This window comes from Bacillus sp. K2I17 (assembly GCF_002209985.1).
Lineage (GTDB): Bacteria > Bacillota > Bacilli > Bacillales > Bacillaceae_G > Bacillus_A > Bacillus_A wiedmannii.
Map to the genome: position 1 here is coordinate 172119 of NZ_NJGF01000004.1, position 57671 is coordinate 229789.

The following is a 57671-nucleotide window of genomic DNA, read 5'->3' on the forward strand; positions in this document are numbered from 1 at the left end:
AACACGACTTTGGTTGCGTCTGCAATAAGTTTATCATCGTATTTAGCATCTTCTTTATCATGATTAGAAAGTATAGCAAGAACAATTGGCTTTTTATTTGGTGGCCAAATAATTGCGATATCATTTCTTGTTCCGTAAGATCCCGCGCCTGTTTTATCAGCTACTTCCCATCCTTTTGGTACGCCCGCACGAATCAATTTATCTCCAGTTGTATTTCTCTTCATCCAATCTACTAATAGTTCACGTTTTTCTGTTGGAAGTGCAGTCCCTAATGTAAATGATTGAAGCGTCTTAGCTATTGCTTCTGGTGTACTGGTATCATGTGTTTCTCCTGGATGCACTTCATTTAATTCAGGTTCAAATCGTTCTGAAGTAGTAACAGTATCTCCCATTTCTCTCAAGATTTTTTCAAATTCAGAGGGACCTCCTAACTGTTTAAGAATCAAATTATGTGCTGTGCTGTCACTATATCGAACTGAAGCATCTGCAAGTTCTTTTAATGTCATTCCTGTATCAACATGCTTTTCAGTAATTGGATTATAATTAGAAAGATCTACATGAGTATACGTAATTCTTTGATCAAGAGCTTCTAATGAGTTCTTGCGTAAAAGAGCGCCCACAGCTAATGATTTAGATGTAGATGCAAACGCAAAACGATCATCTGAATGATAAGCAATAGTTTGATTCGTACCTGTGTCCAGTGCATAAATACCAAGCTTAGCATCATATTCTTTTTCAAGTTTAGCAAAAGATTGATTTCCTGTATTTTCTTGTTTAATTTGATTAGCTTGATTCGTTTGTTTAGGTGGTTCAGATTGAGCATTACTATTGGAACAGCCTATAAGTGATACACATGAAAGTAATACTACAGGTACAATCTTTTTGTAATGTAAAATGTTATAGAACTTGTTTAAAACGAACATAAATTTTCAACCTCTTTCAAGAATATATGGATTTTGTCTAGGTATTCTAAATACCGATGCAATTAAAGATGACATAAGGTAACAATACTACTGCAGCTGAAATTTCACAGGTTAAATGACATCCAAAACGTTTATCCCGCATTAACGGGCAGTAAGCCCCCCGCTGATTAAAGTTTCACTTTATATGATTGATAAGTCACAGTTTGCGTTATTTCTTTTTTGTTTCCACTTGTAATGGTTCACCTGTGAAAGTATTACAATACATGTTTTTTACTTTTGGGAATAATAAGTCCTTTCATTTTTTTGTAATACATAAAAATAGATGTCAAACGGGATATGTTGTATCCAATTTGGACAACTCATATTAGAAATACACTTATTAGACACTCTAAGTAATAAATTTGTTCCACTTTAAGATGAGGAAGAATTTGGGGTTTGTAAAATAACAATGGAACTACGTGTTTTTTCTTCATACAAAAACCTCTACATATAAGTAGAGGTTTTTAAATTGCATATTAATGAATTATGCTTTTTTAGATAAACGAAGATAATAGAATACATAATTTTAACTAGACTTATTATTAGCTAGTGTACCCCCACCACCAAGCTCCGCCTCAATCTGCGAAGTTTTCGATGACTCATCCATACGCCAATACGTAATAAAGCTTATCGCGATACATCCAGCTACGTAGAAGTAGAATAGTGACTCCATCCCGATACTTTTTAGCCATAATGCGATGAACTCAGCTGTTCCACCAAATATCGCAACAGTTAGTGCATATGGTAAACCTACGCCAAGTGCACGAATTTCAGTTGGGAATAGTTCTGCTTTTACAATTGCGTTAATGGAAGTGTAGCCAGTAACGATAATGAGACCGACCATCATAAGTAAGAATGCTACCATTGGTTCTGTCGTTTTTTCCATAAAGAAGAAGATCGGTGCTGTTAGTAATGTTCCGAGAATACCGAAAGCCATTAATAGTGGGCGGCGTCCAATTTTATCGGATAATAGCCCCGCAATTGGCTGAAGTACGACGAAAATAAGTAGTGCGGCAAAGTTAATCCAGCTTACAACTTCTTTCGGAAGACCGACTGTGTTTATCATGAATTTTTGTAAATATGTTGTGTACGTATAGAATGCGACAGTGCCTCCTAATGTTAGGCCGACTACTGTTAATACTGCTTTCGGGTGTTTCATAAGAGCGCGAACGGTTCCTGCGTTTTCGCGTTTTTGTGATTTTATGTTTGCAAACTGCTCCGATTCATCCATTGTGCGGCGAAGCCATAATACAGCTACTGCGCCCATCGCTCCAATAATGAATGGAATACGCCAGCCCCAAGATTTCATATCTGGTTCGCTTAGTAATTGCTGAAGAACAATTTGAACACCTAACGCAACCATTTGCCCAGCAACGAGCGTTACATATTGGAAGCTTGAATAAAAACCACGGCGTCCACTACTAGCCATTTCAGATAAATATGTTGCGGAAGTTCCGTACTCTCCGCCAAGTGATAATCCTTGCAGTAAACGGGCAAGAACTAAAATAATTGGTGCCATAATGCCGATGCTTTCGTAACTAGGTGTACAGGCGATAATTAAAGAACCACCGGCCATAACTGTAATCGAAAGCGTTAACGCTGCCCGGCGTCCGTGCCGATCCGCATAGCGACCCATTAATAAACTTCCGATAGGGCGCATTAAAAAACCAACTGCGAAAATAGCCGCTGTGTTCAGTAACTGACTCGTTGGATCGCCTTTAGGAAAGAACTCTGCTGAAAAATAAACAGCGAAAGCAGAGTAAACGTACCAGTCATACCATTCAATTAAATTGCCGACTGAACCTTTGAAAATATTGCCGGCGACTCGGTTAGATTTTGCTTGAGCCATAATAATTCCTCCTCTTGCTTATAAATAAAATGATAAATATGAAAGCGTTTTTATTGTAGTTGAATTGTACTGTCTATAGAATAAAATCTCAATATTATGACAATTTTATTCTTTTTGTACTTTATGTACATGGAGAGTTTTAATAGTTGCTTCATTATTCGTTTTGTCATAATAATAGAAAAAGGAGATTGATAGTTTTGAATATTTTATCAAAGGATATGAAGTATGAAGAAATCACGCAAAGTGTCATTACAAACGAAAATAGTAAGCTTAATTATCGCGTTAATTTTATTTGTCGTTCTCCTATTAGCGGGAATATTTGTTTACATTCAGTCCGTTGATACGAATCGACAAGTGGAACAATTAGCACTGCAAACAGCGAAGTCGCTTTCTTTTATGCCTGCTATAAAAGATGCTTTTCAAAATAACGAGCATAAAAGTACGATTCAATCCATTGCGGAACAGGTTCGTGAGCAAGCTGGTGCAGATTATGTCATTATAGAAGATCGCTTTGGGGTGATGTATTCCCATTCTAATTCGGAGTTAATTGGCACAAAGAGTAACAATCCATATAACTATGAAGCACTTACTTTTGGCGGTTATTATACGCTTGAAGGAAATGGTGAAAGTGGTCCGGCTTTAATGGCAAAGGCACCCATTATTGTTCATAACGGAGACTACGATCAAGTCGTAGGTGTTGTGACAGTAGAGTTTTTAATAAAAGGTATCGAATCTAATATACTGAGCAGGACGAAAGAAATTATACTCTTTTCCTTAGCTGTATTATTAGCCGGCATTGTTGGTGGCATTCTTTTAGCACGTAGCATTCGTAAAGATACACTCGGTTTAGAGCCGAATGAAATCGCAGCGCTATACCGGGAACGAAGCGCGATACTACTATCTATAAAAGAAGGGATTATCGCCATTGATCAAAACGGTTTTATTACGATGATGAACACGTCGGCAGAAGAAATGCTACATGTAAATAGTGATTATATGCAGCAGCACATTTCAAAAGTTTTACCGGAATTTAATATGGAGAGAGTGCTAGAAAACGATCAAGAAATCGCGTTTCAAGATAAAGTGTTTATTTTAAATAGGACACCGATACTCGAAAATAACAGTACGGTAGGCGTTGTATGTAGTTTTAGAGATAAAACAGAACTGCAAAACTTAGTGAATACGATATCTGAGGTAAGAAAGTATTCTGAGGACTTACGTGCTCAAACACATGAATTTACAAATAAACTGTTCGTCTTATCAGGATTACTTCAGTTAGGACATTACAAAGAAGCGATTGAATTTATTCAGCAAGAATCTAATATTCATCAAAGCCAAAACCATATTTTATTCCATCAAATTCATGATGCGAAAGTACAAGCAATTTTATTAGGGAAAATCGGAACAGCATCTGAGAAGAAAATTGATTTTCATATTGAAGGAGATAGTGCGCTGCATCCGTTACCGGACCATATAAAAGTTTCACACCTTATTACGATTCTTGGAAACATAATCGACAATGCGTTTGATTCGGTGAGTGAGCAAGAGGAAAAGAATGTTTCCTTCTTCGTTACGGATATTGGGCATGATATTGTGTTTGAAGTGATAGATAGTGGAGCAGGGATACCAGCAAAAAAAATCACGACCATTTTTCAAAAAGGGTTTTCAACGAAAGGAAATGATCGTGGTTACGGACTAGCAAACGTGAAAGAAATGGTAGATCTACTAGAAGGAACAATTGAGATTCAAAACGAGAAAAATGGGGGAGCTATTTTTACAATTTACCTTCCGAAAACATTGAGAGAAAGTACATGACAAACAGGGGGATGGGCATATGTTGAAGGTTGCAATTGCAGAAGATGATTTCCGCGTCGCACAAATTCAAGAAGAGTTTTTATCAAAAATAAAAGACGTAAAAGTGATCGGAAAAGCATTGAATGCGAAAGAAACGATGGAACTACTACAAAGGGAAGAAATCGATTTACTTCTATTAGATAATTATTTACCAGATGGAATTGGAACGGACTTATTACCGAAAATCCATGCTGACTTTCCAGACGTTGACGTCATTATGGTTACTGCGGCAAATGAAAACCGTATGCTAGAAAAAGCAATTCGAAACGGCGTAAGTAACTACCTTATAAAACCGGTCACGCTAGAAAAATTTGTTCGAACAATTGAAGACTATAAAAGAAAGAAGCAATTATTACATAGTAACAATGAAGTGAATCAAGCACTTATCGACAACTTCTTCGGCATTTCGCAAACACAAGACATAAAAAACTTACCGACAGGTGTGGATCCGTTAACACTGCAAAAAGTGAAAGGGATTATAAAAGGATTCGAAGAGGGCATTACAATAGAAGAAATGGGAGAACAAATGGGTGCCTCCAGAACAACCGCAAGAAGATACTTAGAATACTTAGTAGTGACAAACGAATGCACAGTAGAGTACACATACGGCATTATCGGACGACCAGAACGAAAATATCGAATAGGGCGAGGACTATGAAAAAACGATTATTACTATGTATATGGATCATGACAGGAGTAATAGTTGGTTGTTCTTCGGAAAAATCCCATACGAGTAAAGTGAACATCGACAAAGTAGAAATCGTTGCGCCAAACGTTCAAGGAGCAGGATGGGACTTAACGGCACGAGCGATGCAAAAAACGCTAACAGAAGAAAAAATCTTCACAAAACCAATCACAGTCACAAACAAAGTCGGTGGCAGCGGTGACGTCGGATGGAAATATACGAAACAAAAAGGCGGTCACGTACTGGCGATTAACTCAAGCTTACTCATAACGAACAACCTACTAGGCCACAGTAAACTAACCTATAAAGACTTCACACCACTCGCAACATTGGCATCGGACTGGGAAGTCGTTGTCGTATCAAAAGAATCAAACATAGAAAACGCAAATCAACTAATGGAACAACTAAAACAAAACAAGAAAAACTTCAAAATCGGCGTTGCCCCAGGTCTAGGAAACGACGATCACCTATCATTCGTACAAGTAAGCAAAGCCTTCGGCATAAACCCTGCCGAACTACAATTCTTCGTCTACGAAAACAAAGAAAAAATCATAAACGCCCTAACGAACAAACAAATCAGCGCCGCAACCATGACCTTATCCGAAGCCGAAAAACAATACAAAGCCGGCAAAGTAAAAATACTAGCCGTATCCGCACCAAAACGTCTAGACCGACTACCCGAAATCCCAACATGGAAAGAACAAAGAATCAACGTCATCTTCCAGCACTGGAAAGGAATCATGGGCCCGAAAGATATGACGGAGGAAGAGGTTGCTTATTGGGATGGTGTGATTAAGAGGATGGTGGAGAGTGATAGTTGGAAGGGGATTTTGAGGGAGCGAGGTTGGGAGAGTTTTTATAAGGGGAGTGGGGAGAGTAGGGGGTTTTTGGAGGAGAGTAGTTTAGGATATGGTGAGTTGATAGGAGGAATTGGCTTGAGATGATGGGAGGTAGTACTTCTACAATAAGCTATGTAAAAAAACACCTTCTCACTGTATGTACTAATCATGTGAAGTGAGAAGGTGTTTTTTATGGTTATAGAAATTATAGATTAAGATTAAATCATTCGTTAACGTTATTGGCAACAACAGAAGCAATATAAGAATTATTCAACCAATAACACTGCTTTGTAATATGCTGACCATCAGGTAAAGTTACTTTATCGGCACCGTTGCGGGCTTTTGGTCTAATATGTGCGACACCGTTGAAATTTATTTTTGGTAGGTTATTTGCTTCGACGACTTTGTCACCACGTTTTTTATATTCAATTTGAATACCCTCATGTATTACTTTATTAACTTCTTCCCATAGTTCACGTATTTCTTTTTCTATTGTAGGGGCAGGCATGTTCCAAAGTTTAATCCCTTTAAAGTAGAGTTTACGGTTTGGATTTTCTTTTTTTGTTTGGTTAAATTCAAAAATTACGAATAAAAACTTGGTTTGATAGAAGCGTTCTCGGACTTCGCTTTCTTCCCATGATTCATTTGTCCATTGATGAAAATCAATTGTTTCAAATGACATACTTTGTTCGGGTTTACCGTTGGGCTCTAAACGAACTGTTTTAAATTCTATATTAGCTTTCGCAAATTCTTCAATTTTATCGAGTCGAGTTCCTTTGATACCAAGTAAAGAGCTTACTAATAGTGGAACAAAGCTTTTGGTTGTAGGTTTGTAATCAATAGATAATTTTTGAGCGATTTCTTGATCAGTTAAGCCTATGTAATTTTCAAATTTTGAATAAAGGATTTCTTCTAAAGATTTTCCTTTTAGTTCATTTGTTGTTGTAAAACTTACTAGTTCTTCGTTTAGGTGATACCTGCGAACTAGTGCTGTCATATAAGAAGGCTTTAACGAAAAAGCTCTTTGCATTGCTGGAATTTCAGAATACGGTTGTGAGCGAAGTGAATTTTTATTGGAACCCTTAGTGCAAGCTCCTAAATAGTTTGTATCACCTTCAGATAATTCATGTGCTTTTCCGGCACGAATTTTATTTACGATGGTTTCCCAGTCTTGTCTAATTATTTCTAAATCAGCTTCGGGATAGGTGAATAAAAGGCTTTTTGTAATGTGAAAATCTTTACGGTTTACACCAGGTACCCATTCATAGAACATTAATAGTAGTTTTTCGTTTTTCTTCCAAAAGCTTGATGTTTCAAAGTGTGTATGAACTTCTTCCATATAGTTGATAATATTTAAGACTAGCCGCTCTTTGGCTGATAATGAACCGTTTTTATTTTGTTTAAATGCAGTTACTTTGAGTTCAATACCAAGGTGTTTAAAGTCAGCTTCTGCGTTTGAATTTATTTCATATCCGAAAAAGCTCTCCTCAATTACTTGACCTAATCCGCCTTTTGATTTTGCGTTTGCGAGTCGGTCAGTTGTATCGATTTCACCAAATGTTTTTCCTTCAGCCTCATGTGCTTTTTTCATTAGTTTTTCTATTGTAGTGTAGTCCATAATAATCCCCTTTCTGTATCCAGTGCTGCGTTGTATGATTTTAAACAATACATATTAAAGTTATGCTATAATAAAAAGCTGTTTCAATTTTATATAAGTAAAATTTATAAGAAGGAAAAGACAATTTGTTTTATTAGATAACGGTTATATTGGATCTGTTCAAGGGAAGTTTCTTCCTTTATAATATTGATATAGTAGCGAACTGTTTTCTTAATTGTTACAAGCCAAAATAAGGAATTGTAAAAAAGTATGGTTCTTGAAATGTTATAGTTGATCTTTTCCTCACTTTTTATTATAATGAAGCATAGATAAATAAAATACCGAAAGGATGTTCGTGTATTTATGGTGAAAGTAGTAGAACTTTTTGCGGGAGTAGGAGGTTTTAGATTAGGACTAGAAGCAAACGAAAACTTTGACGTTCTTTGGGGAAACCAATGGGAACCCTCAACTAAAGCACAACATGCATTTAATTGTTATGCAACTCGCTTTGAAAATAAAGGAATACATGTAAATAGAGATATAGCTGAAGCTTGGCCGGAAATACCTGAGCATGATTTATTAGTAGGAGGCTTTCCTTGCCAAGACTATTCTGTAGCACGTACTTTATCAAATGAAAAAGGAATACAAGGGAAAAAAGGTGTTCTTTTTTGGGAGATAATGAACATAGTTAATTCTCGTAAGCCAAGATTTGTTTTGTTAGAAAATGTAGATAGATTATTGAAGTCACCAGCAAAACAAAGAGGTCGTGATTTTTCTATTATGCTGGCAAGTTTTAGAGATGCAGGGTATGCAGTTGAATGGAGAGTTATTAACGCTGCGGATTATGGAAATTCTCAAAGAAGACGAAGAGTATTTATTTTTGCGTATTTAAAAGAATCTCATTTCACATCTGTTCAAAGTAAAATGAAGCCTTTAGAGATATTGTGTGAAAATGGATTCTTCGCTCCAATTTTTAATGTGCATGAAGCCCCTGAAGAAAACAAAAAAAGAGGGCAATTTGAGTTGCCAGTCGATATTATTGAGGTTTCTGATACATTTAAAGCTGAATACTATAATTCTGGCGTAATGATGGATGGACAAGTATATACGGAAGAATTAGTTCCAGTAACTGAAAATCCAGAGACTTTAGGTGAAGTTGTTCAAAAGGTATATGATAAATTTGGCCCTGCAGATGAATCGTATTATTTGAAAATGGATAAGATTAACAAAAAAGGAAGAACAGAATTTGAGGAACTTAAGTATCTTAAAGGTCCTAAAAAAGAAGAAAGAGTATCAAAGGCGACAGGTCATAAATATTTCTACTCTGAGGGAGGAATGGCTTTCCCTGATGATTTAGATAAGCCTGGGCGTACAATGTTAACAAGTGAAGGAACATGTAATAGAAGTTCACATGTCATTGAGGATCCTTATACAAAAAGACTAAGATATTTAACACCAGTTGAATGTGAATTGTTAAATGGTTTCCCGATGGACTGGACAAATACAGGTATGCCACAAAGAAACAGATACTTTTGTATGGGAAATGCTTTAGTGGTTGATTTGGTGGAACGAATGGGTCAAAGGATTTTAGAAATTAACAAAGAAGAAGAGAAGATGGACAGTATTGTGCAGTTGAGTTTATTTTAATAAATGAGGGAAGGAGTGATTATTTATAGTCACTCCTTTTGTTATGTATGGATAGATGATAACTATAGGGGGGATTAAACTAAATATAGTAGATTTGAATTATATGTAAATTTAGCCTTCATTTTTATGAGGAAGTGATTAAAATGAATAGTAGTTATATCAAAAAATAAACAAGAGGGGTTTGAAATATGGCGGGCTATATTTTTAGTTTAGATAAAAAAACAAATGTGGGAGATTATTTGCAGAATGGGGTATATAGCACTAATCTCAGTGTACCAAAGAAGAACTCTTGGCAATCCCATCATGAAGGAACCTTTGCGGATTATTTCAGCATGAAAGAGGGCGATAATGTATACTTTTTTCAAAATAGAAAAATATACGGAGTCGGTGAGTTAATTAATATAGGTGATGATTGCAAGTATTTAAACTATCCAGGTGCAGATGTTCCTAAGATCCAAGAGTATAAATTAATTAAAGGCAATATGCTTTATCATAGGGACAAAAATAGTATTAATAATAGATGTTTATGCATCTTTACACCCGCACCTGCATTTTTTCAAAAAGGGATAGACATGGATGAAATACTATCATTTAGCCCAAAAAGTTTTCGGATGTTAAGGGCTTTTTGGAAAAAATCATTTATTAAGATTGATGAAGAAGAAAATAGAGCATTGAAAAATATAATCTTAAAAAGAAACGAAGAATATATTTATGAGGATGAAGGGAAGTTTAATCTCGATATATCTTTTCATGAAGAACTGAAAAGTAAGATTGGTAATGATTATTTAATGAAGTCAGAGAATATTTTAAACTATGCAGCTGTAGACGATAAGATTAAACATGAAATGGCAATTGAAGCGAGTATAGTAGATATAATAGCGAATAATGATACTAGTTTATTTGGGAAATGGGACTATGTGTCTCATCAAGTAATTGCTTCTCCATTTAAACCTGTTGATTATATGGATAAAATGGATGTTTTTGGATATAAATTTATATCAGGATATGATGTGGTGTCTAAATATTTACTTATAGAAATAAAAAAGGATAAGGCTGATTGTGAAGCCATTGATCAAGTCATGAAGTATGTTGATTGGATAAACCAGGAATATGCTTACGGTGATTATTCAATGATAAATGCATTTCTAGTGGCATCTGAATTTCCTCCACATGTAATAAATTATAAAAATATTGTTTGTAGAAGGAACTATACTATTGGAAGAAGACCTATTGTTCCAGCAGAATGGACGGATATAAAGCTGATTAAATATAGTTATGATGGTAATACAGAGAGTATTCAGTTTGAGGAAATTAGATAATGTATCGTAAAGAGTTTTTGATAATATTAATTGAGACTATTTGATTTAAAGTAAGTTTGAAAATGATGAACTTAAGATGAGCAAAAGTAGTTTAAAGGGAGTGTAAAGTAAAACTTCCCTTTTACTTTTATGTAACGATAATGTGAAAATTTGGATGCGTAATAATTGATTTTTGAGAGGCGGAAATGGTATATTTTTGTTAATATATCTTTTTTATTTACAAGGTATAGGCGTCTTACATAATTGGATGTAAGAGAGAAGGGTTTCTGTTTGTCAATGTTCTGAAGAATCAGAACATCGACGAACAAGGATAATATTGCTATGATCATTGTAATCAATGAATCGGGCATATTAATCATTCCTTCCACAATTATTAATAGTAATTTAATTCTATTATAATTGAATTGTTTATGAAAATCGTAGTCACTATTTTGTGTATGCTAGGGAGGTTTTCTGTTTGAATCAGAGTAATAGACTACAATTACAAGACTTCCCGAGCTCTACACATGTTGATTGGTCTAAATATGAGTCGAAGTCTTATATTCATTTTGATAACAGAATAAAAATCGAGCATGTGAAGAAGTTTATACAGGACCCTGTATGGATTGAGCGGCATGCTTTTTTCCCGTTTATACATTTTCAGATAAAGTTCAATAAATATACATTAAAGGATTTACCAAACCGAAATGCTTTAAAGAAGACAGGATTGCCTAAAGATTTAAAAGAGAAAAAGGTTAAAATTAGAGATATTTATTATTCTTCTCATATTGATAGTTATATATATAAGTATTATGGGGAAATGTTGAATAGATTTTACAATCAATATGCAATTGAAAAGCATATTGATTGTAATGTGTTGGCGTATAGAAATAATAAAAAGGGTATTAATAATATAGATTTTGCACATGAAGTATTTGAATTTCTTTTTAAACATAAAGAGGCGATTATAATTTCTTTAGATTTCACAAGTTTTTTTGATAATATTAACCATAAAGCGCTTAAACGAAAAATTAAAGCTATATTAGACTGTGAAGAACTTCCTAAAGATATTTATAAAATTTATAAAAGTATAACCCAGTTTAGTTATGTTAATAAGGTTGATATAGATGAATTTTTAATACAGAAATTCGGAAAAGATTTACTTGGGCAAAAATTGAAAGATAAATCTTTATCAAGAGTTATGAATCCAAGAGAATATAGGGAGTTTAAAAAAACAAAAAAAATATTAAAAAATAAAAAACCTTTTGGAATTCCGCAAGGATCGGGAATGAGCGCGGTTTGTTCCAATATACATTTAATAGATTTTGATCAAGAATTAAAAGAGTGGGCGGAATCTCACAATGCTTTATATAGAAGATATTGTGACGATTTAATTCTTGTCATTCCTGAAAATGGTGTTACCTTAGAGAGGGTAAAGCTTTTTAAAACTGAAGTGACAGATATAATTGGGGAATATAGGGATGATGGATTGGTTATTCAAAAAGATAAAACTGAAGTTAGATTATATCAAAATGGTATAATAAAAGGAGAAAATGGAGAAGCGAGTCAACTAGATTATTTAGGGTTTGTTACGGATGGATTAACGGTAAAGGTGCGAGAGAAAAGTTTATTTAAATACTATACTCGTGCCTATAGAAAAGCAAAGGTTTGTAAAAATATCACTTTGAAAACCGGTAAAAAATATGAGAGAGGAAAATTATATAAAATATATACACATTTAGGATTTAAATATAAAAAACATGGGAATTTTATTTCTTATGCAAATAAAGCACATGAAAAAATGAAAGATTTACCAATTAAGAGCCTTATAAAGAACCAAATAAAACGCCATTGGTATAAAATACATAAAGTTTTAAATGGTAACTAGTTTTTATATAGTTTGTTTAATTGATTGCAGGTATAGCAAATAGGTGGCCGAAATAGTTTTCTTATTATTGGAGATTAAATCTAATTTAAATATAGTGTGCTGTGATTGATAATACTGCTATATCTTTAATAGCTAGGGGAGAGGTGAGAGCAAGTATAGTTCTACACTGAACATCCCCTAGTTTTTTGTGATTGTTCAAAAACCTTAATTATATGAGAGAAACAAACGATATAATCAATATAGATAAAAATAATTATATTATTTACAATCTTTTAGTTAGATATTCCCCTTGCAACTCCCCCAACGTCACCCCCTAACCTAAAGGAGACAAATCAAAAAGGGGGCCAAACCACTCATGAAAACCACCACGAAAGAAAAAAGAAACACCACCATCATGTTACTACTCTCAGCCGCAATAGGAATCTTTTCACCACTACTCATGTACATCACACTGGCACGTAAAAATGAGGTGTACAAATACCATTGCCGAAAGGCGTTCAACTTTCATTTGTTAATCTTTCTTCTATTTAACATTAGTTCGCGTATTAGTGATGTTTTATTTTGGAGTGTGTTTGCATTTGAGGTCGTTCAAGTAATCATTGTTGCGTGGAAAGTAATACGAGATGAGCCATATCGTTATTTCATTCGAATTCCGTTATTTAAAGAGGATAAGTACGCTGTGGAAGGAGAATAGGTGATGAAAAAAGAAGTGGGGATAAGGGGAAAGCGAATTTTTATTATGATTGCAGTGATGTTTATTGCGATTTATATCGTTTTACGAAAAAGAAAGTATGAGTACTTTTATGATGGTATTAGTGAGTATGAACATCGTTATAGAGGGAATGTTCCTTTTTTACTGCTTGTTGTAGGTTTGTTTCAATATTGTAGGCAGAATGAGATGAGTTTTTCTCATATGCTTCAGTATGTGCAAGAGAAGTTATCAGAGTAGGTGATGGTATGGCGTGGATGATTAGTGAGTTTGCAAGTGTTGGGGATGTTACGGTGCGGACGCTTCGTTATTATGACAAGATTAATTTATTAAAGCCGAGCGATTATACTGAGGGCGGGCATCGGTTATATACGAAAGATGATTTGTATGTGCTGCAACAAATTCAATCGTTTAAGCATCTTGGTTTTTCACTTGGAGAAATTCAAAATATTATTTTGCAGCGTGATATAGAGACGGAAGAATTTTTAAGACAAATGCATTTTCAAAGAGAGATGCTTTTGGCAAAGCAAGAAAGAATTGCGAAGGTGCTTTCGCATATGGATGAAATGACGAAGAAGTTTCAAAAGGAAGAACGAGTGGATGTTGCTTTGTTTTCTTCTTTTCTTCAAACTTTCATATGGGAGAAAGAAAATAAGGAATGATTAGAGGAACATTTTTCAAAAGAGAGTGTTCAAGATTTTTATAATAATAAGGAACTAAAAGAAAAGTTTGATCGGCGTTTTATGGATGTGATAGGGAAGTTGAAAAAGTATAAGGAAGAAGAGAAGGATCCGAGTCATCAAGACGTTCAAGTTACCTTGAAGGAATTTTTCAATGTAATAGAAGAAGTAACGAATTATCTTGATACCCCTCCAAGTGATATAGAGAGTATAATCCAAAAATCAAACCTCCCACTATCTGAATTCCCAACCCTCTTCACAACCGAAGAAGAAAACTATATAAAAGAAGCAATCCAGCAGTTTAACACCTAGTTAAACTGCTTTTCCATTATAATAGAAGAAAAACCAACGGAGGGAAATTCTATGCCAACCTACAACAAACTAATCCGAAACAAAATCCTACAAATAATAAAATCCAACGGAAAAACACCGACAACAAGAATCCTATCCGAAGACGAATACATAAAAGAACTCTGCAAGAAAACACAAGAAGAACTAAAAGAATACATCGAAGCCAAAACAAAACCCGATAAACTCGAAGAACTATCCGACCTACTAGAACTAATAAACGCCCTAGCTGAACACGAAGGCACAACACTAGAAGAAATCAACAACATCCGTAAAAAGAAAGCAGAAGAACGAGGCGGCTTTTCAGATCGAGTGTTTTTAATCGAAGTAACCGATAACTAGCCCCTCCTAAGCCCCTACCAAGCCCCTACCAAGTAATAAATCACTAAGAAAAAACATAACAAAACAAAAACAACAACAAACACCGTAGTAGGAGTCGAAAAAAATTTTGAAATAATACGCCAAAAACCCTGCCATCCTTCCATATATATTATGAAGAGGTTTTCATTTTTGAACGGAGACGGGAGGAATTGGGATGGCGGTGTATCGTACTGTGCAGGTGAATTTTTGGCAGGATGATTTTGTTTTGGATTTGACGCCGGAGGAGCGGTATTTTTATGTGTACTTGTTGACTTGTTCGAAGACGACGCAGTGTGGGATTTTTCCTTTTCCGAAGCGATTAGCTGAGATGGAGACTGGTTATAATCGGGAGACTGTTGATAAGCTTGTGCAGCGCTTCATTGATTATGGGAAGATTCTTTATGATGCGGATACGAGAGAGTTATTCGTTTTGAATTGGCTTCGTTATAATCCGGTGACGAATACGAATGTGGAGAAGTGTGTGCTTCGTGAGCTTAAGGGTGTGAAGAATAAGGAGTTTGTACATATGTTTCTTCAGAAGTGTGTAGAGGAGGAGCTGAATGTTCCGATGCTTTTAGCACATTTCGGTATGCCGAGTGATTTGGCTGTGGATGATGTTGAGCCAGTTTGTGAGGAGACAGAGGAAGAAGAGGTTATAGAGGAAGAAACGGGGAGTCGCGTGTTTTCTTTTTATGAGCAGCATTTCGGTAGTTTGTCTCCTCATACTGTAGAGGAACTGAGTGCGTGGATGGAAGATTTGTCAGAGGAGCTTGTGCTGAAGGCTCTTCAAATTGCGTTTGAGAATAATAAGCGGACGGTTGCTTATGTGAAGGGGATTTTGAGAGGGTGGCACGGGAAGGGATTTACGAAAGTGTGTGAGGTTGAGGCGGATACGGCGAGCTTTAGGAAGAAGGATTCGTCTGTTAGTACGGGGGAGACGGAGGAGTTTTTGGCGAGGTGTGAGGAGTGGGAGAAGAATGCCCCGTCTGAGGAAGAGTTGCAGCGCTTTTTAGCGGAACGCGGGTGGCGGCCATGAGTATTCAAAATGTGGAGGCGGAAAAGACGGTGTTAGGTTCTCTACTACTTGATGGAGAGCTTATTAAGGAGTGCCGTTTGACGGAGCAGTATTTTTCGATGCCAGTGCACAAGTCTATATTTCAGTTAATGCGAAAAATGGAAGAAGAGGGGCAACCGATTGATCTTGTGACGTTCATTTCTAGGGTAGATCCGAAGTTTTTAGAGGGGATCGGGGGAATGGAGTATTTTATAGGATTAATGGATGGTGTGCCGACAACTGCCAACTTCTCTTATTATGAGGGGCTTGTTCGAGGTGCCTGGAAAATGTATCAGGCGGGTGTTCTCGGGCACAGGATGGGAGAGCGTCTTATTGCGGAGAAGAGTGAGAAAATTATTGGTGAGACGATTACGGCACTTTGTGAGTTAGAGGAAAAGGACTGTGTATGTGAGTTTGATTTGAAGGATGCGCTAGTTGATTTATATGAAGAGCTTCATCAAGATGCGAAAGAGATTACTGGTATTGAGACTGGTTATACATCGCTAAATAAAATGACGTGCGGATTGCAGGAAGGTGATTTTGTCGTTCTTGGTGCGCGTCCCTCTATGGGGAAGACTGCGTTTGCGCTAAATGTTGGACTGCATGCGGCGAAGTCTGGAGCGGCGGTTGGATTGTTTTCGTTAGAAATGAGTAGTAAGCAATTGTTAAAAAGGATGGCGTCTTGCGTAGGTGAAGTGTCAGGAGGTAGGCTGAAAAATCCGAAGCATCGTTTTGCGATAGAGGACTGGGAAAAGGTGAGTAAGGCGTTTGCGGAGATTGGGGAATTACCATTTGAGATTTACGATAACGCAGGCGTTACGGTGCAAGATATTTGGATGCAAACGCGTAAGTTAAAGAGGAAGCACGGTGATAAGATGGTTTTAGTCATTGTAGATTACTTGCAGCTTATTACGGGCGATCCGAAGCATAAGGGCAATCGATTTCAAGAGATTGGTGAAATTTCTCGTAAACTTAAGCAATTAGCACGTGAATTAAATGTTTGTGTAGTAGCGTTATCACAATTGTCTCGTTCGGTAGAAGCACGTCAAGATAAGCGTCCTCTTTTATCTGATCTAAGAGAGACGGGACAAATTGAGCAAGATGCGGATGTCATTATGCTTATGTATCGCGAAGATTATTATGATAAGGAAACGGTGCAGAAAGAGATGACGGAGATTCATGTGGCAAAGCATCGGAATGGGCCTGTGGGGAGTTTTAAGCTGCGGTTTTTGAAGGAGTTTGGACGGTTTGTGGAGGGGAAATAGTTGAAAGACTTGAGTATGACTTTGCAAATAAAGCATAAGTTTTTCATTTCATTAACTTATGCTTTATTCTTTGATTCTTTTAATATATTTCTTATTTCCCCATAAAGAAGGATTTTCTCTCTGCAGTAATCCATTGCTGCAAATCATCTTGGCTACGTCGGACAAGTCGATTTACTAAAACATCATGCCATACATAATCCTCTAATAAGTATATATGAACGGGGTCATCTGTATAAAAAGCAATATTACGCTCTTCAATTGATGGTCCATAAATCATCTCTTTAGAATCTATCGATAAAATAAACCAATGTTCTGTAGACAGAGTTTCTGTATAGGGTGTGATCCGATGAGCTTCTAGATTTTTAATTGGATTTTCAACATGTAAGGTAATACCTTGTACTGAAACTTTATCAGCTACCTCAGATAGTTCCTCTTTTAACGCTTCATACATCTCATCCCACATCGAAATGACAATACGTTGTTCTGCTTTTTTTATTAATGTCTGACAGTAGCTAATGATTGTTTGATTGTCTTTTAAAGTAATTACTCGATTATCCGTTTTTTCTTCGGAAGTTTCTAGTTTCTTTAATGAATCACTAATTCCTTCATAAGTAGACTGCCATTCTGATTGAGCCTTCTGTAAAAAGATTTCAACAGGTAGAGGTGAATAGCGAGTGGTGTCATTTATTTCTTCCTTCATGACAATTCCTTTTTCTACAAGGTTACCTAAAATCTCATAAATTCGCGCTCTTGGGACACCTGAATCCTTACTCACTTGATAGGCTGTGACAGCCCCCTGTTTAACAAGAGATACATAAGATTTAGCTTCATATTCATTAAAACCCATTTTTTTAAGCTGTTGCACTATGTAGTCCACTTTTTCATCCTCCGATGTTTGCTTTTATATTTCAACGTTACAATAACTCTTTACATTTAGCAAATTGATAGTTACTATTACAATAGTGACTAAAGGGGGAGGCTACTAATATGGATTTTTATTTAGACCCATCTGTATTAATGATTTTGATTGTTTTTGGATTTGTTGCCGCATTTATTGATTCAGTTGTAGGTGGTGGTGGACTCATTGCCTTACCAGCTTTATTATTTACAGGGCTGAATCCAGCAAGTGCAGTAGCCACGAATAAATTAGCATCAACAATGGGGAGTGCAACTAGTAATATTGTGTTTTATCGTTCTGGTAATCTTGATTTGAAATCGGCTTTAAAATTATTTCCAATCACTTTCATAGGTTCTATAGTAGGTGCATGGACCGTTCATTTAATGAACCCAGAAGTACTGAAGCCATTGATGCTGATAATGCTTGGTGCAGTCGCTATTTATACAATATTTAAAAAGGATTGGGGTAGTATTTCTACTCATAAGAAATTATCTGGTCGACACGTCATTATTTTTACCTTTTTTATTTTTACAATTGGTTTTTATGATGGATTTCTAGGGCCTGGTACAGGTTCGTTTTTAATGTTTGCTCTTTTATTTATTGGGTATGATTTTTTAAAAGCAGCAGGTAATGCGAAGTTTCTTAATTTAGGAAGTAATGTTGGTGCATTGTTGATATTTATGTATGTGGGGCAAGTAAACTATGCGTATGGTTTTATAATGGGGATTGCTCAAATTGCTGGAGGAGTCGTTGGCTCCAAATTCGCTATAAAAAAAGGAAGCGGGTATGTTCGTGCTCTTTTCATTACAGTAACTTGTTTATTGTTAGCGAAAAATCTGTATGACTATGTGCAGTAAATAATGTAGAAAAGGTTAACTATGCAGGCTACATAAATATAATAATTCTTTGTAACATGTTTTAGATGCTATCTTATTCGAAGATAGCATCTAAAAAAATTAAGGTAAGAGGGTGAAAATAATATAAACTCATATTTTTCTGGGGTATGTTTATTGATTATAGTGAAATGTTTACTCTATATTCCTCTTATAATTAAGCCTCAACAATCCCTTAAAATCCACCTCAGCAATCAACACACTGACTAATATAAGTGTCGCGCCTAAGTATCCTTTTCCTGTGAGCGTTTCACCTGTGAAAACGAAAGCGAAGCCTGCGGAAAAGACAGGTTCTAATGAGAAAATAAGCCCTGTATGTGTAGGCGTCGTGTATTGCTGGGCGATTACTTGCACGATGAATGCGACTGCGGTGCAGAATATGCTTAAGGCTAGGATGATTAGCCATGAGTTGGTTGTGCTAGGCAGTTTTGGCGTTTCGATAATGAATGAAAAAATAAGACTAAATAGGCCGACGAAACCGAGTTGTATGACTCCAAGTGCAATGGAGTTCACATGTTTCGTTACGCTTCCAGTAATGATGACGTGAATGGCATAAAATAAGGCAGACAGTATGCAAAATATATCGCCGTTACCGATCTTGAATTCGCTAGTTAATGTTAATAAGCCGATTCCTATTATCGTTAAAATGATTCCTACTATAACTTTCTTTTCCGGAATGTGTTTTAAAAATATAGCTGATAAGATCGGAATGAAGATGACTGTGAGACATAGTAAGAAACCAGCGTTAGAAACACTCGTGTACTTTGTGCCGAAAGTCGCGAAAATGTAAACGATAAATAAGACAGAAGCGAGTATAAATGCATATTTTACAGTTTTAAAATCGACTTTGAATAAATGTTTGTAAAATATTAAACCTGATAAAAGAAAGGCAATGATAAATCGTAATGCGATTAAGTTGTATTCTTCTATGCCTTCAAGTCCAACCTTTGTAAGTAAGATGGATGCACCCCAAAAGAATGTAACTAGTAGTAGTCCTAAATCCGCTTTTAATTGTAGTTTCATTTCTATTCCCTCGTTATGTATAAATTTTACCCCGCATTAACGTGCAGTAAGACTCCCACCTCAAAATTCGGCTGGAGCAAAGAAGTTAGGTGAGAGATCAACTGCCCGTAAATGCCCGATTGGTTCAACTAATAATCAGTGGGGGATGAACAAAACCCCCACTGATGAAAGTTCCACTTTATAATCCCATACCCCTATCCCCATTCTTCATTTTAATATTAATTCTGAATATTTGTAACTTAAATTTATCGACGTTTTTCCCCGCATTATAACGGGCTGTAAAACTCCCACCTCAAAATTCGGTTTTAACAAAGAAGTTAGGTGGGAGTCGGGCTGCCCGTAAATGTCCGATTAGTTGAACTTTACCCAATAAGAAAGAGGCTGTTTTATAATCCGGTTCAATCGGTTTATAAAACAGCCTCTTTTCATTTAAAAGTTCCTATCCAGCAACAACCCAAGTTGCTCCGCGACAACTTCCGGCGGATCAGGAAGTCCTTTCATAAAGTATGTTTCCACAACTCCTACAATAGCGTATCCGAAGAAGGTAATGATCATGTCTTCACTAAATCCTTTGTTTACACCTTCTTTAATATCTATGTCATCTTTTATTTGTTCGATGATGTAATCGAAGAAGTGTTTGCGGAAAGCGGAAGCTCCTTTTCCTGCTAGCATCGTTGAGAAGAAGAAGTAGTGCTGTTCCATGTTTTCGAACCAAGCGATGCAAGCTTCTCTAAAGCTTAAATCATGGAGGGGAGCGCACAGTGTTTTTAGCGCTTCGATACGTTCTACAACGAGTTTGTCGAGTAAATCATATTTATCTAGATAATGAAGGTAGAATGTTCTATTTCCGACGTCCGCCGTGGTGCAAATGTCCTTTACTGTAATTTTATCAAATCCTTTTTCGGCCATGAGTTCAATAAAAGCATTTTTGATTGCTTCTTTTGATTTAATAATCCTTCGATCGACTTTTTCCATTGTGTCACCAAACTTTCTTTATAGTTAATACACAATTTTTATGGATGTGTGTATTAATGCGTGAATTCACTAAAATTGACGTTTGAAAACATCTCTTTTTCATTTTATATTATACACACGGGAGAGATAATACATCAACGTGCATTAATTCTTCCGAGTATCATTTCTTAATGAAAGAGGGGGATGCAGTCACATTTCGTGCTCTAAGTAACTTTCTTCAAAAGAACAAATAACAAAATAATGACAATTTTATATATGAAAAACAACGAGAAAGAGGTTAATTATGAATCCGAAATATAACAACTTATTTGAAGCATTTACATTTAAATCTGGCGTTACTCTGAAAAATAAAGTCGTGATGGCGCCGATGACAACTTGGGCAGGTAATGATGATTATACGATTTCAGATGAAGAAGTAACGTATTACAAAAAGAGAGTGAACGGAGTCGGGCTTGTGATTACGGGATGTACACACGTACAGGCGAACGGGATCGGTTTTACAAATGAGTTTGCAGGTTATGACGATGCGTTCATCCAAAGTTTACGTAAGTTAGCGGATGCGGCTAAGAGCGGCGGAGCTCCAGCTATCCTTCAAATTTTCCATGCTGGTAACAAAGCGTTACCTGATTTCACGCCGGGCGGAGATGTAGTGAGTGCAAGTGCTTTAGAAACAGAAGCTTCTCCGTTTGCACCATCTGTATTACCGAGAGAACTTTCGCACGATGAAATTTTAGAAGTGATTCGTGATTTTGGAGAAACGACGCGAAGAGCAATTGAAGCTGGTTTTGACGGCGTTGAAATTCATGGTGCGCACGGATTTTTACTACAAAACTTCTTCTCACCATTCTTTAATAGACGTGAAGATGAGTGGGGCGGTTCTTTAGAAAATCGCTTACGTTTCCCGCTAGCAGTCGTTCGTGAAATTCAAGCTGTTATTAAAAAGCACGCGAAGAAGCCGTTCGCGTTAGGATACAGATTTTCACCTGACGAACCGCAAGAAGGTGCTTTAAGAATGAAAGATACGTATGAGTTAATCAATCATCTGATTGAAGCGGACGTTGACTATGTTCACGCTTCATTAGCGAGTGCTCTTACTGCAAAACCAGTGGATAGTCAGAACGAGAAAACGTACCTTGAGTTAATCGCCGAGCATGTAAACGGCAGAATTCCGTTAATGGCCGCTGGTTCTATGCTAACGCCAGATGATGTTTCGTTAGCGCTAGAAAAAGGAATCACACTTGCGGCAATCGGCCACGGGTTAATTATGAATCCAGACTGGGTAGAGAAAGTGCAGGACGGAAAAGAAGATGAAATTCAAGTATCAATTAAGAAATCAACAGTAAGTGAACTGGAGCTTCCAGAAAAGCTGTGGAATGTTATTCAGGCTTCAGGACCATGGTTTAACATCGAAGATTAATTATGAAAATGTATTAATAAAAACGAATATGAAATGGAGAGGTTAATATGAAAAAGCAAGTAACGTTTAAAAAATATAATTTGAACATGGCTGGTAATCTTCATGTACCAAACGAAATGGATGATAACAAGAAATACCCAGTTCTTATCGTTTTACATCCGGGTGGTGGAGTGAAAGAACAAACAGCGGGCCTTTATGCTCAAAAGTTAGCGGATGAAGGGTATGTCGCGTTAGCATTTGATGCGGCTTATCAAGGGGAAAGTGAAGGGCTACCTCGCTATCTTGATGATCCAACATCTAGAGTAGAAGATGTGCGCGCGGCGGTAGATTACGTAACGACACTTCCTTTCGTTGATTCAAAGCGAATTGGTGTAGTTGGTATTTGCGCTGGTGGTGGTTATGCGATACGTACAGCGCAAACGGAACGTCGTATTAAAGCGGTTGTAGGAATTAGCGCAGCAGATATGGGAAGAACGTTCCGCGAAGGCTGGAATGGTGATGCTCCAATATCGAATGCAATTGAGACGCTTGATGCAGTTGCAAAACAACGTACTGCTGAAGCAAATGGTGCGGATCCGATGTATCTTTCTTACGTACCACATGAAATTGATGAAAATACAGATTCAGAAACAGCTGAAGGATATGAATATTACAGAACAGCTAGAGCGCAGCATCCGAATTCAGTAAATAAACTGCTGTTTTCAAGCTTTGATAAAATTTTAGCGTTTACGGCAATCGATGAAAAAATGAGCTCTTTATTAACACAACCACTTCTATTAGTTGCAGGAAGTAAAGCAGGAACACTTTGGCAAAGTAAAGAAGCATATGAATTAGCGAACGAACCGAAAGAATTAGTTGTTTTGGAAGGTGGATCTCACTTTGATCTGTACGATATTCCTGAGTATGTCGATCAAGCTGTAGTGAAGGCAACGGAGTTCCTTGGAAAACATTTATAATTTGATTCTCACGAGGCAGTAGAAACATTTTCTACTGCCTTATAAAAAATAGGAAAGGGAGTTATGACTATGACGAACGTATTAATTGTTGGGGCAAACGGACAAATTGCGCGTTATGCGATTGATATATTCTTAAATGAAACGCACGTAAAGTTAACATTATATTTACGAAATGCATATCGAGTACAGCAATACGCTTCTGATCGTGTACGTATTGTGGAAGGTGACGTTTTAAATCGTGCAACGTTACAAGAGGCGATGGTAAATCAAGATGTAGTGTATGCTAATTTAGCTGGTGATGATTTAGAAGAGCAGGCAAAAACGGTTGTGAATGTGATGGAAGAGATGGAAGTAAAACGTCTTATTTTTATTAGCTCGCTCGGCATTTATGATGAAGTGCCAGGAGAGTTTGGGAAATGGAATAACCGTACGATTGGTCAATATTTAGGACCGTACCGAAAAGCTGTTGATGTAATCGAGGCTTCAAATCTTGCATACACCGTATTACGACCAGCGTGGTTAACGGATTATGATGAAGTGGAATATGAAATTACAGAAAAAGGTGAGCCGTATAAAGGAACGGAAGTGTCACGTAAAAGTGTTGCGGCTTTCGTTGTGAAGTTGGCACAGTCACCTGATTTACACGTTGGCAGAAACTTAGGTGTAAATAAACCGAATACAGACGGTGATAAACCAGCCTTTTTATCCGGCAGTAATGGGCAGTAAAACGCCCACCTCAAAATTCGGCTGGAACAAAGAAGTTAGGTAGAGTCGAATTTTGAGGTGGGCTAATAATGAGTATAATCCATACCACATTAGAGTTGTAATGTCGTATTTTGAGAGTATATGGGCAATAACACCGATGATAAGTAATCAAAGATTACGTAGAATCTCCAACCCTGTTCTTGTTAAATTAATCCCTGCTCTACCTCTTTTTATTTGCAAATACCCTTTCACTTTTAGGAAGTTCAATCGGTGTCTCACTTGTGCTTCAGATAAATTTATTGCGACTTCTTGGCTCTTTTCAGAAATAATTCTTCTTCCGATTGCTTTTCCTTTTTCTTCATAATTCATGATGAGGGTAAGGATGAAAAGTGATTCTTGATCAAGAGCGTTTGAACTTGAAGAAAAGGGTGTTATACTCTCGGCTTGGTCGCCATTTGTTTTCTTATGTGGAGGCTTTTGAAAATAATGTTGATTAGGCAAATCATTTTTTGTTATTTGGTTTCCGGTACGGACAGCCAGCATATAATCTATCGTATTTTTAAGTTCTCTTACATTTCCGTACCATGGATATCCTTGAAGTTCTTCAATTAGTTCTTGTTCAATTTTGACTTTAGGGTCCGATAGCGCAACAAAATGTTTAGCTAATAATTCAATGTCATTTCGACGAGCCCTTAATTCGGGAAGGTGTATAAAGAGTACTTTAAGCCTATGGTATAAGTCTTCTCTAAACACATTTTCTTGAATCATTTTCAGTAAATCTTTATTGGTTGCTGCAATAATCCGGACGTCTATCGGGATAATTTGGCTTCCGCCAACACGCATGATTTCTTTTTCCTGCAATACTCGAAGTAGTCGTGCTTGAAGTTTCAGGCTAATATCTCCAATCTCATCTAAAAAAATAGTGCCACCATTTGCTTGTTCAAATAATCCCATTTTCCCGCCCTTTTTGGCTCCGGTAAACGCTCCGTCTTCATAACCAAATAATTCACTCTCGACTAAATCATCCGATAAAGCACTGAAGTTAACAGCAAGAAAAGGGCCGCTATTTCGCTTGGAAGCATTGTGAATAGCACTTGCAAACAACTCTTTTCCGGTACCACTTTCACCCTCAATTAATACAGTTAGATCAGTCTTAGCTAATCTTTTGGCAATTTGTTTCGTGTCTTGAATAGTAGAGCTAATCCCAACGATATTATGAAAGTTGTATTTTGCTACATAACCTTTTTTGATAAATTCTTTTCTTAATTTCCGTTCAAATCCGATAGTCTTAAGAGCATTTCTAAAAGTAACAATAATCGATTGATCATTTATATGTAGGCGTTCCACTATTACATCCAAGCCGTTTACAACAAATATTCCGCTTTCTTGTTGCTTATTTGAAAGGATGAAGTTTACTAAATCAATGTTATCAATAATGGCATCAATCGGATGACCAATAGCGTTTTTACTTTTTATATTCAGCATGCTTTCCAGAAATTCATTAAAGACAACAATTCTTCCTTCATAATCAATAGCTAGTATGCCATCACCAACACCATCAATAACTTGATGAAGTTGTCGATGAGCTTTAGCTAGATTCTTTGTTAAATCTACTATTTTCCGATAGTATCTCTCAGAAACGTGGTTACCTGATTCCTCCATTAAATGAAATCGATCTAGAATGGACATGATTGTAGTAATATCTATTAATCTATGACCAATATTAATTACTTTTTCTACAAAGTCAGGGATAATTTCAAGTTCGCCAGGTGTGATTGCGAGCTTAATCATTTGTATATTCGTTTTTCCAGGATAGTATGGGAAATATTCAATGTGGTTCAGCCCTAATTGACGCATCGTTTCAATTGATTCGTATACTGTTTCATGATTATCATTCACATATAGGGCTTGTGTTCCTTCAGGTAAAAATAAAAGCTGATCCACGTTTTCGTAATTTAATGTTCGTTTTGCTATTATTACTTCGCAGTTTTCCCCAATAAAGTCTTTCACCGTTTCTATCGTAAATGTATTAGGTAATACAATTAATGTAGAATGAAATACTTTTGGAATACTTTCTTCTACAGAAAAACTTTCGATATCTATGAGGTCACCTACCATCTCCGTTAGTTGTTGATGTAGGGCTTTTCGTGTTTCTTTTAAAACGGTGATCAATACAATGTGGTTGGTTTCAAATTTGTTCATAGAACACCTCTTTAGTTGAATGTAATTGGTCTGAAGTTGGTTATTAATTGGTTATTATTTAACCAATTAATAACCAATTATAATACATTTCAACATAGTAAACACCGATAAAACGACAAAATATTTAAAAATATGTAAATAATCACTTTAATTTCAATGTTGGCACGATATTTGCTTATATCAATGGTGTGTAAAGAAATAATGAAATGAGTAGAGTAGTAATTTACATATTTAATTCTTTACCACTTGCTAGAAAAGGGAGGTTAAGAGTATACAATTTCAGCAGAGAAAGACAACGAAACCATTTAAATTATGAGGTGAGAGAAAATGAAACCACTAATAGGTGTTACGGGGTATTATATTGATCATAGTGAAATAGGGAAGGAGGGCTTACGAGGGCTACCAGGTCAAGATATGGCTATCTTTTCTTACGACTACATTCGTTCACTTCAACGAGCAGGTGCAACGGTTGTTCTACTTCCAATTGAGGAAGTTGATCAAATTGAGTCCACACTTAATCAATTAGATGGATTGTTATTGGCTGGTGGCGCGGACATCAATCCAGTTTATTACGGTGATATTCCAAAATCATATATAGGTACTGTAGAGGAAGAACGAGATAATTTTGAATTAAATCTGGCAAAGCAGGCTTTAGAAAAAGATATTCCTATTCTAGGAATTTGCCGAGGGTTACAGGTGTTAAATGTTGCAGCTGGTGGATCTCTTTATCAAGACTTAGAGCACGAGATGGGGCCAGAATATTTCCATGTTCGAGAACAGTTCCGTAAATGGCAAGGCTCTCATTCTGTAGATCTTCTGGAAGAGGGGAAAATTTATGAGGCTATTGGCCAAAAAACTTTAATGGTTAATTCTTTTCACCATCAAGCAGTGAAAACATTAGGGAAAGATTTTGAGGCGAGCGCATGGTCCTTTGATGGTGTAATAGAGGCTATTGAATCGAAGGCTCATCGTTATGTAGCAGCGGTTCAATGGCATCCAGAAATGATGTCGGAAAAGGATGCTCTACAGCAACGTTTATTTAACCAATTTGTAAATGAAATTAGTAAAAAGGTAGTTAAATCATAGCGTGTTATAAATAAAAGAATTGGTGGATAGCTTGGTACGTCATGGTAGTGGGGAAACCAGACTGCTGGCTGCCCGTAAAAGTAATAATCATTGGGGGAAGAACACCCCTAATGATTAAAGTTTCACTTTATTGCAAAGGGGATTGGTATATGAGTCAAGTATCAGAAAAGGCAGTTTCATTCGAGCCAGAAGAAAAAAAGGAAAAAAAAGAATGGAAAATAAACGTATTTGCAATGCTACTTGTCTTGTTAGTTATTGCGGCTGTTATTACACATATATTGCCGGCCGGAAAATATGAACAGATTGAAAAAAATGGGTATACAACAGTAGATCCCAATTCATTTAAATGGATTGAATCAACGCCACTTGGATTTTTTGATACGGTAAAATCTATTCCTACAGGGATGGTAGAAGCTGCTAATATTATCTTTTTTATTCTTATTATCGGAGGGTTTTTTGGTGTATTAAAGGCATCCGGCACAGTTGAGGCTCTTGTTTCAACGATGGCAAAAAAACTTGCTAACCGTGAAAAGTTAATGATCCCTATTATCATGCTGTTCTTTGCACTTGGCGGGTCATTAATGGGAATGGCTGAGGAAGCTTTAGTGTATGTACCTCTATTTATTCCGCTAGCTCTTGCGGTTGGATTTGATACGATAACAGGAACTGCGATGGTACTAGTAGGAGCGTCCGTCGGATTTACAACGGCAATTATGAATCCGTTTACAGTTGGGCTTGCGCAAGGGATAGCGGGTCTTCCTATGTATTCGGGGATGGGGTTCCGCCTCGTTTTATTCGTAGTCATATATGTAATTGCTGTTACATTCGTCTATCGTCATGCTATGAAAGTAAAGAGGGATCCTGCAAGCGGAATTTACGGAAAATTCGATACAAATAAGCAAGACAGCTTACTAACAGCGAAAGTAGAGTTAACAAAAAGACATAAATGGATATTAACGGCCTTTTTAATCAATTATATTATTCTTGTATTTGGTGTTATTAAGTACGAGTGGTATATAAAAGAAATTGCAGCCTTATTTATTATTTTAACTATAATCATTGCAATCCTCGGCAAGATATCTCTTGATGATACTGTAGAATCTTTTACACAAGGCTCGGCATCTTTAATCGGGGGAGCTTTAATCATTGGTGTATCACGCGCTATTTTAGTTGTATTGAATCAAGGGCATATTATAGACCCACTACTGTATCAAGTATCGGAAGAAATGAAACATGTATCTCCTTTTTTAAGTGTTGTTGGAATGTACAACTTCCAAGTAGCGATTCATTTTATTTTAGCATCAGGTAGTGGCCATGCGATGTTGACAATGCCTATCATGGCACCACTTGCAGATTTATTGGACATTACACGCCAAACAGCCGTATTATCCTTTTCATTCGCGGATGGTATTGGAAATATTATTTTTCCGACAGGTGGTACGCTAATGGCTGGATTAGCAATTGCAGGAATTTCATGGACAAGGTGGGCAAGGTGGATTCTTCCTTTAATTCTAATTGAATACTCAATCGGTTTAATAGCAGTTATAATTGCTCATCTTATTGGTTATGGTCCATCTTAATAAAAGATAGATATGCTTTCACTTATAGAAAGTTCGAATTTGAAGAAAATCGCTAAATAATGGTGATAGAAAAGCCCGGTTTAGAAGGGCTTTTTTCTATGTAAAATTTCATTTGTTTTGTTTACATAATATCTTTACAATCATTTGATAAAATATATGTAACTGCATATTGTGAGGGTGGATGGTTATCCCTTCTTTCTATTCGGAAGGAAAGGAGGTGATAATATGGAGTTTTTGATTGATCTTGTAAAAGGGTTTCTGAAAGCGACTGTGCGCGAAGTGTCAGCGTATTTTTTGCGGAAGCAACTTCTGGATAAGGACAACAAAAAACCCACTCCGCGCCGTCACAAGCAAAAGGGTGGGTTCCGCAAAAAGAAATAGCTTATAATAACCACCACCCTAAGCGGTAGCAGTTAGGGAAGAGATGTGAGCGCATCTCTTCTTTTTATTATATGCCATTTTATTTGATGTCATACTTATATAGTATTCTACGGAAAATATATCATATTCCTATTTTGTGGTCAATTTGATTGCATGATTGAAAAGGTGTAGTCTTATTCCTCTTCAAATTGAAAAATCTCCCGGTTAATAAGTTGGTGGAGATACCTGTCCATTTCAGCCGCAGAAACGCTTCTTTCATTTTTAAACCACCACGCACTTAATGAGGTGATTGCCCCTGAATAAAATTCAATGATTAAATCATTTGGCATCGTATGATTTTTACAAAGTTGATTTAACGCTTCTATTTCTTGTTTTCTCGTTTCGTGACTTAAATATTGTGTCCGGCTAAGAAATTGTTCATCAGACATTTGCGTCTCTAATATTTTACCGATTTCTTCATGGTGTAGAAATTGTTCCATTACTTGAAATGGTTTACTTAATCGATCTGAAACCGGTATTCCCGCAATCATCTTGCTGTATCGTTTAAATCCAAATGCTAATAAAGCATCTTTATCTTCAAAGTGTTTATAAAAGGTTGTTCGGTGTACCATTGCACGATCACAAATTTGGTTAATCGTGATGGTACTATATTTCTGTTTTGATTGCGTCATTAATTCAAATAAGGAATCCCATAGTAATTTATGTGTACGTCTAATACGTAAATCAAGTTGTTTTTCATTATCATTCATCTACAATTCTCCTTTTTTGTAGATTAAATATACAATGGCTGAAAATTGATTCTCCCTTTTTAATCTACATATGTATATTATATTACATGTGTTCCGGTGTATTTAAATTTTTTTAGTAAGAAATAGGAGGAGAATTTGTAAATGAATATGACAACTAAGAGCCCAGCAAGTGGCAAAGTTGATACTTCTAATTTGAAACATACCCCCATTTTAATTGCATTACTTTTAGGGGCAATGGTTGCATTATTAAACGAAACGTTACTTGGTAATGCGTTAACAGTATTAATGAAAGAATTTGGTGTAACAGCTTCAACGATTCAATGGCTTTCTACAGCTTACATGTTAGTAGTTGGTGTTTTAGTCCCAATTACAGCATTACTTCAGCAATGGCTCACAACGAGACAAATGTTTTTAATCGCTATGGTAACGTTTTTAGCTGGTACATTAATTGCGGGATTTGCGCCGACATTTTCCGTTTTATTAGTTGGCCGTATCGTCCAAGCAGTAGCGACAGGATTAATTTCACCGTTATTAATGAATACGATTTTAATTATTTGTCCGCCTGAAAAACGTGGTGCCACAATGGGATTAATCGCACTTGTGATGATGGCAGCTCCAGCAATTGGTCCTACATTATCTGGAGTAATCGTCGACTCCCTAAATTGGCGCTGGTTATTCTATATTGTTATTCCTGTCGTGATCATTTCAATTATGATTGGGATGAAGTACATTCAAAATGTTTCAGAGTTAACAAGGCCAAAAGTAGATTATCCATCTATCCTTTTATCAACATTAGGATTTGGCGGGTTTGTGTATAGCTTTAGTGCATCAGGTGATTTAGGATGGTCCGATGTGAAAGTGTATGGCACTTTAATTGTTGGGCTTATCTCATTATGTATTTTTGTCGTTCGACAATTAAAAATTGAGAATCCAATTTTAGAATTACGAGCATTTAAAGTTCCGATGTTTACAATATCAGTTGGATTGATCGTCATTGTGATGATGTCGTTATTTTCAACGATGACTTTATTACCGATGTTCCTGCAAACAGTTTTACTCGTTACAGCTTTTAAATCAGGAATCATCATGCTTCCGGGAAGTGTTATTAGTGCCATCATGGGACCAATCGCAGGTAAACTATTTGATAAATTTAGTCCGAAAGTTATTATCGTTCCCGGCATTGTATTAGTAGGGATAGCAATGTTCTTATTTAAAGGCATTACTCCTGATACATCAATAGTGCAAATTATTGTTATGCATAGCGTATTAATGGTTGGACTCATGTTTGTCATGACAGCACAAACATACGGTTTAAATCAATTAACACCAGATTTATATCCGCACGGAACAGCGTTGTTTAATACGTTGCAACAAGTAGCTGGCGCAATTGGTACAGCTATCTTTATTTCAAAAATGTCTTCAGGAACAACTCAGTATATGGAAAGCTCCGCAAATCCAATGGATCCAGTGGAGAAGTTAAACGGTTTAACATCAGGATTCCAAGGTGCATTTGCACTAGGGTTAATCTTTATTGTTGTTGCTTTTATCGTATCGCTATTCTTAAAAGAAGAGAAAAAGGGAGTAGAGGCAGCGAGGGTTTTACAGAACGAGAATTAAGGTTCAAATAAAAAAGACATCTTTTCTAGGAAAGGTGTCTTTTTTATATTTCTTTCGTAACATTTGTTTTGGATATTTTAATACAGAAGAATGGTCGGTGTAATCTCAATGGAGGACACAATATAATCGTTAGTTTATTTGTATAAATATGGTATGTTCAATGGCTTTCCTTTTTGAGGATGAATAACTATTGGGAATAACGATGTAAAGCTTTGCTAATGACTAAAAGGCCGATAATGAGGGAAAGTATTCTCATTATAAATTCGGCAACTAATAAATTGCCCATAGCTGTCGATCCATCATACATTACTCCTATGATGATAATGGGTGCGATCATAATGATAATTCCAATACCTATTTGAAGAAGTAAATTCATGTTTTTACTCAAGATAATCACCTCCAAAAAATATTACAAAACAAGAATATGGAAATTTTTGTATTATACATTTATTATACTGTGTCGAATTAAGGTTATGGTAAAGTTTCTAAAATAAAAAGAAGGTGTCACATGGTCAAAAGATGACTCGTGGGACAGCTCCTTTTAAGTAGTAGAAATTAAAGATACTTCAATGATGTATCGATCTGGGGCGTCACCGATGTAGTTAAAAGGGTAACATGTTGTTAATGTTACATTTCCTCCGTAACATCATACCGAAGCAACTGCCCCTGATCATAAAACCTCTCAAAAATAAGCCCCATAATATAGAAGAATACTAGCCCAAAGCAAATATGAATGAGTGTAAAAGTAGCTCCAAATGAAGAGAATTCATACACGAGAATTGGCAATTTCGCAGTTGTCCAAACGCCTAAGAAAAATACGATGTACCGAATGCTTGCGCCTTTTTGTAAGAGTAGTGCTGCAATTGGGAAGGCAACGTAGAGCGGACCAGCCGCAATGCCGCCTAATAAGAGAGAGAATAAGATTCCGTATACGCCAGAATTTTCGCCCATATATTTCATGAGCGTTTCTTTCTTCACCCATTGATCAAGCAATCCTACAAATAGTAGGACAGGAGGAAGGAGAAACAACATATCTAAAATGCTATTCCCTGTTAATTGTAATGCGCTCCATCCTAAAGAATGATTTATAAAGGTTAAGACAAAGAGCCCCAGTAATAAAATGAAAAAGAAGCGATATCTTTTTAATTCCTTCATACCATCACCACCCAAATGATATAGGAGAATAGCAGAGACATGAGTAATGCAGATGCATTACGCGCGTAAGCAAAGCTTCGTCCGAATATCTTTTGTTCCATCGGTAAGGTTGTAAGTCCTACTGACATGAGTGTAGACATAAGTGCCGCAACTTGAGGAAGGCCTGCGCCGTGTTGGATTAACGTATTACCAAGTGGGAATACGACGAAGCTTGGAATAAGTGCAACGGAGCCGAGTATTGCTGAATAAACAATGCCGATAAACCCTGATTGCTCCCCAATAATAGAAGAGATGAAAGACGGCGTTAATATAGAAAGCGATAAGCCAACGAAAAGCATGATGGAGAGCATCGCAGGTAGAAGATTGCGAAACATTTTCCACGACTTCATTAGAGCTTTTTTCGTCTTCGTGCGGTCCTTCATAAAAGAAATCCACGTAAGAATAATGGCTAAAGTGTAAAGAATCGCGGCGTTAATCATGATTGGATTCCTTTAAGTCCTCATATTTGTCTAAGAAAAAGGATAAGTTCTTCATTTTTTCTTCAATATCCTTCTGAAAATCTGCCAGTTGTTCTTTTCCGGCAGGCGTAATTTTGTACATCTTTCTTGGCTTGTCTTGATGATCTGTACTTACATAAGATTCAATGGCGCCTTCATTTTCTAATTTTTTTAGTGTGCGATATAAAATGGCACTATCGATTGGATTGACGGGAAGTTCTTCCTCGCACTTTTGCAATAATTGCCCGCCATAGTTATCACCTTCTGCCAAAAATAACAAAAGAAATGCACCTGTATGTCTTCCTGTATGTTTCATGGATATACCTCCTAGAATGAATTAGGATTTATACTGTTAATGACAGTATACTGTTGTTAACAGTATATGGTGCATGAAGTGTTATGTCAATTTTAAAATGTGTAATTCTTCAGAAGAAAAATATAATCGGTTTAATTGTAATTGTTTTCTGATTTTGTTGAGTGACAAAATTAAAGCATGCGGCTTTCTCGTTCAAATGTTTATTGAGTGCCTGGGTTGAAATACAAGTAACAGTGGCTTCATTTAATTTTGTGCAAAGAGTAACTAAAGACTCAGAACTGATTGTTTGTCCTAAAAATACACAGAGTAATAGAAGATTCTGTGCCTGAAATTTTCGTTTTGGTTGAATCATACCTGTTTAATACATAAGTTCCTCGATTGGTGCGTCATTGTTTATAGCCATAAATTAAAACACCCTTTCATACAGTACTGCATGAAAGGGTGCCCTAATTCATTATTTTATTCATTTTCTTAAGTTGATGGCTATGCTCTTATGAGTGCCTACAGTGTTAGTTTTTAAGTTCTAAATTTTTAGAATGAGACATGGAACTTACATGATATTTTTCTCCACCGTATTCTACATCTGCAGAAAAGGTTTTACTCTCATCATCTTTTATATGCCCGTTTATAAAAACGGTTTGAAAATCACTTGGGGCAAATTTATGTCCTGTAATGACTACTTCTAAATTCTCTTTTTCTTTGAAATATTTAATAGTTACTTCTTCGGCCTTTTTTACTATTTTTTGTTCTTCTTCTTTCTTATCATCATTCATGTTACACCCTCCTAAAATGATTAATATAAAAATAATACTCAAACTGGAAAAGATTTTTCTCAATTCAATTCCCTCCATTAATGGTATCCTATATTTAGAATATATTAAATCTTCTGGGAGGGGAAATGTTTTGAGCAAAAATGATGAAGTTTTAGACTCGAGTTATTATCAAATGGCCAGAGCTGCTTATAAGAGTGATAAAGATTTAGAAGGAGTTTTTAGTGTTAAAGACCCTGAAGGAAATACTATGCAATTATGGGATAGAGGAAAAACTTTTCATGATAAACAAACAGGAATGGATGCTGTAGTGTTTGAAAGAGTAGTAGATGGAAAAACACAAGTAATGGAAGAATTAAAGTCTGACAAACAAGAATTAAAAAGTGCGATTGACTTATTTAAGGCATTAGATCAAAGTTATGATTATATGGGACCTAAATATTAAAAAACACTCACTAGGAGTGTTTTTTTGTATTTAAATCTATATTTTGTGGAATTGATGGAGCTATTAGATCAAAAAAGAGACGCTGTAATTAAAGTTTCTTTACAATAAGTGTACTCTTACAGTTTAAGCATACTATTTCTTTTTGTTTGAGGACAAGGTGCTTCCTATTACAAGTTGGGCAAATAATACCAACAGGGGGTTAAACTTACTGTATTATATTCATGACTCTAAAGCCCTGTTGTTTAAGGGAAATTCATATAAAGGAGACGTAGTAATCAATTCAAGGGTATTATGACGGATTATATATGTAAACTCGGTGCAGCTAGAGGAGGAATTAATTATTATAAGAAAAAAAGACACTCTCAAGAGTGCCTTCCTTTAGCAGCCGAATCCGCCGCCCCAACAACTAGCTCCTACGATGATTAATAAGATAAAGAGCACAACAAGTAAAGCAAATCCGCCGCCGAAACCACAGCCTCCACCACAACTACCGCCATATCCCATATTAACTCCTCCTTCCATAAAGACCATTTAATTAATGGATTTAATTTACTTTATGTTTTTACGGATAAACTTGAGCAGGTCCTTTTGAAAAATAAAAGATACTTAGATTTTATAAGAATTGACGACCTTATTTTGTCACGGGTATTATGCTGATGACATATTGTATTTTATTCTGTGTATTGGGGGAAGGAGGATCTTTATGGCCAATTCTGAAATGATTTTACGATTACTTACGGATTTAAAGATTGAACAGCAAGCTTTAAAAGAGCAGTTGGAAAAAATAAAAACTGCTGTGACTACTCTTGAAGAAAAATCAGCGATTGTGGAAGAGAAACCAACGACTATTGAAGAAAAACCAGCTGTTGCTGCTGCAAAGCAAAGAGCTCATTCTGGACACCCAACATCTTTTCGTGCTTGGAGAGCATCTGCTCAAAGGAATTCATAAAAATATAAGAAAAGAAGACATCTAGTAAGATGTCTTCTTTTACTTGTACAATCCAAATGATTTAAGAAGGTATATCCATATTGCTTTAAAAATAAGAAGAAAATAACGATTGTCGACTCCTGTTTTAGTATAGCATGTAATAGTAAATATTTTTATGTAATATTGCATATATACGAATTATATGATGTTGTGTTGTATATATTTTAGGTGTCTGGTGCGGAAACAGAACTTACCGCTTCACCGGCTTTATTATTGGCTGAAATGGAAGAGCAAAATACAAATAAGTGTGTAGCTTCAGCATTACTTGACGTTTACTTAAATAGTAGGTAACAAAGTTAGCTTAGGGAAAAAAGATTAATATATGTACAGGAATAATATTTCTAATTATAATTTTAAGATGGAAGTATTCGTAGTATATGGGGGAATAACAACCAGTGAATAAAAAGGCAACAATTAAAATAGGGGCATTGTTTACAATTTTATTAATGGTATTTGTTTTTTATGGGTATAAGAGTTTAAATAGTTTTTTAGTCTGGAATGAACTCGGTGATGTACAGATGATTTCAAGCGATAAAGAGGTTAAAAACGGTATATACTTTGTAAGGGGAGAGATATATTCTGAACATGTAACAGGGGATGAAACGCTACTTGCTGATGGGTATGCGGTAGTGAATCGAATTCAAAAGAAAAAAACGACATATTATACACAGACTTCTGCACCCAATCGTTCGTTATGGAGTAACGGCCAAGTAACAGCTTTTTATAATGAACCAATACATATTGGAAATAAAGAATTGAAATTAATAAATAAAGAAAATATGTCTCTTGAAACTCCATTTATGGAATTAAATAGTCAGAATGTCATTTCAACAAGAATAAATGATATTCAGGCGAATACTACAAAGTTAGCAGATGGAAAAAAACGCTTTTATTCATTTAGAGCAGTAGAAAATAAAGAAAATGTAGTTGTACTTGGATCAGTAGAGGGAAAGGTAATAAAAGAATTACCTAGTAGATACGGAAAATTTGTTTATATGGGAAATACTAAGGAGCAAATTATAGATAGCTTAAAGAATAGTAATAACAAAAATTGGATATATTTCGTAGTGCTTCTTATACTAACTAGTATTAGTGGACTTGTATTTTATATGTATGGGAAAGGAAAATGGACAAAAGATGTTTTTGTTTTTACATTTTTCGGACGGAAGGTAAATTAAAGAGGATGCATCTATCTGTGCATCCTCTTTAAACATTTATATGAGTTCTTTTTGTAAGGGAAGTTCTTCTTCATTTTCATATCAAGTAAATAGAATTTCTTCAATTTGTATATAATCAAAAAAAAACATTATAATCTTTTGAAAGGTTACCATAAGGGTAAAGGCAACCAACATAATCCCAAATTTTTTTTTCGTTAGATTGTTGTTGTTTTCTTCCATAAATCATAACCTTTTGTTCTAGTCCATAAATTGTAATAACAGTTCCAATTGGAAGGAATTCTTTTGTATTCTCCATTACAAATGATAATTTAGTATAGACGATGAACTGGTAGCATCTGTTTTTGAGACAAGACCAATTTGAGTAGCACAACACTATTTTTATAGAATTCAATATACATTTCTCATTCTTTATTTAATAGGTATCTATTCATAAAAAACTCTACATGTAAAAAGTGAAAAAAGCTTTTTAAAAATGCAAGTCATTCTACTCAACAATCGGGCCATATCCTTGAATAATGGGTTAAACTAGTAGTTGACCTCGTAGTTTATGGTCTGTTATATTTATACAAACACTAAAAGGATAGGTGAAGAGGTTCGGCATAGCAGAAGTTTGGTTTTCGTGAACTTTGTTATGACTGGAAAAGAGTAAATAAATCAATTTGAAGCAAACTGAAATACGCATTTTTATGTGTTTATTCGGTATGCCCATTTGATTTTTTTACTCTACGGACTTGTTCTCTTTTTTAACCGCAGAGTAAAGCTCTGCGGTTTTTTTGTGTTTAAAAATTTTTAGGAGGAAGTTTTTATGAATAATTTATTAAATCAATTGCAGGTACCTTCACGATTTGAACAAACTGATAATGTTTTTTGGCAAGATCCTTATATTGCTAAAAAATTATTAGAGGTTCATTTAAGCTCTGATACTGAAGGAGCTAGTAGGAGTTTTCAGTTTATTGATAAATCTATTGAATTTATCCAACAAATAGCTCCCAAAAAATATTGTCAAAAAGTACTAGACTTAGGTTGTGGCCCAGGTCTTTATAGTGAGCGATTAGCTAGAAAAGGTTATACAGTAACAGGGATAGACTTCTCTGAAAACTCAATTCGTTATGCTAAAGAACAAGTAAAAAAGTTAGATTATGATATTGAATATCGCTATGAAAATTATTTGGAATTAAATGATTCAAATATCTATGACTTGGCCCTATTGATATATTGTGATTATGGTGCTCTTGCGCCTGAAAATCGTAGTAAATTACTTTTCAACATTTGGAACAGTCTGAAGGATGGTGGAAAGTTGTTATTGGATGTTTTCTCTCAAAATAAATTTGATCAGTTCAAGGAAGAACAATATTGGAGTATGAATGAAAATGGTGGTTTCTGGTCAAAGGATTGCTATTTAGCTATCGGTAGAAATCTCAAATATCCTGATAGAGTAACATTAGAACAAACAACAGTGGTAACCGATGATAAAATAGAAACTTACAACATTTGGTATCAATTCTTCACAAAAGAATTATTCATCAAAGAGGTAACTGCTGTAGGGTTTACTGTAAAAGAAATTTACGATGATGTTTCTGGTGAAACTGGCAACGGAGGAAGTCAAACTATAGCCTTATTGTTAGAAAAATAAGGTTAAATCGAACAAAGAGAAAGAAATATATGTTATAAATTTTTTCAAAAAGCAATATTTTTTCTTTTCAACAAACGGCAGCTATTGTTGGATAAAACTTAGATTTTTAAATGGCTTTATTATTATATTTTTTAGTGTAGTAAATATTTTACTTTAAAAATTAAACAAGCATAACCTCGTCCTAAATTTAGAACGGGGTTATGCTTGTTTGAGCCTTTAAAATTTAATAACTTTATTATCATTTTACAACATGTAGTATGTAAGGAGATTATTTCAAGGGCTATTCACAAATTGTAGGTGGGGATAGAGTTGTTTTAAACCGTTCCCCATAAATGATAAACCATACCGAAAACAAAAAAAGCTAGTCCTACAAACAAAACGATTAAAGCAAGCATTCCGTTTTTATTATGTTCCATACAGTCAGCTCCTTTTTAAGTTATATACAAAAAGCCTTTAGTCATAATTATGGCTAAAGGCTTTGGTCTTCATACTTTGTAGTTTATAAAAAAGTTGCACTTCTGTATTAATTTGGAATATGATTGTTTAAAGAGTAGGTGATGAGTACATGCAGGAAAGAAAACAATTCCCGCTTATATCTGGAAATCTCTCATTAGATTTAGTGAATACAGAGTTAGTTAGGCGTGGACAACGTTATGATTTATTAATAACAGATGAAGATGTATTAGAATGGCTACATGTAATAAAGGTTAATCTTCCTTTTTCGGACGAAAAACCACTTATAGGAATTCAAGAGCGAATGAATCAAGTTACATCTAGCATACTAGAGCTAAGAGAATTACTGAGAAAACAGTTTGAGGCAATTGCCGATCAGCACGAAATTTCTGATGATTTTATTACGTATTTAGAAAAACAAATTGAGAAGGCACCATTTACATATAAAGTTATTGAACAGAGTTTAGTACCTATTCCAGTTGGAAAAATTGAGGATGTACTTGTATCGTTAATTGCATTTGATGCTTTAACGTTAATAGCATCAAATGAGCTTATTTCTCTTAAAAGGTGTTCAAACCCTGACTGTGTTTTATTATTTATAGATAAAAGTGGAAAGCGAAAATGGTGTTCTATGAAAATATGTGGGAACCGAAAAAAGGTAGCAAAATTTCAGGTTCGAAAGTCTGAAGAAGTTTAGGGAATCAACTTATAACAGTTGATTCTTTTTTTCTGCATTTTTAAAATAACCTCTAAAATTAATATTGACTGGTTAGTTTGTTCGGAATATAATTATTGGTAAATAAAGGAGGAGAATGATGAGTAATATAACAGCAGCTAAGCAGAAAGAGGATCAACCAATAAGTGTACGATATTTTGCAAAAATGAAAGGGAAAGGAAGAAGTCCATTACAAGTAAATATAAAGGACTCTTTAACGGGATTATTGGGGGGATTTTTAACGATTCTCACCTTAACATATTTAACGAGTATAACTTCTACAGAATTACTAATGGCTCCATTTGGAGCGAGTTGTGTATTAGCGTTTGGAGTTTGGAATGCACCGCTATCTCAGCCGCGTAATATTATTGGAGGACATTTGATCTCAACTTTCATTGGTCTATCAATATATCATTTGTTTGGGAATGAATATTGGACAATTGCTTTAGCAGTTGGTATGTCGATTGCTATTATGATGTTAACAAGAACAACGCATCCTCCGGCAGGGGCTGATCCCATTGTCGTTATTTTAGGAGCATACAGTTGGAGTTATTTAGTAACACCGGTTTTAGTTGGTTCCCTTGTTATTGTAGTTATTGCTTTATTTATTAATAATATGAGTAGTAAAAGGAGCTATCCAACTTTTTGGATATAATTTATAAGGTGAAAAACAATTTGAGTAAGTATCCCGTTTTTACTATGTTTTCATTTCACATACATTTTAGTTTAAAAAGAAAAGACACCCGTATAAGAGTGTCTTTTCCAATAGTTTTTTAGCAGAAGCAAGAAGCTCCAACAATGATCAATAAAATAAATAATACAACTAGTAAAGCAAATCCTCCAGAAAAACCGCAGCTTCCGCCGCAACTACCACCAAATCCCATAATAGTTCCTCCTTTAATAAGAGGGGAAAACAAAGGGTCACTCGTGTTTTTTAACGGATTCTATTTACTTTATGTTTTGACGCATAAACGTGAGCAGGTCCTTTTGAAAATAAAAAAAGACACCTTAAGATGCCTTTATGTAATTAATATTCGCTAGCATAAAACTCTTTTATTAGTTTTATTTCATTTGTATCTGGGTTAAATTTAAATATTTTAATTTGATTAGATTCGTCTTTATAGGCAAATGTATTATCGCCAACTGGGGTCATATTGCTGGTGTTTACGATAGGATCGCTACCGTGGTCAGTGATTTCCACAGTTTTCTCACGATCCCAAAACGCAATGACAATGATCAAGATGATAAGGCATATACGTATGTTACGTAGTTCTCTCGATACAGTATTCTCCATTCGATATTCTCCTTTGTTGTTGAGTAGATTTTGTTTATAAAAGAGATAATTCTTATGAAAAAAAATAAAAAAGACACTGTAAAGTGTCTTTTTTATTTGAGTTATGCGCATTGCTTAATAAGACGCTAGTTCCTCAGTTTGAATATGAGTAACTATGTAGGGTAGTTTCATTATAACATTTTAACCATTACTGGGTCTATATGGAATTTTATTAATGATTATGTTTGATTATTCAGGATGATAAACATGGTGAAATATGTAAGTTATCTACGGTAATTGTAAAATATAATGATGTATATAACTAGTCTTGTAATGAATGTAAGCAATAGCTGATTAACGGATAGTGTTTTTCTTTGTAAAAAAATATTCAATAATTTATCATTGCAACCGCTTACTCTTTGTGTATAATAAAGGTAAGTTAATAAGTAAAAGGATTGTTACTGTTCGGCAGGCAAAACCTAGATTGATCTAGAGGCTACGGGTGTAGTGTGGCTTTTGGAATCAGTTTAGGTTTTTTTATTACCTTTTGTGACTTTAAGAAGAAGAAGGCGGAACAATATGAGAATCCATAAAATCTTAAATAACAATGTTGTTTGTACGATGAAGGATACTGAGACAGAAGTTGTACTGATGGGCAGAGGTTTGGGATTTCAGAAAAAAATAGGCGATACGATTGATGAATCTAAGATAGAAAAGACCTTTGTGCTAGAAACAAAAGAATTATCAGAGAAACTTGCTAGGTTGCTAACTGAAATTCCTGTAGAAAATTTAGAGATTACCGAGAGAATTATTCAGTTTGCTAAGACAGTTTTGCCGGGGACTTTAAGTGATTATATTTATCTTACATTAACGGATCACTTAAGTTTCGCCTTAACTCGGCATAAAGAAGGAATGGATCTCAAAAATACTTTGCTTTGGGAGATTAAGAGGTTTTATCAGAAAGAGTTTGAAATTGGTCTACAAGCTTTGAACATAATTGAAGAAGAGACTGGGTTTAGGCTTTCTGAAGATGAAGCAGGGTCAATTGCACTACATTTCGTTAATGCGCAGCAAGGAGAGCCGGCGATGCAACAAACGGTAGCGATGACGAAAATCGTCCAAGATATTTTAAATGTTGTAAAGTACCACTATAAGATGAGCTTAGATGAAAGTTCATTTAATTATAGCCGGTTTGTAACGCATTTACGATATTTTGCGCAGCGTTTAATGCAGAAGGAATTGAACTCGGCTGAGGATGATTTTTTATACGAGCAAGTGAAAAGTAAGTATGAAGAGGCATATTGTTGTACAGAAAAAATTGAAGCATACTTACGAAAAGCACATAATAGTCATCTTTCAAAAGATGAAAAGGTGTACTTGACGTTGCACATTCATCGTGTAACGAAACGCAACGAATTATGTAATTGAATAAACGGGATTGTTACTGTTTGGCAGGCAAAACCTAAATTGACTTGTAATGGAGTGATTCGTATGTATCGCGCCGTTATGGTTAGTTTAGGTTTTTTCTTTTATAAAAATAATAAATGGGATGATTGTAGGGAGGGAAAGTTACTATGAAGTATGAAAAATTAGCAAAAGACATACTGAAGAATGTTGGCGGGAGAGAAAATATACATAGCGTTGTACATTGTATAACTCGCTTACGATTTCAGTTAAAAGATGAGGGGAAAGCAAATACAGAAGTACTGAAAAGTATGGAAGATGTTGTGACTGTTATGAAAAGCGGCGGGCAATATCAAGTTGTAATTGGTAACCATGTATCTGACGTATACAAAGCGGTTATTGCTGCTGGAGGGTTTCAAGAAGCTGAGGAAGAAACTACGAGTGAGAAGAAAAAGAGTAGTCTTATAGATATTCTTTCTAGCATTTTCACTCCTGTTTTAGGGGTGTTAGCTGCAACAGGGATGATTAAAGGATTTAATGCATTATTTGTAGCGTTAGGCTGGTTAAGTACACAGTCAGGAACGTATCAAATATTAAATGCAGTTGGCGATTCGTTATTTTATTTCTTCCCGATCTTTTTAGGATATACAGCAAGTAAGAAATTCGGGGGATCACCATTCATCGGTATGGCAATTGGGGGAGCGTTAGTCTATCCGGCTTTATCCGGTTTAAAAGCAAGTGAGCCATTATATACGCTATTTGCAGGAACGATGTTTGAATCACCAATTCATATTACGTTTTTAGGGATACCAGTTATTTTAATGAACTATGCATCATCTGTTATTCCAATTATTCTCGCTGCTTATTTTGGAGCGAAAGTAGAACATTCTTTAAAGAAAGTTATTCCAGATGTTGTGAAAACATTTTTATTACCATTCTTCACATTATTAATCGTTGTACCAGTTACATTTCTCGTTATTGGTCCAATTGCGACGTGGGCAGGGCAGTTTTTAGGACAGACGACGCTTTGGGTTTATAATGCAAGCCCATTAGTAGCGGGTGCTTTACTCGGTGCTTTCTGGCAAGTACTTGTCATATTTGGCCTTCATTGGGGCGTTGTTCCGATTGGCTATAACAATTTAGCAGTAAACGGTGTTGATCCGATATTAGCACTTATATTTGCTGCTTCATTTGCTCAAATTGGTGCTGTGCTTGGCGTTTGGATGAAAACGAAAGATAAGAAATTAAAAACACTTAGCATTCCAGCTTTTATTTCAGGTATTTTCGGCGTTACAGAACCAGCGATTTATGGTATTACACTTCCTCTTAAAAAGCCGTTTATTATGAGCTGTATTGCTGGAGGAATTGGCGGCGCAATACTTGGCGTATTTGGTACACAAAGTTATATGACAGGCGGACTTGGTATATTTACGCTTCCTACATTTATTAGTCCGAAAGATGGGATTACAGCTGGATTTTGGGGAGCAATTGTTTCAATGGTTGTTTCTTTAATAGTAGGTTTTATTTTGACTTACTTATTTGGTTTTACGAAAAAGCAAACATCTACAGAAACAGCTGAAACAATTGATAAAATTGCTGCATCAAACGATGATGAAATAATCTTTAGTCCTTTCCATGGCGCCGTTATGCCGCTTCAAAACATTGACGATGCTGCATTTGCATCAGGAGCGTTAGGTGAAGGAGTTGCGATTGAGCCTTCAGAAGGAAAGTTGTTTTCACCAGTTTCAGGTACGATTTCTGCGCTGTTCCCGACGAATCATGCGGTAGGAATTACGGCGGATTCAGGTGCTGAAATTTTAATCCATATTGGGATGGATACTGTGAAATTAAATGGCGAATTTTTCTCTTCTCGTATTGAACAAGGAGTGAGAGTAGAAAAAGGGCAATTACTTATTGAGTTTAATATAGCTGAAATTCAAAAGGCGGGTTACATTGTGACAACACCAGTTGTTGTTACAAATTATGATAAATATAGCATCAAAAAAACGGAAATAGAAAAGATTCAAGCAGGAGATTCCTTACTAAAGTTAGGAGTTAAATAGTAGTTACATTTCATACAGGTTCAAACGAAGAAAGGTATTCTTTAAAACTTACAATAGCTTTCATCGTTCATTCTTATATAAAGGAGTTTTTCTATATGTCTAAAGTTAATTTTCCAAAAGGATTTTTATGGGGTGGAGCAACTGCAGCCAATCAAGTTGAAGGCGCATATGTAGAAGACGGAAAAGGATTAACGACGGTTGATCTATTACCAACTGGTGAAAATCGTTGGGATATTATGAAAGGAAATATTCATTCCTTTACACCAGTAGAAGGAGAGTTTTACCCGTCACATGAAGCGATTGATTTTTACCATCGTTATAAAGAAGATATTGCGTTGTTTGCAGAAATGGGATTTAAAGCGTTACGTGTATCGATTGCGTGGACGCGTATTTTCCCAAGTGGTGAAGATGAAAAGCCAAATGAAGCAGGATTACAGTTTTATGATAATTTGTTTGATGAACTGTTAAAGCACGGTATTGAACCAGTTGTTACGATGGCTCACTTCGATGTACCTGTTCATTTAGTAGAAAAGTATGGAAGCTGGAGAAGTAGAAAGCTTGTAAACTTCTTCGAGACGTACGCAAAAACGATTTTTAGTAGATATAAAGATAAAGTGAAATATTGGATGACGTTTAATGAAATTAATATGCTTTTACATTTACCTTTCATGGGAGCAGGTCTAGCGTTTATAGAAGGGGATAATAAAAAACAAATTCAGTATCAAGCAGCGCATCACCAACTTGTTGCAAGTGCGTTAGCTGTAAAAGCGTGTCATGAAATCATTTCAGATGCAAAAATTGGTTGTATGCTTGCTGCGGGTGCAACGTATCCGTACACATGTAATCCAGACGACGTTCTTCGTGCGATGGAACAAGACCGTGAATCATTCTTCTTCATTGATGTACAAGCAAGAGGAGCATATCCGGGATACGCAAAACGCTTCTTTAAAGATAACAATGTAACAATTGAAATGGAAAAAGAAGACGAGGAAATTTTAAAAGAGCATACAGTTGATTATATTGGCTTTAGCTACTATGCAAGCCGAGCAACAAGTACAGATCCAGAAGTGTTAAAAAGCATAACGAGCGGAAATGTATTCGGTTCTGTTGAAAATCCATACCTTGAAAAATCAGAGTGGGGATGGACGATTGATCCGAAAGGCTTCCGTATTACAGCGAACCAACTGTACGATCGTTACCAAAAACCGTTATTTGTCGTTGAAAACGGTCTCGGTGCAATCGATCAATTAAATGGTGAAGACGAAGTGAATGATGAGTACCGTATTGATTACTTGCAAAAACATATGATTGAAATGTCCGAAGCGATCCAAGATGGAGTAGATATTATCGGATATACAAGCTGGGGCCCAATTGACCTTGTAAGTGCTTCTACTGGAGAAATGAAAAAACGTTACGGATATATATACGTTGATAAAGATAACGAAGGAAAAGGTTCATTAAAAAGATCGAAGAAGAAAAGCTTCGATTGGTATAAGGAAGTAATTAAGACGAATGGTAAGAGTTTGGAATCTTAAGTATGAAAGGGAGACATCTTAATTGATGTCTTCTTTTTTTCATTGTGAATGATGGAGCTATATTTCCCTTTACACAAACATAAAGGTATAATATAGTTTAGTTAATTGAACTAAACTATTAGATAAGATGAAAGAACGCATAATTGGAGGAAGAACGCTATGACTAGATCATATAAAGAAGTAATTAATGAAATGAATCGAGCCTACACGGAACTCTACATTTTACTATTTCAAGATTTAAAGGATGAGTTCGGTCTTACTGGGCAGCAAGAGAGCATGCTATTTCATATCAATTTAAATGAAAACACAACAGCAAATAACATTGCGAGTACGTTTAATATAACGAAAAGTGCTGTGAGCCAAGTTTTATCGAAATTGGAAAAGCAGAAGATGATATCGAAGCAAGTTAATCCGAACAATAAACGGGAGTATTTCCTTACGCTCGGCCCAAACGGTAGTAAATATATCGAACGATTGTCTGAGTTAGATGATGTATTGATCGAGAAATACTTCTCGAAAATTGATATTGAAGCTTTGCAGCAAATGACTGATACGTTAACGAAAATAAATAAAGTGATATTGGAAGAAAAACAGAAGGATCTTGAATCTAATGAGTAGGAAGCAAGATGAGGCAATTAGCAGAAAGGAGGAGAAGCGTGTGATGAGTTACATACCAAATATGATTACGATAGCAAATTTTGTGTGTGGGCTTTTGGCTATTCACGCTGTTTTCGTTCACGATATGCATGGTGCAGTTATGTTCATTATTACAGGTATGGTATTTGATCTGTTTGATGGTATGGTCGCTCGGAAACTAGATGCTGTTTCGGAAATAGGCGGAGAGTTAGACTCATTTGCGGATTTAGTGACCTTCGGTGTGGCACCATCTATTCTTGCATATAGTGTCGCTTTAAAAGATTTGCAGTCTATTGGGATGATATGTGCGCTCGCTTATAGTATTTGCGGAATGCTGCGGCTTGCTAGATTTAACACGCAACAAAGCAAACTCCCAACATTCATCGGAATGCCCATTCCATTTGCGGCAATGTGTCTCCTCATTTTATGCCTCCTAAATAACCCAGTTTCCGTAGCGTTGGGCACATGCTTACTCGCTTATTTAATGGTGAGCAAAATCAAATTCCCCCATTTTAAAAAAGATATATCGGAAAGCTTGAAGTCCGAAAGATGGGATTAATAGGAAAGATAAGGAGCATAACATGATTCGTATGGCATTAAGATCATTCAACATACAAATATATTGTTTACTAGGCGTGATGTTATTGGGATGGTTGGTGACACCTTTTTCAGCCCAGTTTGTAGGGATAAGCATCGGCCTTTTAGTTAGTATGTACTGCGCCTGGATTTTAGGAAGGCGTATTGAAAAGTTCGGAAATAGCATCGTAAAAAAAGAAAAAGCACCGATGCTCGGCATGATGAATCGATTTGCAGCGGCCATACTCGGTGCGATTATTATGTATGAAATTGAACACCGTGAGTACATGTGGACATTTGCTGCTGGAATTATGGGTGGGTATTTCTTGGTTATTATTAATTTGGGGTATTACAGTATGAGGGATGAGAAGGAATAAAGTGCTGTGTAAATCACTAATTTGGATGTGAAAACCTTCCTTTATAGAGAGCTTTTGATTACAAAGAAAAGACACCCATATAAGAGTGTCTTTTCCGATAGTTTTTTAGCAGAAGCAAGAAGCTCCAACAATGATCAATAAAATAAACAATACAACTAGTAAAGCAAAGCCGCTGCCACAACCACTACTACAACTACCACCAAATCCCATAATAGTTCCTCCTTTAATAAGAGGGGAAAACAAGGGGTCACTCATGTATTTTAATGGATTCAACTTACTTTATGTTTTTTACACAATAATTGAGCAGGTCCTTTTGAAAATAAAGAAAAGACACCCTAAGGTGCCTTCCTCCGACTTGAACCATCTTAATTTTAATAATATTGGACTCCCGTCCGAATATTATTTTACCATGTTAAGTTGTTTTTGGAAATGTTCCATATTGATAATTGCAATAAACGTTTTAGTTTTGGAATTATGTATCTGTCTAAACGTTGAAATTAATAAAGGAACGATATACTTGAGGGTTTTTATCCCGCTTTAATGGGCAGTAAGACCCCCACTGATTAAAGTTTCACTTTATGAGTGATTACAATCATACCATTAAAAAGAACCCCATAAATGATAAACCATTCCACTAACAAAAAACACTAATCCTAAAAACAAAACAATTAAAGCAAGTACTCCATTTTGATTATGTTCCATAAAATTAGCTCCTTTTAGAATTATTTTTATATACAAAAAAGCCTTTAGTCGTAATTATGGCTAAAGGCTTTGAGCATTATACTTTTTAGTTAATAAAATCTTATAAGAAGAATTTATAATGTTTTTTATCGAATTTGGAACTGAAAATGTACTAGTTTGATAATGAAGCTTGGCTATTAGAATTGAAAAATTTTAGTTTTATTATAATTAATAGAAATGAGAGTAGTGTGAATATAAATCCGCTCCAAATAAGCTGGTGAATACCTAAGTTTGAAATGAACCAGCCTCCAATAGTGGTTCCTAAAGTAATTCCGAGATTTGAGAACGAAACGAATAGACTATTACCAAATTCAGGTGCTTCTTTAGCTTCACTTATTAACCATGTTTGACCAACAATTAATCCACCAGCATGTACGATTCCCCAAATGAATACTATAAAAATCATTGGAACAAGGTAGGAACCTAAATAATAAACCAATATGTAAACAATAGAATATAGAATAGGGAATGATATTACAGTGTTTATTATGCTTTTTTGCAGGAGACCACCAAATAAATGATTACCTAAAATCATAACTATACCAAATATGAATAGCATGATACTGATGAGAGATCCATTCATGGAAGTTACTTTTGCAAGGTACTCAGCGAAGTAGCTGTATACGGAAAACATGGCTGCAAAAAGGAATGTGACGGTTAAAATATTTAACCATAATCCTGGTTTGCCGAGTATACGAATTTGTTTGCCGAAAGACATTTTTTCTTTAACAGGCATAGAAGGAAGTAGGAGTAGTATTCCAATGAATGCAACAGTGTTAACGAATGCTCCGAATAAGAAAGCCATTTCGAGTGAAAATTGGTCTGCAAGGTAAGAGGTTAGTGGTACACCTAAAGCGAAACCAACAGTAATTCCCATGAAAACTTTTGTAACTGCTTGACCGCTCTTTTCTGGAGGGACAAGTTTAGCAGCTGTTACAAGAGCGATCGAAAAGAAGAGTGGATGAAGCGCTGCCGGTAAAATACGAAAAATAAGCATGATTTCAAATTGCGTTGTATAAGCGTAGATTAAATTTGAAATAACAAATATGAAAATTGCTGTTAATAAAATTATTTTGCGATTAATACTAGAGACGAGCAGAATTAAAAATGGACCAGAAATAGCAACAACTAGTGCAAATATACTTACTAAAAATCCAGCTTGTGTAGTTGAAATTCCGAATTTTTCAGTGATTTGTGGTAATACGCCGACAATACCCATCTCGGTAGTAATAATTCCGAACACACCTATTGCGAGTGTCAGAATAAGTAAAGGATTTACTTTTTTCATTTATTAAACTCTCCATTCGTATCAGTATTTTGAAAGTAAATTCATTAACAAAGAAGCATTATTATAAGCATGATTGGATGCCAATATTATCAGGAGTATGTAATTCTAAATACAATAACAGATATCTAAATAACTAGATATGATATGTTAAAAAAATTTCTCCTTTCGATGTTGCTTGCTTTTATAGGCAGTGCAATTTATAAAAAAAGTCATTGGATACCTGTAAAAAAGCAGAATGTGTGAAAGCTAATAATCAATTAGTATGCTGATTAATTATTAGCTTTCATTTTATAATTCGTTTTGGACGTATTCAGAAAACTCTCGTATTGTTTTTTCATTTCGACGATAGTAGGTCCATTTTCCAATTCGGTCAGACTCTAGTAATCCTGCTTTTTTCATAGTTAATAAATAACTAGAAATAACCGATTGGGCTAAGCCAGTTTTAAGCTGGATATCTCCTACACATACGCCAACTTGAAAGTTAAGGTCTTGTTCTAGATAAGGTTTTTCATCGAAATGGTTTTCTGGATTTTTCAACCATGATAAAATTTGACATCTTGTTTCATTTGACAATGCTTTATAAATTAATAAAGGTTCCATAAGGATATTATATCTACTTTTATAGATTTGTAAATGGGTTTTAGTGATTTTAAGGGAAGAAGGTATAGTTGATCCCCTTGAATAGGAATAAGATGCTCTTGATCTGTACCCTTTGTAAAGGACATTCTAAAAAAATCGGTAACCTAAAAAAGATGATTTCTGTATGCAAACAGGAGTCATTTTCTTTAAATTCTATTGATAGCAAGAGTGATTATAGTACGTCATATATTTCTTAATTTCATGTGTTAACTGAACAAACGATTCACATGATTTTATATATGCTTCATCGGTTAAAGTATTACGAGGATTACGTGCAAAAATGATAATATTGTTAGGTTTAAGCATGTTGTTGCCTAGCTATCAATGGCGGATTCCTAAGAAGAGTAATAATAAAACCCAACTGAAGATTTAAGAAAAATTTTATGTTTACCCCACTTTTTATTTTAAAAGTTTTTCCTATCCTATAAATGAGTTACATCAAGAAGGATATTAAAAACGATAAAGTTATAGATGAAAATGTAAAGTTAGGGGATTCTGCATGCATACAGAAGTTTTGATGAGTTATTTGTATACTTATTTTTTTACTATTATTTTTTGTATTGTGTTTCAAATTGGATGTTATTTTAAAGTGAAAAACAATATATCTATTCGGCATTTTTTATGGGTATATGTTTTTCTGTTCTACCTTTCGCTAGTGTATAAGGTGACTCAAATCGCGACTGTATGGGATATAAGTAGATATGAAAAGTGGATTCGTGTCAGTCAAATTAACTTGACTCTATTTGATACGGCAGGTAGTACTACGTATCTTTTGAACATTGTACTGTTTATGCCGTTCGGTTTTTTATTACCGACTATTTGGTCACAGTTTAGAAAAATGAAAAACACCGTATGTGCGGGATTCTTTTTTTCATTGGCAATTGAGTTAAATCAATTACTAAATAATAGAATTACAGATATTGATGATTTATTTACGAATACCCTCGGGGCGATTATTGGGTATGTATTATATAAAGTATTATTTAAAATGATATGTAAAAGAGAGGAAAAAAAGCTTGATGCCAACTCTTCTCTAGTCATAAAATACGAAGCTGTTTTTTGTTTAGTGTGTTCATTTGTAGGTGCGATGTTAATTTATCATCCAGCTTTATTTGGAAGACCTGTCATCCTTTAGTGAGGTGATTATGCTCTTGTGCTATCTCGTTTATAAAATGATTCTAGTATTTCTTCCAATCAGCACAAGATTCTCTCTATACGTTATTAAGCTATTCAGCAGACTGTAAGATTATCAGTAATCGTAATGATGAGATTGAAATAAAGGCTGACAGTTTCTATCCAAGTTTTTCATTTATGTATGATGCGCAAGAATTATTTATTATTGGTGGAGAAGAGAAATGGTCACATATCCATTATATAAAAGAATTTTTCCATCTTGAGCAGATTACAGATGAGCTAACTATTGATGTAAGAAAATGAGAGATGCGAAGAAATAGATGAGCAAACCCTCAAGTATAGAACGATATACTTGAGGGTTTTTATGTATGAAGAAGGCTTTTCTATTTTTCTCTAGAATGAACAGTAATGTATAATCTAATTCCTTAATGTAATAAGGAGGCAGTAAAATTTGAACAGGAAAATTTGGTTTGTATTTACTTTTTTTGCTCTTTTAGTATCTGGTTATGTTGTTGTCCAATATTTTATTATGGATGGATTTCAAACAGGACTTGTAAAAGCGAAGCTTATGTTTGGATCTAAATTAAGTGAATTCTGGTATATGATGTTATTTATACATATTACAACTAGTATAGTAGCATTAGTAATTGGTCCTTTTACATTATCCACTAAATTTAGAGAAAGGAATATCAACCGTCATCGAATAGTTGGGAGAATCTATATGGTTGGTATATTATTAGGAGGCGTTTCTGGACTATATTTATCCTTTTATGCTACGGGGGGATTGGTAGCGAAGCTAGGTTTCGGTTTGTTATCTGTACTTTGGCTAACATCAGCATATCAAGCGTTACATAGAGTTAAGAATAAAAAAATTAAAGACCATCGGAATTGGATGATTAGAAATTATTCTTTAACCTTTGGAGCAGTTACATTAAGAATTTGGCTACCGTTGTTTATCGTTCTATTTGGAATAGAGCGGTTTGAACTTAGTTACGCTATTATTGCTTGGTTAGCGTGGGTACCTAATTTAATTGTTGCAGAATTATTCATAAGAAAAAGACTTAGCAAAGGAAAATACGAAGGAAATGAGGATTTACATTTTTAATGTAAATTTACTGTAATATTGAGGGCAGAATTTTTTTAATAGCTGAATTACATACAAAAATAGGATGGCCAATGGAAGCCATCCTATTTGTATTACCAACTAGCAGTTTCCGTACTTTCTTTCAACCACTTCACCCAATCCAAATCCGCCACCTTAAGCAAACTGAGCGAAACACCTTTCATATCTAAAGAAGTTAGGAGCGTACCAACTTTTACGAATGTAATTTGTAAACCTTCCAGCTCACATAAACGGCGAATATCATTTGCGAAAATGTATTGTTCCATTAGTGGGGTTGCGCCTAATCCGTTAATGAGAATAGCGAAGTTGTCGCCTTTTCTCCAGCGGTAAATGCTTTTTAGTTTGTTCATTAGTTCGATCGCTAATATTTCAGAAGAGGATAGTGCTTCTTTACGGTATCCTTTTTCACCATGGATACCAACGCCATAAAAAACTTCATCGTCGTTTAATGTGAATGAAGCTTTCCCTTTCACTGGATCGTTTGCAGGTGAAAGTGCGACTCCTAATGTGTGTAAGTTTTCGGTGATAGAACGGCCAAGTGTTGTTAGTTCTTCTAAAGAATGTCCGCTCTCAGCAGCCGCACCAAGTATTTTTTGAACGAAAACAGTACCAGCGACGCCGCGTCTTCTTTTATTAAACGAAGCATCATCTTCAATTGAAACGTCGTCATTTACGATGATATGGTCAATTTTTCTTCCTTCTTCTTTAGCAATTTGTTCAGCCGCAATAAAGTTTGCTACGTCATTTTTAAAGTTTTTGATGATGAATAAAATACTTTTGTCTTTTGGCATGAGGCGAGTTGCCGCGATAATTTGTTCCACTGTAGGCGGAGTGAAGATGCTTCCGTTTACTGCCGCCGTAAGCATACCTTTTCCTACATAACCGATATCAGCAGGTTCATGTCCGCTACCACCACCGCTTATAAGGACAACGTTTTGCTTCAGTTTTTCGATATCTTTTACATAAATGATGTTATTTATTTCGTCGTAATTCACTTTGTCGTTATGTTCAAAATAAAAACCATGCATCATATCTTGAACGATATTTTGTACATCATTCATAATCTTTTTCATTGCTTTTGCCACCCTTTAATTACTTTGCCGATTGCTCCAGTAATAGTAGTAATTGATTGTTTATCATATTTTTCATAAGAGAAGACATAATGGACGGATCTACTTCGCATTTGCTTTCAATCCAATCTTTTATCGTTCCAACGAAGCCGTGACTATAAAAGGAGGCAATCGTATTTTTTGTCTCATCAGAAAGGCTGAATCCACAGCTCATAGATAGTTCATCAATAATCTTCATATATAAGTTTTTCGTATGCTCAAATAAATAGTGATTAAACGAGTTTTGCTCAATGACTTTAAAAGCATTTCGGTAAAATTTTTGATTTTCATAAAAGTAATCAAATAATAAATCGAAAATATTTTCCCACGTTTCATAGTCGAGAAAGTCGATAATGTTTTCTTTCGTTTCTTCTCTATAAATCCAGCTTAATAGTTCGAATTTATCTTTAAAATGATAATAAAAAGTTTGCCTACGCATTTGACAGTGTAACATAATATCGCTCACTGATATTTTATGAAACGACTCTGTTTCCATTAAATACTTCAATGAATTCGCGATTATCTTTTTAGAAATTATAGAAGAGGTCATCTCAATCATCCCTAGAATGTTAGTAATATGAAAATCCTACCCATAAATGAGAGCGGTGTCTTTAGACAGATTGTCCATTTTGTCCGTTTACTATAAAACGCTTTCATTTTAACATGGATAGTAAGAAGAAGATTTCAAATATATCACAATATATTAAAGGAATTGAGGGAGAAGCACAATGAAAAAGATTATAAACAAACCAGAAACATTAGTAATGGAAATGTGCAACGGAATGGTTATGGCTCATCCAGAGCTTGAGCTTTTGAAAAAATATAAAGTAATTAAGAAGAAAGAAATGAACGAAAATAAAGTAACGTTAATTAGTGGCGGCGGTAGTGGTCATGAGCCAGCGCATGCAGGATTAGTCGGAAAAGGAATGTTAGATGCGGCAGTGTGCGGAGATGTGTTTGCTTCGCCTTCACAAATTCAGGTATATCAAGCAATTAAAGAGACAGCGAGTAAAAAAGGTACGTTATTAATTATTAAAAATTACAGCGGCGATATTATGAATTTCAAAAACGGAGCGCATTTAGCGACGGAAGATGGAATTGAAGTTGACTATGTAAAAGTAGACGATGATATTGCAGTAGAAGATAGTCTATATACAGTAGGACGACGCGGCGTTGCGGGCGTTATTCTCGTTCATAAAATTGCCGGTGCAGCAGCGGAAGCAGGTATGGATTTAGGAGCGGTGAAAGCTGTCGCAGAAAAAGCAGCGGCTAACGTGCGTACAATCGGTTTAGCGTTAACGTCTTGTACAGTTCCAGCGAGCGGATCACCTACCTTCACACTTGCGGAAGATGAAATGGAATACGGCGTTGGTATTCACGGTGAACCAGGAATTAAGCGTGAAAAAACGATGTCAGCTGATGAATTAGCTAACCGTATGACAAATGATTTAATGAAAGATTTAGGAGTAAAAGATGGCGAGGAAATCGCACTTCTAGTTAACGGTTTTGGCGGAACACCACTACAAGAACTTTACTTATTTAACAACGCAGTGACGAGAGAATTAGCTGCTAGAAACATTAAAATTAATAGAGTATTTGTCGGAAACTATATGACGAGTATCGATATGGCTGGTATGTCTTTAACAGTAATGAAACTAGATGATGAGCTAAAAACATTACTATCAAAAGAATGTAATACACCAGCATTTAAAGTAGATGGACCAGTTGAAAGTGTAGAGTACGTAAATGTTCTTGAAGAGACAGAAGAGAAGGAAGTTTCATTTGAAATAGAAACGGCAGAAGAGCACGCTGTTATTAAAAATAATGTCATCACATTAAACAATATGATTTATCTCGTTGATAAAATGAGCGACATTATTATTAAAAATGAAGTACCGTTCTGTGAGTTAGATACACATGCGGGTGACGGTGACTTCGGAATGAGTGTGGCAAAAGGATTTAAGCAATTAAAACGTGAGTGGCATTCTATCGTAGATCAAGAGAACGTAACAATCGGATCATTCCTTGACGGTTGTTCCATGATTATTATGGAACATTGCGGCGGCGCATCTGGTCCAATTTGGGGCGGGGCATTCCGCGCAGCTAGTAAAGCAGCAGGCGAGAAGCGTGAGTTAACAGTGAAAGAATTCGCTGAAGTGTTGCAAGCAGCACTGCAAGGCATACAATCTATCGGAGAAAGATCATTCGGTAGAGGAGCGGTAGTTGGTGACAAAACACTTGTTGATGCACTTGCTCCATGTGTAGACTCTTGGTTAGCTAGCGCTTCAAACGAAGAAGATATGAAAATTGCCTTTGAAAAAGGAGCAGAAGCAGCGGTTAAAGGAGCAGAGTATACGAAAGAAATCGTAGCTCGCATGGGCCGCGCCGGTACAGTTGGTGAAAGAAGCTTAGGCTATCCAGATGCAGGTGCACATGCACTTGGGGTTATCTTTACGGAGATTGCGGGTAGTTTGAAATAGAAATTAAAAGATCCCCTCTGCCTTAAGGTGGAGGGGATCTTTAATTATAACCATCATTCTTCCAGTGAAAAAATTTATTTGTTAGCCAACCTAGAAGCCGCCTCTTCAACTTCTTTATACGCATTTTGTAATACTTCATTTGGATCTAGTACTGCTGTTCCTTGTGCACGAACGATTTGATAATCTTCAATACCTAGGAAATTAAACATTGCTTTTAAATATTTATGAGAGTATTCCACTTCTGTATACCAATCATCATTTGTATAGATTCCTCCACTTGCTTGTATAACAAGCATTCTTCTTCCATCTTTAAGTAATCCCACTGATCCAGTTTCAGTATATTTAAATGTTTCACGTGCAATCATGATATTGTCCATGTAATCTTTTAACTTTGATGGAATATTAAAGTTGTGCAAAGGTAATACGATAACATACGTATTTGCACTTTTAAATTGTTGTAAAATTTCGGACATAAGCTCTGTTACTTTTTGTTCTTCATCAGTTAACTTCTGTCCATTTCCTTGCTTTTCCCATGCGCTTAAAACAGTTTTATCTATCATTGGTACTACATCATCGTATAAATTAATCTGTTCAATCGTTTCATTATTAGGAATTAATTCTTTATAAGATTCTAAAAAGTGGTTAAGAACCTTAATGCTGACTGATGATGTATCATCCACTTTCGGATGTGCGTTTATGATAAGTGTTTTGTTCATTTGTATTTCCCCTTTTTAAAAGTTTTTACGTTTTAATTGTCGACCGTATTAATCGTCGATTGATATTGTCTTTAATATAAGCTCTGAAATTATTTTTGTCAAATGAAATACATACTATTCTAAAAGAGCCTTTTTTTATTTGACTAAAATTCTAAATGGTCCTAAGATACAATTTGATAACCCTTAAAATAAAAAGCAGGTGATTTGTATATGCAATATAGTGTTGGGGTTGAATATGCCTTGCATTGCCTAGTTTATTTAATTAATACTCCTTCCAAGGAAAGTGTTGGAATAAAAGATTTGGCAGAGTTTCAAGGACTTTCTGAAACATTTCTTTCAAAAGTTTTCGGTAAATTATCTAAAGCTGACATTGTGAATTCTGTCCCAGGTGTAAAGGGGGGATATAGGTTAGCTAAGTCTCCAGAAGATATCTCTTTTTGGGATGTAATAGAAGCCGTCGAAGGCCCAAAACCTATTTTTCAATGTAAAAATATTGTACAGAATGGTCTACTATATCGAGACGACGCTTGTAATTCTTGTGACCCTAGCAATTCTTCTTGTACAATTAACTTAGTAATGCTTGAAGCAGAAGAACACATGCGTGAGTTTCTTCGTAAAAAGACTCTTGCATGGTTAGATAAAGAACTTGATATTGTTTTACCTGAAAAGATAAGGGTAGATACTCGTGAATACTTCAAACAAAAAAACTCTAACTAAATCGCCATGACGAATTAGTTAGAGTTTTTTTGTTTTTTAACAATATCGATCAACTTTTATTTGTCTAGTTTAAAGTCTATTTCCATTGCCAATTTGATTTCTTCACATATGTACCACATATCAGTAATTTGTCCCTATCAAAATGAACGTTTTTTGCATCTAATATATTGTAAGTATATTTTATTTTGAAAGG

The 57671-nt window shown here is 35.4% G+C and carries 58 protein-coding genes and 4 pseudogenes (1 of these 62 only partly in view); 37 read left to right on the top strand and 25 right to left on the bottom strand.

Annotation, left to right across the window (positions count from 1 at the left end):
* Together blaIII and CER22_RS07540 are read right to left on the bottom strand one after the other, a co-directional pair.
* Positions 1–923, bottom strand: partial view of a class A beta-lactamase BlaIII gene (blaIII, locus tag CER22_RS07530; protein ID WP_088608475.1) — the 5' portion only. The gene continues 25 nt to the left of window position 1, outside the view; the window shows 923 of its 948 coding nt (coding positions 1–923); its start codon is at positions 921–923; its stop codon lies off the left edge, out of view.
* Positions 924–1488: 565 nt separating this feature from the next.
* A complete protein-coding gene (locus CER22_RS07540) occupies positions 1489–2811 on the bottom strand; it encodes an MFS transporter (protein ID WP_088608476.1) in 1323 nt (440 codons plus the stop codon).
* A gap of 225 nt (positions 2812–3036) precedes the next feature.
* Between CER22_RS07540 and CER22_RS07545 the strand changes: the two genes are divergently transcribed.
* From CER22_RS07545 to CER22_RS07555, 3 genes are read left to right on the top strand one after another with little or no spacing between them, the layout of a single operon-like run.
* Positions 3037–4626 (top strand): ATP-binding protein, encoded by a 1590-nt coding sequence (locus CER22_RS07545; RefSeq protein ID WP_088608477.1) that lies wholly within the window; start codon positions 3037–3039, stop codon positions 4624–4626.
* Between the two features lie 19 nt (positions 4627–4645).
* Positions 4646–5323 (top strand): response regulator, encoded by a 678-nt coding sequence (locus CER22_RS07550; protein ID WP_088608478.1) that lies wholly within the window; start codon positions 4646–4648, stop codon positions 5321–5323.
* Positions 5320–6294, top strand: a complete 975-nt coding sequence (locus CER22_RS07555; protein ID WP_088608479.1) for a tripartite tricarboxylate transporter substrate binding protein — start codon at positions 5320–5322, stop codon at positions 6292–6294. The genes CER22_RS07550 and CER22_RS07555 overlap by 4 nt, the downstream gene beginning before the upstream one ends.
* 118 nt (positions 6295–6412) lie before the next feature.
* Here the strand turns inward: CER22_RS07555 and CER22_RS07560 are convergent, their stop codons facing one another.
* The gene (locus CER22_RS07560; RefSeq protein ID WP_088608480.1) at positions 6413–7807 is read right to left on the bottom strand and encodes a Sau3AI family type II restriction endonuclease; all 1395 of its coding nucleotides are present in this window, start codon (positions 7805–7807) and stop codon (positions 6413–6415) included.
* A gap of 342 nt (positions 7808–8149) precedes the next feature.
* On the opposite strand from CER22_RS07560, the gene dcm reads away from it, so the two are divergent.
* The 9 genes and pseudogenes from dcm (at position 8150) to dnaB (ending at position 17035) form a co-directional block, all read left to right on the top strand.
* The gene (dcm, locus tag CER22_RS07565) at positions 8150–9433 is read left to right on the top strand and encodes a DNA (cytosine-5-)-methyltransferase (RefSeq protein WP_088608481.1); all 1284 of its coding nucleotides are present in this window, start codon (positions 8150–8152) and stop codon (positions 9431–9433) included.
* A gap of 188 nt (positions 9434–9621) precedes the next feature.
* Positions 9622–10752, top strand: coding sequence for an endonuclease NucS domain-containing protein (locus CER22_RS07570; RefSeq protein ID WP_088608482.1), 1131 nt, complete (start codon positions 9622–9624; stop codon positions 10750–10752).
* A 457-nt stretch (positions 10753–11209) separates the two neighbouring features.
* On the top strand, positions 11210–12619 hold the full coding sequence (locus CER22_RS07575; RefSeq protein ID WP_256943714.1) for a reverse transcriptase domain-containing protein: 1410 nt from the start codon (positions 11210–11212) through the stop codon (positions 12617–12619).
* Positions 12620–12974: 355 nt separating this feature from the next.
* The gene (locus CER22_RS07580) at positions 12975–13313 is read left to right on the top strand and encodes a DUF4870 domain-containing protein (RefSeq protein ID WP_088608483.1); all 339 of its coding nucleotides are present in this window, start codon (positions 12975–12977) and stop codon (positions 13311–13313) included.
* 3 nt (positions 13314–13316) lie between these two features.
* On the top strand, positions 13317–13568 hold the full coding sequence (locus tag CER22_RS07585) for a hypothetical protein (RefSeq protein ID WP_142293441.1): 252 nt from the start codon (positions 13317–13319) through the stop codon (positions 13566–13568).
* 8 nt (positions 13569–13576) lie between these two features.
* Positions 13577–14320, top strand: a pseudogene (locus tag CER22_RS07590) (MerR family transcriptional regulator).
* 51 nt (positions 14321–14371) lie between these two features.
* A complete protein-coding gene (locus CER22_RS07595) occupies positions 14372–14698 on the top strand; it encodes a nucleoside triphosphate pyrophosphohydrolase (RefSeq protein ID WP_088608485.1) in 327 nt (108 codons plus the stop codon).
* A 193-nt stretch (positions 14699–14891) separates the two neighbouring features.
* Entirely contained in the window at positions 14892–15752 is an 861-nt protein-coding gene (locus tag CER22_RS07600; protein ID WP_000312181.1) for a DnaD domain-containing protein, read from the top strand.
* Positions 15749–17035: a replicative DNA helicase gene (gene dnaB, locus CER22_RS07605; RefSeq protein WP_142293442.1), complete on the top strand. Its 1287-nt coding sequence runs from the start codon at positions 15749–15751 to the stop codon at positions 17033–17035. The genes CER22_RS07600 and dnaB overlap by 4 nt, the downstream gene beginning before the upstream one ends.
* A gap of 91 nt (positions 17036–17126) precedes the next feature.
* On the opposite strand, the gene CER22_RS07610 is transcribed toward dnaB, so the two are convergent.
* Entirely contained in the window at positions 17127–17912 is a 786-nt protein-coding gene (locus CER22_RS07610; protein ID WP_088608487.1) for a TrmB family transcriptional regulator, read from the bottom strand.
* Between the two features lie 110 nt (positions 17913–18022).
* Here CER22_RS07610 and CER22_RS07615 point away from each other — a divergent pair, with 110 nt between their 5' ends.
* Positions 18023–18790, top strand: coding sequence for a TSUP family transporter (locus CER22_RS07615; RefSeq protein ID WP_088062188.1), 768 nt, complete (start codon positions 18023–18025; stop codon positions 18788–18790).
* Positions 18791–18961: 171 nt separating this feature from the next.
* On the opposite strand, the gene CER22_RS07620 is transcribed toward CER22_RS07615, so the two are convergent.
* Positions 18962–19849: a DMT family transporter gene (locus tag CER22_RS07620; protein WP_088062190.1), complete on the bottom strand. Its 888-nt coding sequence runs from the start codon at positions 19847–19849 to the stop codon at positions 18962–18964.
* Positions 19850–20278: 429 nt separating this feature from the next.
* A complete protein-coding gene (locus CER22_RS07630) occupies positions 20279–20824 on the bottom strand; it encodes a TetR/AcrR family transcriptional regulator (protein WP_073518933.1) in 546 nt (181 codons plus the stop codon).
* Positions 20825–21107: 283 nt separating this feature from the next.
* Between CER22_RS07630 and CER22_RS07635 the strand changes: the two genes are divergently transcribed.
* From CER22_RS07635 to CER22_RS07645, 3 genes are all read left to right on the top strand, one after another.
* Positions 21108–22241: an NADH-dependent flavin oxidoreductase gene (locus CER22_RS07635; protein ID WP_088608488.1), complete on the top strand. Its 1134-nt coding sequence runs from the start codon at positions 21108–21110 to the stop codon at positions 22239–22241.
* A gap of 47 nt (positions 22242–22288) precedes the next feature.
* A complete protein-coding gene (locus CER22_RS07640; protein WP_088608489.1) occupies positions 22289–23197 on the top strand; it encodes an alpha/beta hydrolase in 909 nt (302 codons plus the stop codon).
* A 69-nt stretch (positions 23198–23266) separates the two neighbouring features.
* Positions 23267–23923: an SDR family oxidoreductase gene (locus CER22_RS07645; protein WP_088608490.1), complete on the top strand. Its 657-nt coding sequence runs from the start codon at positions 23267–23269 to the stop codon at positions 23921–23923.
* Between the two features lie 147 nt (positions 23924–24070).
* Here CER22_RS07645 and CER22_RS07650 read toward each other — a convergent pair whose 3' ends face one another.
* Positions 24071–26104, bottom strand: a complete 2034-nt coding sequence (locus tag CER22_RS07650; RefSeq protein ID WP_088608491.1) for a sigma 54-interacting transcriptional regulator — start codon at positions 26102–26104, stop codon at positions 24071–24073.
* Positions 26105–26431: 327 nt separating this feature from the next.
* Between CER22_RS07650 and CER22_RS07655 the strand changes: the two genes are divergently transcribed.
* From CER22_RS07655 to CER22_RS32980, 3 genes are all read left to right on the top strand, one after another.
* A complete protein-coding gene (locus CER22_RS07655; protein ID WP_088121442.1) occupies positions 26432–27190 on the top strand; it encodes a gamma-glutamyl-gamma-aminobutyrate hydrolase family protein in 759 nt (252 codons plus the stop codon).
* A 149-nt stretch (positions 27191–27339) separates the two neighbouring features.
* Positions 27340–28770: a YfcC family protein gene (locus CER22_RS07660; protein WP_088062200.1), complete on the top strand. Its 1431-nt coding sequence runs from the start codon at positions 27340–27342 to the stop codon at positions 28768–28770.
* 225 nt (positions 28771–28995) lie between these two features.
* Complete coding sequence (locus CER22_RS32980; protein ID WP_088608492.1) at positions 28996–29151, top strand: hypothetical protein; 156 nt, start codon at positions 28996–28998, stop codon at positions 29149–29151.
* A gap of 173 nt (positions 29152–29324) precedes the next feature.
* Here CER22_RS32980 and CER22_RS07670 read toward each other — a convergent pair whose 3' ends face one another.
* On the bottom strand, positions 29325–29900 hold the full coding sequence (locus tag CER22_RS07670) for a TetR/AcrR family transcriptional regulator (protein ID WP_088121444.1): 576 nt from the start codon (positions 29898–29900) through the stop codon (positions 29325–29327).
* 141 nt (positions 29901–30041) lie between these two features.
* Here CER22_RS07670 and CER22_RS07675 point away from each other — a divergent pair, with 141 nt between their 5' ends.
* A complete protein-coding gene (locus tag CER22_RS07675; RefSeq protein ID WP_088608493.1) occupies positions 30042–31517 on the top strand; it encodes an MDR family MFS transporter in 1476 nt (491 codons plus the stop codon).
* A 187-nt stretch (positions 31518–31704) separates the two neighbouring features.
* Here the strand turns inward: CER22_RS07675 and CER22_RS07680 are convergent, their stop codons facing one another.
* The 6 genes and pseudogenes from CER22_RS07680 to CER22_RS07705 all read right to left on the bottom strand — a co-directional run bounded on the left by CER22_RS07680 (position 31705) and on the right by CER22_RS07705 (position 34258).
* Positions 31705–31905 (bottom strand): hypothetical protein, encoded by a 201-nt coding sequence (locus CER22_RS07680; protein ID WP_088608494.1) that lies wholly within the window; start codon positions 31903–31905, stop codon positions 31705–31707.
* A gap of 153 nt (positions 31906–32058) precedes the next feature.
* Positions 32059–32148, bottom strand: a pseudogene (locus CER22_RS32460) (class D sortase); the annotation flags it as partial.
* A complete protein-coding gene (locus tag CER22_RS07685; RefSeq protein ID WP_141542840.1) occupies positions 32145–32672 on the bottom strand; it encodes a permease in 528 nt (175 codons plus the stop codon). The pseudogene CER22_RS32460 and the gene CER22_RS07685, both read right to left, overlap by 4 nt.
* Positions 32669–33151, bottom strand: a complete 483-nt coding sequence (locus tag CER22_RS07690; RefSeq protein WP_088608496.1) for a hypothetical protein — start codon at positions 33149–33151, stop codon at positions 32669–32671. Before CER22_RS07690 ends, CER22_RS07685 begins: the two co-directional genes overlap by 4 nt.
* The gene (locus CER22_RS07695; protein WP_088608497.1) at positions 33144–33485 is read right to left on the bottom strand and encodes a PadR family transcriptional regulator; all 342 of its coding nucleotides are present in this window, start codon (positions 33483–33485) and stop codon (positions 33144–33146) included. The genes CER22_RS07690 and CER22_RS07695 overlap by 8 nt, the downstream gene beginning before the upstream one ends.
* Positions 33486–33994: 509 nt before the next feature.
* Positions 33995–34258 (bottom strand): hypothetical protein, encoded by a 264-nt coding sequence (locus tag CER22_RS07705; protein ID WP_088608498.1) that lies wholly within the window; start codon positions 34256–34258, stop codon positions 33995–33997.
* A gap of 130 nt (positions 34259–34388) precedes the next feature.
* Here CER22_RS07705 and CER22_RS07710 point away from each other — a divergent pair, with 130 nt between their 5' ends.
* Positions 34389–34700, top strand: a complete 312-nt coding sequence (locus CER22_RS07710; RefSeq protein WP_088608499.1) for a hypothetical protein — start codon at positions 34389–34391, stop codon at positions 34698–34700.
* 378 nt (positions 34701–35078) lie between these two features.
* Here the strand turns inward: CER22_RS07710 and CER22_RS07715 are convergent, their stop codons facing one another.
* A complete protein-coding gene (locus CER22_RS07715; RefSeq protein WP_000540377.1) occupies positions 35079–35204 on the bottom strand; it encodes a YjcZ family sporulation protein in 126 nt (41 codons plus the stop codon).
* A 199-nt stretch (positions 35205–35403) separates the two neighbouring features.
* Here CER22_RS07715 and CER22_RS07720 point away from each other — a divergent pair, with 199 nt between their 5' ends.
* Both CER22_RS07720 and CER22_RS07725 read left to right on the top strand, forming a co-directional pair.
* Positions 35404–35649: a hypothetical protein gene (locus CER22_RS07720; protein ID WP_142293443.1), complete on the top strand. Its 246-nt coding sequence runs from the start codon at positions 35404–35406 to the stop codon at positions 35647–35649.
* Positions 35650–36083: 434 nt separating this feature from the next.
* Positions 36084–36866 (top strand): hypothetical protein, encoded by a 783-nt coding sequence (locus CER22_RS07725; RefSeq protein ID WP_088608501.1) that lies wholly within the window; start codon positions 36084–36086, stop codon positions 36864–36866.
* Positions 36867–36981: 115 nt separating this feature from the next.
* Here the strand turns inward: CER22_RS07725 and CER22_RS07730 are convergent, their stop codons facing one another.
* Positions 36982–37161: a DUF4176 domain-containing protein gene (locus CER22_RS07730; RefSeq protein WP_371399559.1), complete on the bottom strand. Its 180-nt coding sequence runs from the start codon at positions 37159–37161 to the stop codon at positions 36982–36984.
* A gap of 510 nt (positions 37162–37671) precedes the next feature.
* Between CER22_RS07730 and CER22_RS07735 the strand changes: the two genes are divergently transcribed.
* From CER22_RS07735 to CER22_RS07750, 3 genes are all read left to right on the top strand, one after another.
* On the top strand, positions 37672–38499 hold the full coding sequence (locus CER22_RS07735) for a class I SAM-dependent methyltransferase (protein WP_088608502.1): 828 nt from the start codon (positions 37672–37674) through the stop codon (positions 38497–38499).
* A 565-nt stretch (positions 38500–39064) separates the two neighbouring features.
* Positions 39065–39649: a CGNR zinc finger domain-containing protein gene (locus CER22_RS07745; RefSeq protein WP_087985704.1), complete on the top strand. Its 585-nt coding sequence runs from the start codon at positions 39065–39067 to the stop codon at positions 39647–39649.
* Positions 39650–39767: 118 nt separating this feature from the next.
* The gene (locus CER22_RS07750; RefSeq protein ID WP_000065737.1) at positions 39768–40322 is read left to right on the top strand and encodes an HPP family protein; all 555 of its coding nucleotides are present in this window, start codon (positions 39768–39770) and stop codon (positions 40320–40322) included.
* 118 nt (positions 40323–40440) lie between these two features.
* Here CER22_RS07750 and CER22_RS07755 read toward each other — a convergent pair whose 3' ends face one another.
* Together CER22_RS07755 and CER22_RS07760 are read right to left on the bottom strand one after the other, a co-directional pair.
* Positions 40441–40551, bottom strand: coding sequence for a YjcZ family sporulation protein (locus tag CER22_RS07755; protein ID WP_000505686.1), 111 nt, complete (start codon positions 40549–40551; stop codon positions 40441–40443).
* 143 nt (positions 40552–40694) lie between these two features.
* Complete coding sequence (locus CER22_RS07760) at positions 40695–40961, bottom strand: YmzC family protein (protein ID WP_088608503.1); 267 nt, start codon at positions 40959–40961, stop codon at positions 40695–40697.
* Between the two features lie 558 nt (positions 40962–41519).
* Here CER22_RS07760 and licT point away from each other — a divergent pair.
* The 6 genes from licT to CER22_RS07790 all read left to right on the top strand — a co-directional run bounded on the left by licT (position 41520) and on the right by CER22_RS07790 (position 47531).
* Positions 41520–42368 carry a BglG family transcription antiterminator LicT gene (gene licT / locus CER22_RS07765; protein ID WP_088062225.1) on the top strand — a complete coding sequence of 283 codons (849 nt, stop codon included), beginning with the start codon at positions 41520–41522 and terminating at the stop codon, positions 42366–42368.
* Positions 42369–42514: 146 nt separating this feature from the next.
* Positions 42515–44407, top strand: a complete 1893-nt coding sequence (locus tag CER22_RS07770) for a beta-glucoside-specific PTS transporter subunit IIABC (RefSeq protein ID WP_088608504.1) — start codon at positions 42515–42517, stop codon at positions 44405–44407.
* A gap of 95 nt (positions 44408–44502) precedes the next feature.
* A complete protein-coding gene (locus tag CER22_RS07775; RefSeq protein WP_088608505.1) occupies positions 44503–45942 on the top strand; it encodes a 6-phospho-beta-glucosidase in 1440 nt (479 codons plus the stop codon).
* A gap of 159 nt (positions 45943–46101) precedes the next feature.
* Positions 46102–46560 carry a MarR family winged helix-turn-helix transcriptional regulator gene (locus CER22_RS07780; protein WP_088608506.1) on the top strand — a complete coding sequence of 153 codons (459 nt, stop codon included), beginning with the start codon at positions 46102–46104 and terminating at the stop codon, positions 46558–46560.
* A complete protein-coding gene (pssA, locus tag CER22_RS07785) occupies positions 46553–47137 on the top strand; it encodes a CDP-diacylglycerol--serine O-phosphatidyltransferase (protein WP_141555645.1) in 585 nt (194 codons plus the stop codon). Before CER22_RS07780 ends, pssA begins: the two co-directional genes overlap by 8 nt.
* A 22-nt stretch (positions 47138–47159) precedes the next feature.
* Positions 47160–47531, top strand: a complete 372-nt coding sequence (locus tag CER22_RS07790; protein WP_088608507.1) for an ATP synthase subunit I — start codon at positions 47160–47162, stop codon at positions 47529–47531.
* A gap of 105 nt (positions 47532–47636) precedes the next feature.
* On the opposite strand, the gene CER22_RS07795 is transcribed toward CER22_RS07790, so the two are convergent.
* From CER22_RS07795 to CER22_RS33600, 4 genes and pseudogenes are all read right to left on the bottom strand, one after another.
* Positions 47637–47741 (bottom strand): YjcZ family sporulation protein, encoded by a 105-nt coding sequence (locus CER22_RS07795; RefSeq protein WP_080492803.1) that lies wholly within the window; start codon positions 47739–47741, stop codon positions 47637–47639.
* A 643-nt stretch (positions 47742–48384) separates the two neighbouring features.
* Complete coding sequence (locus CER22_RS07805; protein WP_088608508.1) at positions 48385–49560, bottom strand: MFS transporter; 1176 nt, start codon at positions 49558–49560, stop codon at positions 48385–48387.
* A 288-nt stretch (positions 49561–49848) separates the two neighbouring features.
* Complete coding sequence (locus tag CER22_RS07810) at positions 49849–50160, bottom strand: ArsR/SmtB family transcription factor (protein ID WP_000433539.1); 312 nt, start codon at positions 50158–50160, stop codon at positions 49849–49851.
* Between the two features lie 192 nt (positions 50161–50352).
* A pseudogene (locus CER22_RS33600) lies at positions 50353–50454 on the bottom strand (TetR family transcriptional regulator); the annotation flags it as partial.
* Between the two features lie 244 nt (positions 50455–50698).
* Between CER22_RS33600 and CER22_RS07820 the strand changes: the two are divergent.
* The 3 genes and pseudogenes from CER22_RS07820 to CER22_RS07830 all read left to right on the top strand — a co-directional run bounded on the left by CER22_RS07820 (position 50699) and on the right by CER22_RS07830 (position 52438).
* A complete protein-coding gene (locus CER22_RS07820; RefSeq protein WP_088608510.1) occupies positions 50699–51334 on the top strand; it encodes a VanZ family protein in 636 nt (211 codons plus the stop codon).
* Positions 51335–51381: 47 nt separating this feature from the next.
* Positions 51382–51636, top strand: a pseudogene (locus CER22_RS07825) (hypothetical protein); the annotation flags it as partial.
* A 148-nt stretch (positions 51637–51784) separates the two neighbouring features.
* Positions 51785–52438, top strand: coding sequence for a DUF2306 domain-containing protein (locus tag CER22_RS07830; protein ID WP_088608511.1), 654 nt, complete (start codon positions 51785–51787; stop codon positions 52436–52438).
* 92 nt (positions 52439–52530) lie between these two features.
* Here CER22_RS07830 and dhaQ read toward each other — a convergent pair whose 3' ends face one another.
* Complete coding sequence (gene dhaQ / locus CER22_RS07835) at positions 52531–53529, bottom strand: DhaKLM operon coactivator DhaQ (protein ID WP_088608512.1); 999 nt, start codon at positions 53527–53529, stop codon at positions 52531–52533.
* Between the two features lie 19 nt (positions 53530–53548).
* Entirely contained in the window at positions 53549–54115 is a 567-nt protein-coding gene (gene dhaS, locus CER22_RS07840) for a dihydroxyacetone kinase transcriptional activator DhaS (protein ID WP_000204216.1), read from the bottom strand.
* A 178-nt stretch (positions 54116–54293) separates the two neighbouring features.
* On the opposite strand from dhaS, the gene dhaK reads away from it, so the two are divergent.
* Positions 54294–56045 (top strand): dihydroxyacetone kinase subunit DhaK, encoded by a 1752-nt coding sequence (gene dhaK / locus CER22_RS07845; protein WP_088608513.1) that lies wholly within the window; start codon positions 54294–54296, stop codon positions 56043–56045.
* 74 nt (positions 56046–56119) lie between these two features.
* Here dhaK and CER22_RS07850 read toward each other — a convergent pair whose 3' ends face one another.
* Complete coding sequence (locus CER22_RS07850; RefSeq protein WP_088608514.1) at positions 56120–56761, bottom strand: FMN-dependent NADH-azoreductase; 642 nt, start codon at positions 56759–56761, stop codon at positions 56120–56122.
* 210 nt (positions 56762–56971) lie between these two features.
* Here CER22_RS07850 and CER22_RS07855 point away from each other — a divergent pair, with 210 nt between their 5' ends.
* Entirely contained in the window at positions 56972–57478 is a 507-nt protein-coding gene (locus CER22_RS07855) for an RrF2 family transcriptional regulator (RefSeq protein ID WP_063222022.1), read from the top strand.
* The last annotated feature ends 193 nt before the right edge of the window (positions 57479–57671 follow it).

Bases quoted from the DNA above. Each gene is read 5' to 3' on its own strand.
- CER22_RS07540 (WP_088608476.1), bottom strand. From the start codon at position 2,811: ATGGCTCAAGCAAAATCTAACCGAGTCGCCGGCAATATTTTCAAAGGT.
- CER22_RS07545 (WP_088608477.1), top strand. From the start codon at position 3,037: ATGAAGAAATCACGCAAAGTGTCATTACAAACGAAAATAGTAAGCTTA.
- CER22_RS07550 (WP_088608478.1), top strand. From the start codon at position 4,646: ATGTTGAAGGTTGCAATTGCAGAAGATGATTTCCGCGTCGCACAAATT.
- CER22_RS07555 (WP_088608479.1), top strand. From the start codon at position 5,320: ATGAAAAAACGATTATTACTATGTATATGGATCATGACAGGAGTAATA.
- CER22_RS07560 (WP_088608480.1), bottom strand. From the start codon at position 7,807: ATGGACTACACTACAATAGAAAAACTAATGAAAAAAGCACATGAGGCT.
- dcm (WP_088608481.1), top strand. From the start codon at position 8,150: ATGGTGAAAGTAGTAGAACTTTTTGCGGGAGTAGGAGGTTTTAGATTA.
- CER22_RS07570 (WP_088608482.1), top strand. From the start codon at position 9,622: ATGGCGGGCTATATTTTTAGTTTAGATAAAAAAACAAATGTGGGAGAT.
- CER22_RS07580 (WP_088608483.1), top strand. From the start codon at position 12,975: ATGAAAACCACCACGAAAGAAAAAAGAAACACCACCATCATGTTACTA.
- CER22_RS07585 (WP_142293441.1), top strand. From the start codon at position 13,317: ATGAAAAAAGAAGTGGGGATAAGGGGAAAGCGAATTTTTATTATGATT.
- CER22_RS07595 (WP_088608485.1), top strand. From the start codon at position 14,372: ATGCCAACCTACAACAAACTAATCCGAAACAAAATCCTACAAATAATA.
- CER22_RS07600 (WP_000312181.1), top strand. From the start codon at position 14,892: ATGGCGGTGTATCGTACTGTGCAGGTGAATTTTTGGCAGGATGATTTT.
- dnaB (WP_142293442.1), top strand. From the start codon at position 15,749: ATGAGTATTCAAAATGTGGAGGCGGAAAAGACGGTGTTAGGTTCTCTA.
- CER22_RS07615 (WP_088062188.1), top strand. From the start codon at position 18,023: ATGGATTTTTATTTAGACCCATCTGTATTAATGATTTTGATTGTTTTT.
- CER22_RS07620 (WP_088062190.1), bottom strand. From the start codon at position 19,849: ATGAAACTACAATTAAAAGCGGATTTAGGACTACTACTAGTTACATTC.
- CER22_RS07630 (WP_073518933.1), bottom strand. From the start codon at position 20,824: ATGGAAAAAGTCGATCGAAGGATTATTAAATCAAAAGAAGCAATCAAA.
- CER22_RS07635 (WP_088608488.1), top strand. From the start codon at position 21,108: ATGAATCCGAAATATAACAACTTATTTGAAGCATTTACATTTAAATCT.
- CER22_RS07640 (WP_088608489.1), top strand. From the start codon at position 22,289: ATGAAAAAGCAAGTAACGTTTAAAAAATATAATTTGAACATGGCTGGT.
- CER22_RS07645 (WP_088608490.1), top strand. From the start codon at position 23,267: ATGACGAACGTATTAATTGTTGGGGCAAACGGACAAATTGCGCGTTAT.
- CER22_RS07650 (WP_088608491.1), bottom strand. From the start codon at position 26,104: ATGAACAAATTTGAAACCAACCACATTGTATTGATCACCGTTTTAAAA.
- CER22_RS07655 (WP_088121442.1), top strand. From the start codon at position 26,432: ATGAAACCACTAATAGGTGTTACGGGGTATTATATTGATCATAGTGAA.
- CER22_RS07660 (WP_088062200.1), top strand. From the start codon at position 27,340: ATGAGTCAAGTATCAGAAAAGGCAGTTTCATTCGAGCCAGAAGAAAAA.
- CER22_RS32980 (WP_088608492.1), top strand. From the start codon at position 28,996: ATGGAGTTTTTGATTGATCTTGTAAAAGGGTTTCTGAAAGCGACTGTG.
- CER22_RS07670 (WP_088121444.1), bottom strand. From the start codon at position 29,900: ATGAATGATAATGAAAAACAACTTGATTTACGTATTAGACGTACACAT.
- CER22_RS07675 (WP_088608493.1), top strand. From the start codon at position 30,042: ATGAATATGACAACTAAGAGCCCAGCAAGTGGCAAAGTTGATACTTCT.
- CER22_RS07685 (WP_141542840.1), bottom strand. From the start codon at position 32,672: ATGAAGGAATTAAAAAGATATCGCTTCTTTTTCATTTTATTACTGGGG.
- CER22_RS07690 (WP_088608496.1), bottom strand. From the start codon at position 33,151: ATGATTAACGCCGCGATTCTTTACACTTTAGCCATTATTCTTACGTGG.
- CER22_RS07695 (WP_088608497.1), bottom strand. From the start codon at position 33,485: ATGAAACATACAGGAAGACATACAGGTGCATTTCTTTTGTTATTTTTG.
- CER22_RS07705 (WP_088608498.1), bottom strand. From the start codon at position 34,258: ATGAATGATGATAAGAAAGAAGAAGAACAAAAAATAGTAAAAAAGGCC.
- CER22_RS07715 (WP_000540377.1), bottom strand. From the start codon at position 35,204: ATGGGATATGGCGGTAGTTGTGGTGGAGGCTGTGGTTTCGGCGGCGGA.
- CER22_RS07720 (WP_142293443.1), top strand. From the start codon at position 35,404: ATGGCCAATTCTGAAATGATTTTACGATTACTTACGGATTTAAAGATT.
- CER22_RS07730 (WP_371399559.1), bottom strand. From the start codon at position 37,161: ATGGAGAATACAAAAGAATTCCTTCCAATTGGAACTGTTATTACAATT.
- CER22_RS07735 (WP_088608502.1), top strand. From the start codon at position 37,672: ATGAATAATTTATTAAATCAATTGCAGGTACCTTCACGATTTGAACAA.
- CER22_RS07745 (WP_087985704.1), top strand. From the start codon at position 39,065: ATGCAGGAAAGAAAACAATTCCCGCTTATATCTGGAAATCTCTCATTA.
- CER22_RS07750 (WP_000065737.1), top strand. From the start codon at position 39,768: ATGAGTAATATAACAGCAGCTAAGCAGAAAGAGGATCAACCAATAAGT.
- CER22_RS07755 (WP_000505686.1), bottom strand. From the start codon at position 40,551: ATGGGATTTGGTGGTAGTTGCGGCGGAAGCTGCGGTTTTTCTGGAGGA.
- CER22_RS07760 (WP_088608503.1), bottom strand. From the start codon at position 40,961: ATGGAGAATACTGTATCGAGAGAACTACGTAACATACGTATATGCCTT.
- licT (WP_088062225.1), top strand. From the start codon at position 41,520: ATGAGAATCCATAAAATCTTAAATAACAATGTTGTTTGTACGATGAAG.
- CER22_RS07770 (WP_088608504.1), top strand. From the start codon at position 42,515: ATGAAGTATGAAAAATTAGCAAAAGACATACTGAAGAATGTTGGCGGG.
- CER22_RS07775 (WP_088608505.1), top strand. From the start codon at position 44,503: ATGTCTAAAGTTAATTTTCCAAAAGGATTTTTATGGGGTGGAGCAACT.
- CER22_RS07780 (WP_088608506.1), top strand. From the start codon at position 46,102: ATGACTAGATCATATAAAGAAGTAATTAATGAAATGAATCGAGCCTAC.
- pssA (WP_141555645.1), top strand. From the start codon at position 46,553: ATGAGTAGGAAGCAAGATGAGGCAATTAGCAGAAAGGAGGAGAAGCGT.
- CER22_RS07790 (WP_088608507.1), top strand. From the start codon at position 47,160: ATGATTCGTATGGCATTAAGATCATTCAACATACAAATATATTGTTTA.
- CER22_RS07795 (WP_080492803.1), bottom strand. From the start codon at position 47,741: ATGGGATTTGGTGGTAGTTGTAGTAGTGGTTGTGGCAGCGGCTTTGCT.
- CER22_RS07805 (WP_088608508.1), bottom strand. From the start codon at position 49,560: ATGAAAAAAGTAAATCCTTTACTTATTCTGACACTCGCAATAGGTGTG.
- CER22_RS07810 (WP_000433539.1), bottom strand. From the start codon at position 50,160: ATGGAACCTTTATTAATTTATAAAGCATTGTCAAATGAAACAAGATGT.
- CER22_RS07820 (WP_088608510.1), top strand. From the start codon at position 50,699: ATGCATACAGAAGTTTTGATGAGTTATTTGTATACTTATTTTTTTACT.
- dhaQ (WP_088608512.1), bottom strand. From the start codon at position 53,529: ATGAAAAAGATTATGAATGATGTACAAAATATCGTTCAAGATATGATG.
- dhaS (WP_000204216.1), bottom strand. From the start codon at position 54,115: ATGACCTCTTCTATAATTTCTAAAAAGATAATCGCGAATTCATTGAAG.
- dhaK (WP_088608513.1), top strand. From the start codon at position 54,294: ATGAAAAAGATTATAAACAAACCAGAAACATTAGTAATGGAAATGTGC.
- CER22_RS07850 (WP_088608514.1), bottom strand. From the start codon at position 56,761: ATGAACAAAACACTTATCATAAACGCACATCCGAAAGTGGATGATACA.
- CER22_RS07855 (WP_063222022.1), top strand. From the start codon at position 56,972: ATGCAATATAGTGTTGGGGTTGAATATGCCTTGCATTGCCTAGTTTAT.